This is a genomic window from Pseudomonas sp. NyZ201 (assembly GCF_049860765.1).
GTDB lineage: Bacteria > Pseudomonadota > Gammaproteobacteria > Pseudomonadales > Pseudomonadaceae > Aquipseudomonas > Aquipseudomonas bharatica.
On sequence record NZ_CP187557.1, the window covers coordinates 3,733,995 to 3,791,665 of the forward strand.

46 protein-coding genes (2 of these 46 cut by a window edge) are annotated in these 57,671 nt (G+C 64.4%); 20 read left to right on the forward strand and 26 right to left on the reverse strand.

Translation table 11 applies throughout. The features are described 5' to 3' along the window. Together ACPFMA_RS16550 and ACPFMA_RS16555 are read right to left on the reverse strand one after the other, a co-directional pair. Window positions 1-714 carry the beginning of a response regulator gene (locus tag ACPFMA_RS16550; protein WP_425928248.1) on the reverse strand. Its footprint begins 1,365 nt before the window's first position, so 714 of the gene's 2,079 nt are visible here — the first part of the coding sequence; its start codon is at window positions 712-714; its stop codon lies off the left edge, out of view. 22 nt (window positions 715-736) lie between these two features. After that, window positions 737-1,204: a nucleoside deaminase gene (locus ACPFMA_RS16555; protein ID WP_064304123.1), complete on the reverse strand. Its 468-nt coding sequence runs from the start codon at window positions 1,202-1,204 to the stop codon at window positions 737-739. Between the two features lie 143 nt (window positions 1,205-1,347). Between ACPFMA_RS16555 and ACPFMA_RS16560 the strand changes: the two genes are divergently transcribed. The 3 genes from ACPFMA_RS16560 to ACPFMA_RS16570 all read left to right on the forward strand — a co-directional run bounded on the left by ACPFMA_RS16560 (window position 1,348) and on the right by ACPFMA_RS16570 (window position 4,435). Continuing rightward, on the forward strand, window positions 1,348-2,049 hold the full coding sequence (locus tag ACPFMA_RS16560) for a type 1 glutamine amidotransferase domain-containing protein (RefSeq protein ID WP_420058863.1): 702 nt from the start codon (window positions 1,348-1,350) through the stop codon (window positions 2,047-2,049). Between the two features lie 134 nt (window positions 2,050-2,183). Then, window positions 2,184-2,984 carry a CSS-motif domain-containing protein gene (locus ACPFMA_RS16565; RefSeq protein WP_420058862.1) on the forward strand — a complete coding sequence of 267 codons (801 nt, stop codon included), beginning with the start codon at window positions 2,184-2,186 and terminating at the stop codon, window positions 2,982-2,984. Between the two features lie 93 nt (window positions 2,985-3,077). After that, window positions 3,078-4,435 (forward strand): IS3 family transposase gene (locus ACPFMA_RS16570; protein WP_425928249.1). Its coding sequence is split into 2 segments (ribosomal slippage): window positions 3,078-3,551 and window positions 3,554-4,435, totalling 1,356 coding nucleotides; the frame shifts between segments, so codons are not numbered across the junction. A gap of 83 nt (window positions 4,436-4,518) precedes the next feature. Here the strand turns inward: ACPFMA_RS16570 and hppD are convergent. Further along, window positions 4,519-5,595: a 4-hydroxyphenylpyruvate dioxygenase gene (hppD, locus tag ACPFMA_RS16575; RefSeq protein ID WP_009402640.1), complete on the reverse strand. Its 1,077-nt coding sequence runs from the start codon at window positions 5,593-5,595 to the stop codon at window positions 4,519-4,521. Window positions 5,596-5,925: 330 nt separating this feature from the next. Here hppD and ACPFMA_RS16580 point away from each other — a divergent pair, with 330 nt between their 5' ends. Then, entirely contained in the window at window positions 5,926-7,503 is a 1,578-nt protein-coding gene (locus tag ACPFMA_RS16580) for an EAL domain-containing protein (RefSeq protein ID WP_420058861.1), read from the forward strand. Window positions 7,504-7,546: 43 nt separating this feature from the next. Continuing rightward, window positions 7,547-8,434, forward strand: coding sequence for an EamA family transporter RarD (rarD, locus tag ACPFMA_RS16585; protein ID WP_420058860.1), 888 nt, complete (start codon window positions 7,547-7,549; stop codon window positions 8,432-8,434). Here the strand turns inward: rarD and ACPFMA_RS16590 are convergent. From ACPFMA_RS16590 to cobF, 10 genes are all read right to left on the reverse strand, one after another. Continuing rightward, window positions 8,397-9,968: a TerC family protein gene (locus tag ACPFMA_RS16590; RefSeq protein ID WP_420058859.1), complete on the reverse strand. Its 1,572-nt coding sequence runs from the start codon at window positions 9,966-9,968 to the stop codon at window positions 8,397-8,399. The two genes, rarD and ACPFMA_RS16590, sit on opposite strands and share 38 nt — an antisense overlap. A 303-nt stretch (window positions 9,969-10,271) precedes the next feature. Further along, window positions 10,272-11,747 (reverse strand): TolC family protein, encoded by a 1,476-nt coding sequence (locus ACPFMA_RS16595; RefSeq protein ID WP_064304118.1) that lies wholly within the window; start codon window positions 11,745-11,747, stop codon window positions 10,272-10,274. A 47-nt stretch (window positions 11,748-11,794) separates the two neighbouring features. Next, the gene (locus tag ACPFMA_RS16600) at window positions 11,795-20,908 is read right to left on the reverse strand and encodes a DUF4347 domain-containing protein (RefSeq protein ID WP_425928250.1); all 9,114 of its coding nucleotides are present in this window, start codon (window positions 20,906-20,908) and stop codon (window positions 11,795-11,797) included. 88 nt (window positions 20,909-20,996) lie between these two features. Continuing rightward, a complete protein-coding gene (locus ACPFMA_RS16605; RefSeq protein ID WP_064304116.1) occupies window positions 20,997-21,635 on the reverse strand; it encodes a phage tail protein in 639 nt (212 codons plus the stop codon). A gap of 45 nt (window positions 21,636-21,680) precedes the next feature. Next, window positions 21,681-22,022, reverse strand: a complete 342-nt coding sequence (locus ACPFMA_RS16610) for a hypothetical protein (RefSeq protein ID WP_064304115.1) — start codon at window positions 22,020-22,022, stop codon at window positions 21,681-21,683. Further along, entirely contained in the window at window positions 22,019-22,516 is a 498-nt protein-coding gene (locus ACPFMA_RS16615; RefSeq protein ID WP_064304114.1) for a GNAT family N-acetyltransferase, read from the reverse strand. Before ACPFMA_RS16615 ends, ACPFMA_RS16610 begins: the two co-directional genes overlap by 4 nt. 119 nt (window positions 22,517-22,635) lie before the next feature. Continuing rightward, window positions 22,636-24,735: an HlyD family efflux transporter periplasmic adaptor subunit gene (locus ACPFMA_RS16620; protein ID WP_420058856.1), complete on the reverse strand. Its 2,100-nt coding sequence runs from the start codon at window positions 24,733-24,735 to the stop codon at window positions 22,636-22,638. Continuing rightward, a complete protein-coding gene (locus ACPFMA_RS16625; RefSeq protein ID WP_425928251.1) occupies window positions 24,732-26,051 on the reverse strand; it encodes an efflux RND transporter periplasmic adaptor subunit in 1,320 nt (439 codons plus the stop codon). Before ACPFMA_RS16625 ends, ACPFMA_RS16620 begins: the two co-directional genes overlap by 4 nt. Next, complete coding sequence (locus ACPFMA_RS16630; RefSeq protein WP_425928252.1) at window positions 26,048-26,812, reverse strand: efflux RND transporter periplasmic adaptor subunit; 765 nt, start codon at window positions 26,810-26,812, stop codon at window positions 26,048-26,050. Before ACPFMA_RS16630 ends, ACPFMA_RS16625 begins: the two co-directional genes overlap by 4 nt. A 199-nt stretch (window positions 26,813-27,011) precedes the next feature. Further along, the gene (gene cobF, locus ACPFMA_RS16635; RefSeq protein ID WP_425928253.1) at window positions 27,012-27,752 is read right to left on the reverse strand and encodes a precorrin-6A synthase (deacetylating); all 741 of its coding nucleotides are present in this window, start codon (window positions 27,750-27,752) and stop codon (window positions 27,012-27,014) included. Window positions 27,753-27,978: 226 nt separating this feature from the next. On the opposite strand from cobF, the gene ACPFMA_RS16640 reads away from it, so the two are divergent. Together ACPFMA_RS16640 and gloA are read left to right on the forward strand one after the other, a co-directional pair. After that, window positions 27,979-28,338 (forward strand): histone-like nucleoid-structuring protein, MvaT/MvaU family, encoded by a 360-nt coding sequence (locus tag ACPFMA_RS16640; protein WP_425928254.1) that lies wholly within the window; start codon window positions 27,979-27,981, stop codon window positions 28,336-28,338. A 215-nt stretch (window positions 28,339-28,553) separates the two neighbouring features. Further along, on the forward strand, window positions 28,554-29,075 hold the full coding sequence (gloA, locus tag ACPFMA_RS16645; protein WP_009402669.1) for a lactoylglutathione lyase: 522 nt from the start codon (window positions 28,554-28,556) through the stop codon (window positions 29,073-29,075). A gap of 105 nt (window positions 29,076-29,180) precedes the next feature. On the opposite strand, the gene ACPFMA_RS16650 is transcribed toward gloA, so the two are convergent. Then, window positions 29,181-30,581 (reverse strand): purine-cytosine permease family protein, encoded by a 1,401-nt coding sequence (locus tag ACPFMA_RS16650; protein WP_425928255.1) that lies wholly within the window; start codon window positions 30,579-30,581, stop codon window positions 29,181-29,183. A 328-nt stretch (window positions 30,582-30,909) separates the two neighbouring features. Between ACPFMA_RS16650 and ACPFMA_RS16655 the strand changes: the two genes are divergently transcribed. The 9 genes from ACPFMA_RS16655 (at window position 30,910) to ACPFMA_RS16695 (ending at window position 38,222) form a co-directional block, all read left to right on the forward strand. Beyond that, the gene (locus ACPFMA_RS16655; RefSeq protein WP_064304108.1) at window positions 30,910-31,395 is read left to right on the forward strand and encodes a flavin reductase family protein; all 486 of its coding nucleotides are present in this window, start codon (window positions 30,910-30,912) and stop codon (window positions 31,393-31,395) included. Window positions 31,396-31,465: 70 nt separating this feature from the next. Further along, window positions 31,466-32,509 (forward strand): LLM class flavin-dependent oxidoreductase, encoded by a 1,044-nt coding sequence (locus ACPFMA_RS16660; protein WP_425928256.1) that lies wholly within the window; start codon window positions 31,466-31,468, stop codon window positions 32,507-32,509. A 271-nt stretch (window positions 32,510-32,780) separates the two neighbouring features. Then, on the forward strand, window positions 32,781-33,371 hold the full coding sequence (locus ACPFMA_RS16665; protein WP_420058850.1) for an amino acid synthesis family protein: 591 nt from the start codon (window positions 32,781-32,783) through the stop codon (window positions 33,369-33,371). Between the two features lie 64 nt (window positions 33,372-33,435). Beyond that, window positions 33,436-34,269 (forward strand): alpha/beta fold hydrolase, encoded by an 834-nt coding sequence (locus tag ACPFMA_RS16670; RefSeq protein ID WP_064304106.1) that lies wholly within the window; start codon window positions 33,436-33,438, stop codon window positions 34,267-34,269. Beyond that, window positions 34,266-35,747 carry an aldehyde dehydrogenase gene (locus ACPFMA_RS16675; RefSeq protein WP_064304105.1) on the forward strand — a complete coding sequence of 494 codons (1,482 nt, stop codon included), beginning with the start codon at window positions 34,266-34,268 and terminating at the stop codon, window positions 35,745-35,747. The genes ACPFMA_RS16670 and ACPFMA_RS16675 overlap by 4 nt, the downstream gene beginning before the upstream one ends. A 13-nt stretch (window positions 35,748-35,760) precedes the next feature. Further along, a complete protein-coding gene (locus tag ACPFMA_RS16680; protein WP_064304104.1) occupies window positions 35,761-36,246 on the forward strand; it encodes a flavin reductase family protein in 486 nt (161 codons plus the stop codon). 176 nt (window positions 36,247-36,422) lie between these two features. Then, a complete protein-coding gene (locus ACPFMA_RS16685) occupies window positions 36,423-36,812 on the forward strand; it encodes a carboxymuconolactone decarboxylase family protein (protein ID WP_064304103.1) in 390 nt (129 codons plus the stop codon). Window positions 36,813-36,903: 91 nt separating this feature from the next. After that, window positions 36,904-37,656: a GntR family transcriptional regulator gene (locus tag ACPFMA_RS16690; protein WP_425928257.1), complete on the forward strand. Its 753-nt coding sequence runs from the start codon at window positions 36,904-36,906 to the stop codon at window positions 37,654-37,656. 2 nt (window positions 37,657-37,658) lie between these two features. Then, entirely contained in the window at window positions 37,659-38,222 is a 564-nt protein-coding gene (locus ACPFMA_RS16695; protein WP_009407877.1) for an NUDIX hydrolase, read from the forward strand. On the opposite strand, the gene ACPFMA_RS16700 is transcribed toward ACPFMA_RS16695, so the two are convergent. Continuing rightward, window positions 38,212-39,093 (reverse strand): LysR family transcriptional regulator, encoded by an 882-nt coding sequence (locus ACPFMA_RS16700; protein WP_064304102.1) that lies wholly within the window; start codon window positions 39,091-39,093, stop codon window positions 38,212-38,214. The genes ACPFMA_RS16695 and ACPFMA_RS16700 overlap by 11 nt on opposite strands. A 163-nt stretch (window positions 39,094-39,256) precedes the next feature. Here ACPFMA_RS16700 and ACPFMA_RS16705 point away from each other — a divergent pair, with 163 nt between their 5' ends. Further along, window positions 39,257-40,276 carry an alpha/beta hydrolase gene (locus ACPFMA_RS16705; RefSeq protein ID WP_064304101.1) on the forward strand — a complete coding sequence of 340 codons (1,020 nt, stop codon included), beginning with the start codon at window positions 39,257-39,259 and terminating at the stop codon, window positions 40,274-40,276. Window positions 40,277-40,307: 31 nt separating this feature from the next. Here ACPFMA_RS16705 and ACPFMA_RS16710 read toward each other — a convergent pair whose 3' ends face one another. The 3 genes from ACPFMA_RS16710 to ACPFMA_RS16720 form a co-directional block, all read right to left on the reverse strand. After that, the gene (locus ACPFMA_RS16710) at window positions 40,308-41,882 is read right to left on the reverse strand and encodes a hypothetical protein (RefSeq protein WP_425928258.1); all 1,575 of its coding nucleotides are present in this window, start codon (window positions 41,880-41,882) and stop codon (window positions 40,308-40,310) included. 255 nt (window positions 41,883-42,137) lie between these two features. Beyond that, window positions 42,138-42,767, reverse strand: coding sequence for an isochorismate family cysteine hydrolase YcaC (gene ycaC, locus ACPFMA_RS16715; protein ID WP_064304099.1), 630 nt, complete (start codon window positions 42,765-42,767; stop codon window positions 42,138-42,140). 59 nt (window positions 42,768-42,826) lie between these two features. Continuing rightward, window positions 42,827-44,665 carry an amidohydrolase gene (locus ACPFMA_RS16720; protein WP_064304305.1) on the reverse strand — a complete coding sequence of 613 codons (1,839 nt, stop codon included), beginning with the start codon at window positions 44,663-44,665 and terminating at the stop codon, window positions 42,827-42,829. A 390-nt stretch (window positions 44,666-45,055) separates the two neighbouring features. Here ACPFMA_RS16720 and ACPFMA_RS16725 point away from each other — a divergent pair, with 390 nt between their 5' ends. Beyond that, entirely contained in the window at window positions 45,056-47,854 is a 2,799-nt protein-coding gene (locus ACPFMA_RS16725) for an ATP-binding protein (protein ID WP_425928259.1), read from the forward strand. On the opposite strand, the gene ACPFMA_RS16730 is transcribed toward ACPFMA_RS16725, so the two are convergent. Then, window positions 47,836-49,233 carry an ATP-binding protein gene (locus ACPFMA_RS16730; protein WP_425928260.1) on the reverse strand — a complete coding sequence of 466 codons (1,398 nt, stop codon included), beginning with the start codon at window positions 49,231-49,233 and terminating at the stop codon, window positions 47,836-47,838. The two genes, ACPFMA_RS16725 and ACPFMA_RS16730, sit on opposite strands and share 19 nt — an antisense overlap. 242 nt (window positions 49,234-49,475) lie before the next feature. Between ACPFMA_RS16730 and ACPFMA_RS16735 the strand changes: the two genes are divergently transcribed. After that, on the forward strand, window positions 49,476-50,621 hold the full coding sequence (locus tag ACPFMA_RS16735; protein ID WP_420058844.1) for a GGDEF domain-containing protein: 1,146 nt from the start codon (window positions 49,476-49,478) through the stop codon (window positions 50,619-50,621). Between the two features lie 49 nt (window positions 50,622-50,670). On the opposite strand, the gene ACPFMA_RS16740 is transcribed toward ACPFMA_RS16735, so the two are convergent. From ACPFMA_RS16740 to ACPFMA_RS16765, 6 genes are all read right to left on the reverse strand, one after another. Further along, window positions 50,671-53,082: a TonB-dependent siderophore receptor gene (locus ACPFMA_RS16740; RefSeq protein ID WP_425928261.1), complete on the reverse strand. Its 2,412-nt coding sequence runs from the start codon at window positions 53,080-53,082 to the stop codon at window positions 50,671-50,673. Window positions 53,083-53,195: 113 nt separating this feature from the next. After that, a complete protein-coding gene (locus ACPFMA_RS16745; RefSeq protein ID WP_425928262.1) occupies window positions 53,196-54,023 on the reverse strand; it encodes a FecR family protein in 828 nt (275 codons plus the stop codon). Next, window positions 54,020-54,553, reverse strand: coding sequence for an RNA polymerase sigma factor (locus tag ACPFMA_RS16750; protein WP_064304093.1), 534 nt, complete (start codon window positions 54,551-54,553; stop codon window positions 54,020-54,022). Before ACPFMA_RS16750 ends, ACPFMA_RS16745 begins: the two co-directional genes overlap by 4 nt. Window positions 54,554-54,735: 182 nt before the next feature. Further along, a complete protein-coding gene (locus tag ACPFMA_RS16755) occupies window positions 54,736-55,374 on the reverse strand; it encodes a LysE family translocator (protein ID WP_425928263.1) in 639 nt (212 codons plus the stop codon). Then, window positions 55,367-55,774: a DUF2000 family protein gene (locus ACPFMA_RS16760; RefSeq protein WP_064304091.1), complete on the reverse strand. Its 408-nt coding sequence runs from the start codon at window positions 55,772-55,774 to the stop codon at window positions 55,367-55,369. Before ACPFMA_RS16760 ends, ACPFMA_RS16755 begins: the two co-directional genes overlap by 8 nt. Window positions 55,775-55,827: 53 nt before the next feature. Then, window positions 55,828-56,682, reverse strand: a complete 855-nt coding sequence (locus ACPFMA_RS16765) for an AraC family transcriptional regulator (RefSeq protein WP_064304090.1) — start codon at window positions 56,680-56,682, stop codon at window positions 55,828-55,830. A gap of 57 nt (window positions 56,683-56,739) precedes the next feature. Here ACPFMA_RS16765 and ACPFMA_RS16770 point away from each other — a divergent pair, with 57 nt between their 5' ends. Further along, window positions 56,740-57,216: a MaoC family dehydratase gene (locus tag ACPFMA_RS16770; protein ID WP_240500657.1), complete on the forward strand. Its 477-nt coding sequence runs from the start codon at window positions 56,740-56,742 to the stop codon at window positions 57,214-57,216. Between the two features lie 123 nt (window positions 57,217-57,339). Here the strand turns inward: ACPFMA_RS16770 and ACPFMA_RS16775 are convergent, their stop codons facing one another. Then, window positions 57,340-57,671, reverse strand: partial view of a multidrug/biocide efflux PACE transporter gene (locus ACPFMA_RS16775; protein WP_064304088.1) — the 3' portion only. Its footprint extends 112 nt past the window's final position; only the last 332 of its 444 coding nucleotides appear in the window; its start codon lies off the right edge, out of view; the stop codon is at window positions 57,340-57,342.

The window sequence follows — 57,671 nt, forward strand, 5'->3', positions numbered from 1 at the left end:
GAGCTGCCGGACGACGAGGTGGTCATCCGGGTGCAGCATGTCCAGCAGTGACCGGCCATGCAGGTCGTCATCCCAACCCAGCAGTTGCCGGCAGGCCGGGTTGAACGTGCGCAGGCGCAGATCCTCCTGCACCACCAGCATCAGGTCGCTGGACAGCTCCCACAAGCGGGTGTGGTCGGCCGTCCGTTCCTGCACCTGGCGCTCGAAGGATCCGGCCAGCTCGCGCCATTGCCGCTCGGACTCGACGCTGCTGGTGGTTTCAAGCACGGTGTCGAGAAATCCGGCGACCTGGCCGCTCTCATCGCGCACCGGGCTTGCGGAAAAAGTGAAATAGACCTGTTCGAGCGTGCCGTTGCGGCTGGTAACCAGCGGGAAGTTCTCGAGAAAGACCGCTTCCCCCTCCATGACCCGGAATACCAGCTCGCCCACTTCGCCCCAGATATCGCTCCATACCTCATTGAACGGACGGCCCAGCGGGTTCGGCTTGTTTCCCAGGATGGGCACGAAGGCGTCGTTGTAGAGCGTGATCATATCGCTGCCCCAGACCAGGCAACTGGGGAAGCGCGACGCCAGCATCAGGTCCACGGCGATGCGCAGCGAATTGGGCCAGCGATGCAGGGGGCCGAGCGAGGTGCCGCTCCAGTCGAACTGGCGTACCGCCTCGCTCATGCCCTGGGCCTGGACCGGACGAGGTGCGAGATGAATGATATGCATCGCTGCGCTTCCTTGACCGCTGTCAGCGATCGGACTCCTGTCCTATGTCTTCGTTCCACAGCGCCGGACGCTCGCGGATGAAGCGGGTCATCAAGTCGATGCACTGCGCATCCTGCAGTACCGTGACCTGCACACCGCGCTCGCGCAGCAGCGCTTCTTCGCCCATGAAGGTGCGGTTTTCCCCGACCACCACCTCGCGGATCCCGTACAGCAGGATCGCCCCGCTGCACATGGCGCAGGGCGAAAGGGTGGTGTACAGGGTGGCCTGGGCATAGATCCGCGCATCCTGGCGCCCGGCATTCTCGAAGGCATCCATCTCGCCATGCAGCACCACACTGCCCTGCTGGACCCGCCGATTGTGCCCGCGGCCGATAATGCGACCCGCATGGACGATCACCGAACCGATGGGAATGCCGCCCTCTTCCAGGCCCAGGCGGGCCTCGTCGATGGCGGCCTGCATGAACTGCGACTGCTGCTGGGCATCGACCATGTCACTCTCCTGTGCATTTGCAGACAACTTTCAAAACGCTAGCACATAGCCATAGGTCGTGGCGGGCTTTTCCCGGGGAACTATGCTGTACAGGTTCGAAATCACCTCCGACCTCCCTCTCCACCCCGCCGAGGATCACCGCAATGAGCCAGAAAGTTCTGGTGGTGCTGACCAATACGGCCAAATACCCCACTCTCAAGCGCGCTACCGGCCTATGGCTGGGCGAAGCCGTGCATTTCGCCGACGTCCTTCAGCAGGCCGGCTACCAGGTCGATTATTGCAGCCCTGCGGGCGGCTACGTGCCCGTCGATCCGCACAGCCTGAACCTGGCACAGGACATCGACTGGCAGTGGTACAACGACAAAGCGTTCATGAACCGCCTCGGCAACACCCTGGCGCCCGGACAGGTAAGGCCCCGTGATTACCGGGCGATCTACTACGCCGGCGGACATGGCGTACTGTGGGATTTTCCGGATAACCATGGGCTGCAGGAGATTGCCCGGCAGATCTGGGAAAACGGTGGCGTGGTGGCTTCGGTCTGTCACGGCGCGGTGGGCCTGTTGAACATCAAGCTCAGTGACAACTCGTTGCTGCTGCGTGATCGCGAAGTGACCGGCTTCTCCAATATCGAGGAGCAACTGGCGGAGCTGGACAAGGTAGTGCCCTTCCTGACCGAAACCGAGCTGGCCGCCCGCGGCGGGCTCTATTGCAAGGCAGAGGATCCGTGGGAAGCCTTCGCCGTCGTGGACCAGAAGGAAGGGCGGCTGGTCACCGGGCAGAATCCGGCATCCGGCGCTGCGGTCGGGCGCCTGGTGGTCAGCGCGCTCGAGTCCGCGCAAACATGACAGCGTCCTGACGAAACGAAGAATCCGACACGTCCTGTCAGCTGCTCGTACAGGAAGCGGGTATAGCGCTCACTTATGCTGATCGGCTTCGGTCCGGCCCCCTCCGGTCGTGGCCTTCTGCCTATAGGTGAATCATGCCCCTTCGTACTTCCCGTTCCAGCCACGCACTGCTCACCCTGCCGACCTTGCTGCTGATCGGCCTGGCTCCCGTGGCCTTCGGCTTGCTGGTAATGGCCTGGCAGGTCAACAAGCAGCTCGACGAGTCCTCCATTCTTGCCCTGCGCGACGCCCGGCTGGGTGTCGATAGCCTGATCGACTCGCTGCACGGGGCCAGCAACAAGGTCCTCAACCTCGCCGAGTACCCCTGCGACAAGGCCCTGCCCGCCCTGCACAGCGAGGTGGTCGGCAACCCGGAGCTGCGCTCGCTGACCCTGGTTCGGGAAAACCGCGCCTATTGCAGTACCCTGCGCGGCGAATCCGGATTGCTGGTGGACCCCGGCGACTATTTCAACCATCGCTTGCGCCTGGAAGCGGGCAACGACAACACCCCGGACTCGGCAATCCTCTATTACCGCCTGCAGGAATATCCCTACGGTGTGCTGGCGGTGGCCGACGGCGAAATCCTGCAACGGATCCTGCACGGCACGCGGCAACCGGAGAGCGTAAAACTGCAGTTCGGGCCGACGCTGATCGGCGCCACCGGCGAAGTCCAGGACAGCCTGCAGGCTTTGGCAAGCGAGCCCGGCATGAGCCAGGTATCGCCGATGTACGGCTACACCATCCATATCGTCCATCCGCCCGGGCATGCCGCACGGCAATTGCTGGACAACAGCAGGGTGGTCGCACCGTCGCTGTTGCTGGTGGGCATCATGACGGCGGCGGGGAGCTACTGGGCGATGTATCGACGGCGGCGCGGGGTGGGCCGGGCGGTATAGACAGGTCTGAACGGGCCTCATCGCCGACAACGCCGGCTTCCACATTGGACTGCCCCCAAGAAGTTGGAGACTAATCCAACCCTTGGGGGAGTTATGAGTAAGTACACCGAGCAGTTCAAGCTCACAGCCATCACTGCCTACCTGGAGGGCACCGATGGTTTCCGAAAGGTAGCCCAGCATTTCGGTATCGATTTCAGCCTGCTGAGGCGCTGGGTGGCGAGCTATAAAGCCCGTTCCACTATCAGTCCCATACCTCACGGTCAGCGCTACGACATCGATTTCAAGCGCAGGGTCGTGCAGTACATGCGCGAGCATCGGCTTTCCCTGCGTCAAACGGCAGCTCACTTCGGCTTGGGACAGTCCTCCCGGGTAGGCATTTGGGAGCACCAGTACTACAGTGGCAACCTTGCCACCTCTACTGCCACTCAACGAAAAAAGTCTGCCGACGTGTCCAAGAAGATCAAGCCACTCAAACCCACTGACACTGACGACGCGCTGAAGCCGCGAGATCAGCTCATGGCAGAACTCGAGTATCTGCGCATGGAGAACGCTGTCCTAAAGGAGCTGAAGGCTTTGAGAGAGGAGAAGGAACGAAGGCAAGAGAAAAAACGCTGATCGTCTCCAGACTCCGAACCCGATTCCCGCTGTCAGCGTTGTTGGCCCTGGTCGAGTTGTCGAACAGCACCTTCTACTACCAGCTCAAAAGCCTTCAAAAGCCGGATAAACACGCCGATCTGAAAGAGCTGGTGGGTCAGGTCTATCACAAGGAAAAAGGGCTCTATGGGTATCGGCGTGTGACGCTTGCGATCAAGAATCAAGGCATCCTGGTGAACAAGAAGGTTGTGGAGCGGCTGATGGCCGACCAAGGTTTGCGGGCGGTCGTGCGGCCTAAAAAGTATCGGTCCTATCGAGGAGAAATAGGCAGGATTGCCGAGAATCTGCTGGAGCGAAACTTCATTGCCCAGCGGCCCAATCAGAAGTGGGTAACTGACGTAACCGAGTTTAAAGTGGCTCAGCAAAAGCTCTATCTCTCACCAGTGATGGACTTGTACAACAGTGAGATCGTGGCCTACGAGATCGCTCGCCGCCCAAGCTATGAGCTGGTGGGGAACATGCTGGAAAAAGCCCTGAGTAGCTTGGGAAAGGAGCCGAAGCTGGTCATCCACTCTGATCAGGGATGGCATTATCAGCAGCGCCAATACCGCGAAAAACTTGAGCAGCGTGGGGTAAAGCAGAGCATGTCGCGCAAAGGAAATTGCCTGGATAACGCCGCTATGGAAAGCTTCTTCGGCACGCTCAAGTCTGAGTTTTTCTATTTGAAGCGGTTTGAGAGCATCGAAGAGCTGACCACCGGTCTGGACGAGTACATCCGCTACTACAACCATGACCGCATCAAGCTGAGGTTAAACGGCCTAAGCCCTGTCGATTACAGGGCTCAAGCTGCTAGCTAAAACTGTCCAACTTTTCGGGGGCAGTCCACATTGTGGGAGCCGGCGTTGTCGGCGATGAGGCCATCAGCAACAACAAAACACCATCAATCGGTGCTCAGCACCCCACGGCGCACCTGGTCGCGCTCGATCGACTCGAACAGCGCCTTGAAGTTGCCTTCGCCGAAACCATCGTCACCCTTGCGCTGGATGAACTCGAAGAACACCGGGCCCATCAGTGTTTCCGAGAAGATCTGCAGGAGCAGACGCTTGTCGTCCGGGTTGGACGAACCATCGAGGAGAATGCCGCGCGATTGCAGTTCGGCGGTTGGCTCGCCATGGGCTGGCAGGCGGCCTTCGAGCATCTCGTAGTAGGTTTCCGGCGGCGCGGTCATGAAGCGCATGCCGAGTTTCTTCAGGGCGTCCCAGCTCTTGATCAGGTCGTCGGTGAGGAAGGCCACGTGCTGGATGCCCTCGCCGTTGAACTGCATCAGAAACTCTTCGATCTGCCCGGCGCCCTTGGACGACTCTTCGTTCAACGGGATGCGGATCATGCCATCCGGGGCGGTCATGGCCTTGGAGGTGAGGCCGGTGTATTCGCCCTTGATGTCGAAGTAGCGGATTTCGCGGAAATTGAACAGCTTCTCGTAGAACCCGGCCCAGTAGGTCATGCGTCCGCGGTACACGTTGTGGGTCAGGTGATCGATGATCTTCAGCCCGGCGCCGACCGGATTGCGATCGACTCCCTCCAGCCAGTTGAAGTCGATGTCGTAGATCGAGCTGCCTTCCTCGAAGCGGTCGATCAGGTACAGCGGCGCACCGCCGATACCCTTGATGGCCGGCAGGCGCAGCTCCATGGGGCCGGTTTCGATTTCCACCGGCTGGGCGCCCAGCTCCAGGGCACGGGCGTAGGCTTCATGGGCATTGCGCACGCGGAACGCCATGCCGCAGACCGACGGGCCATGCTCGGCGGCAAAGTAGGACGCAACGCTTTTCGGTTCGTTGTTGAGGATCAGGTTGATCCCGCCCTGGCGGTAGAGATGGACGTCCTTGGAGCGGTGGGTAGCGACCTTGGTGAAGCCCATGATCTCGAAGATCGGCTCCAGGGTGCCGGGGGTCGGCGAAGCGAATTCGATGAATTCAAAGCCCATCAGGCCCATCGGGTTGTCGAAGAGATCTGCCATGTTCGTATGCCTCATCATCAAAACGGTTGAATAACGCGAGTTACTGTTCGGTCGATGCGAGTGAACGTGGTGGCGCGCAGGAAATGCCCCGGGTACTGCGGGCAAGGAAGTCACCAAGAATCAGCTTGAATCCATGACACTTCATAGAGGACCCATGTTCGGCGGGTTCGATCCCCGTGGACGGGAACCTTATTGTTGTATTCGTAACGCGATTCTACAGTGCGTAATTTCATTTGTCGCGCATTGCTTTCATCGGCGCGGCAACCCACAGGATAGACGGCGGCATTGCCCGCTATGCTATGCGAACCAGCCCAAGGATGGATCCCGCCCATGCCCCTGCACAAATCCCGGCGCCGCGCGCGCCTGTTGCGTCGCCTGCTGCCCTGGCTGGTGGGCGCGCTGCCCGTGCTGGGCGGGCTGGCAATCATGCATTGGCAGGCCGAGCGCGAGTTGCAGGCCCGTGCGCAGAACAGCGCCCGCCAGGCGGTCAGCCACCTCGAGCAGGTCCTGGACAATGTCGCCGCCGCGGCACGCACGCTACTGCCCATGGCCGGCAGGCCCTGCACCGAGGTTGACCTGGCCCTGCGCGAGCAGGTCACCCGACGCTCGTTCGTGCGCTCCACCAACCTGACCCTCGATGACGAGATCTATTGCACCTCGCTGTTCGGCGAATTCCGCGAAAAGGTCGATCCGACGGATTATACCGACGGCAGCCTGTGGTTGATGGACGGCAACTCGGTGACCCCGGGCCATCCATTGCTGGTCTATCGCCTGAGCGACGGCGCCAGGGGCGCGATCACCACCCTCGATGGCGATCACCTGACCAGCGCCCTGGAACTGATCGCCCCGGACATCGACCTGCGCCTGCAGGTCGGCGCGCACTGGATCGACAAGCTCGGCCAGGTGCGCCAGGGTGCGGTGCCAGGCTATCCGGTCGCCCCGCAGCGAGTGGATTCGCAGCGCTACGCCTTTTCCGTGTACAGCGGTTTCCAGGCTGGCCAGGCCTGGCGCCTGATGCGCAGCGAATACCCGGCGCTGTTCGGCCTGCTGCTGTTTCTCGGCGCCGGTTCCGGCGCGGCCTGCTACTGGCAACTGCGGCGTGCTTCGTCACCACGTGCCGAACTGCAACGGGCCCTCGAGGCGGATGAATTCGTGCCCTATTTCCAGCCGGTGGTGCGCCGTGGCGACTACCGCTGGTCCGGTGCCGAGGTGCTGATGCGCTGGCATCACCCGCGCGAAGGCCTGGTGCGCCCGGACCTGTTCATTCCCTATGCCGAGCACAGCGGGCAGATCGTGCCGATGACCCGGCGCCTGATGGAGCGCCTGGCCAGCGACCTGGCGCCCCACGCCCATCTGTTCGAGGACGGCTTCCACCTGGCGGTCAATGTCACCGCCGCCCACTGCCAGGATCCGGGCCTGTGCGATGACTGCCAGGCCCTACTCGACGCCTTTCCCCCGGGGCGCGTGCAACTGACCCTGGAGCTCACCGAGCGTACACCGATAAAACCCGGCCCGATCACCGACCAGTTGTTCGAACGCCTTCACCGCATGGGCGTGCTGCTGGCGATCGATGATTTCGGCACCGGCCAGTCGAGCCTCGGCTACCTGCAGCACTTCAATGTCGACTACCTGAAAATCGACCAGAGCTTCGTCGGCATGATCGGTGTCGATGCGCTCTCCCTGCATATCCTCGACAGCATCATCGAGCTGTCGGCCAAGCTGGGCCTGGGCATCGTCGCCGAGGGCGTGGAAACCGCTGAGCAGCGAGACTACCTGGCGCGCTTCGACGTCGATTACCAGCAAGGCTACCTGTTCGGCCGGCCCATGCCCCTGGGCGACTTCATCACGGCCCTCGGCGACCAACAGCGGCCGGCGGTTGCCGAAGCGACGCCGGCCCTGAGATCATGAGCGGTCAACCTTTCCTCCCGTTTCACTGTTGTTCGAGGCCCCCTTGTCCAGAGGCATTGCTTTATCGGTGATGGCGTCCTGCCTGTTCGCCGTGATGTATTACTACACCTCCCTACTCGCTCCGCTCGACGGTGAGGAAATCTTTGGCTGGCGCATGCTCCTCACCCTGCCCTGCGCCACCCTGTTCATGATCGTCACCCGCGACTGGTCGCTGGTCACCGGCCTGGTGCGCCGGGTGCAACGCACCCCTGCCCTGTTCCTTGGCCTGTGTGCGACCTCGGCGCTGGTCGGCGTGCAACTCTGGCTGTTTCTCTGGGCACCGCTGCAAGGGCGCAGCCTGGAAGTGTCGCTGGGGTATTTCCTGCTGCCGCTGACCATGGTCCTGACCGGGCGCCTGGTCTATGGCGAGCGTCTATCGCGCCTGCAGAAGGTCGCCGTAGCCCTGGCGGCCACCGGGGTCGGGCACGAGCTGTACCAGCACGGCAGTTTCGCCTGGGAAGTGCTGGTGGTCGCCGGGGGTTATCCGGTGTATTTCGTGCTGCGTAAACGCCTGCACACCGACCATCTGGGCGGGCTGTGGACGGACATGCTGCTGATGTCCCCGGCCGCGCTGTACTTCGTCATCAGCGGACCGCTGTCGGGCGCTGATCTGGACACCCACCCGCAGCTCTACGCCCTGATTCCGCTGCTGGGCGCGATCAGTGCATTGGCGTTGATCAGTTACGTATTGGCGAGCCGGATGCTGGCGTTCAGCCTGTTCGGCCTGCTCAGCTATGTGGAACCGGTGCTGCTGGTGATGGTGGCACTGATCCTGGGCGAAAGCATCGCCCCGGACCAGTGGCTGACCTACCTGCCGATCTGGCTGGCAGTCCTGGTGCTGATCATCGAAGGCGTCAGGCACCTGCTGCGCCAGCGTCGGCCGGCTGCCTGAGACGGACCTGGCGCACGCGGCGCTCCTCCACTTCGACCACGGTCAGCGACCAGCCTTCCCACTCGAGCTGGTCACCGACCATCGGCAGGCGGTCCAGCAGGCTCATCACCAGCCCGGCGAGGGTCTGGTAGTCGTCGGTGGGCCGGGCCGCGAAGCCGGTCTGCGCCTGGATCTGGCGCAAATTCAGGGCACCGCTGACCAGGTAGCCCTCCTGGTCGGCGACGATGCCCGGGCCGACCACTTCACTGGCATCGGGCAGTTCGCCGGCAATCGACTCGAGGATGTCGGTCATGGTCAGGACACCGGTGAAATCACCGAATTCGTTGACCACGAAGGCAATGTGCGTCGATTCGCTGCGCATCTGTTCCAGGGCATTGAGGATGCTGAAGCTCTCCAGCAGGTTCAACGGCGCGCGCATCAGTTGCTCCAGGTCCGGCTCGCCACCGGCCAGCAGCACCTTGAGCAGTTCCTTCTTGTGCACGTAGCCCAGCGGCTCTTCGACACGCCCGTCGCGGATCACCGGCAGGCGCGAGTAGGAAGAGTTCATCAACGCCTCGCGGATCGCTTCCGGCGGCTGGGCCAGATCGATAGCGTCGACTTCGGCACGCACCGTCATTACCGTCCTGATCGGCCGCTCGGCGAGGTTCAGCACGCCGCTGATCATGACCCGCTCGCGGCGGTCGAACAGTACCTGCTCGTCGCCATCACCTACCAAGTCGGCGATTTCTTCACCCACTTCGTCGGCTTCAACCCGGCGCCCGCCAAGCAAGCGCAGGACGGCGTGGGCGGTGCGCTCGCGCAACGGCTTGTGCTGTTGCAGGCTGCGCTTGCGCCGGGCCCGGGCCAGCTGGTTGAAGGCCTCGATCAGCAAGGAGAAGCCGATCGCCGCGTACAGGTAGCCCTTCGGAATATGGAAGCCCAGGCCTTCGGCGGTGAGGCTGAAGCCGATCATCATCAGGAAGCCCAGGCACAGCATGATCACTGTCGGATGGGCGTTGACGAAGCGGGTCAGCGGTTTGCTGGCGACGATCATGATGCCGATCGAGAAGATCACCGCGATCATCATGATCGACAGGTGCTCGACCATGCCCACGGCGGTGATCACCGCATCCAGAGAAAACACCGCGTCGAGCACGACGATCTGCGCGACGATCGGCCAGAACGCCGAATGACGCACCGGCCCGCCGGCCTGCACCACGTGGCCCTCCAGGCGCTCGTGCAGCTCCATGGTGGCCTTGAACAGCAGGAACACACCACCGAACAGCATGATCAGGTCACGTCCGGAGAACGACTTGCCGAACACCTCGAACAAGGGTGCGGTCAGGGTCACCATCCACGAGATCGAAGCCAGCAGGCCCAGGCGCATGATCAGCGCCAGCGACAGGCCGATGACCCGCGCACGGTCGCGCTGATGAGGCGGCAGCTTGTCGGCGAGGATGGCAATGAAGACAAGGTTGTCGATGCCCAGGACCAGTTCCAGGACAATCAGCGTGGCCAGTCCCAGCCACGCGGTGGGATCGGCTAGCCATTCCATGGACGGGTACTCATGCGGGCAAGGTCACGGGGACGGGACGAAAAGACAGGCCATGAAGGCCTGGTACTGGGGGGCTCCGAGGAGAAGGAAGTCATATCAACCTGAGATCAATTAGGGACGTCGATCCTACAGTTGTAGCGGCGTTTTACTACACAGGGAAAGTATTTCAATGTGTAAGTCAGGATTCTGTGTGGTCAGTTCAGGCCTCATCGCTGGCAAGCCAGCTCCCACAGTGTCCGCGGCGCTGCCGAACCCTGTGGGAGCTGGCTTGCCAGCGATGAGGCCCTCACTTGCACAGCAGAATCAACGATTCCAGTTGGCCTCGCTGCTCTGCAGGGCATTGGCGATGGTCTGTACCTTGTCGTCCGGCAATTCCCGCGGCAGCGGGTCGGTACCGGCACTGACCGCCAGCTGCGCGTAGGCATTGCGCAATTCGGCATAGGACAGGTCACGCTTGAGCTGGGTCTGCAGGTTGTTCAGCTCGCCCTGAATCAGCTCCAGCTCGCCAATGTTGTTGGTCTGGAAACGGTTGCGCAGCTGCTCGGCGATCTGTCCGTCGAGCCGGGCCATTTCCTCGCTGGTCTTGAACTGCCGGCTGGACTCCTCGAAATTCGCCCGGGCGACGTACAACTGCGCCAGCACCGCCACCGACATGGCCTGGCGGCGTGCCTCGGCTACGCTCTGGCCCGCTTCGGCAACCTTGATCGCCCGTGGTCCGGACAGCACGTTGAACAGGTTCCAGGTGACCTTGACGCCATAGTCGGCCCAGCTCTGGTTGACCAGGAAGGAGTTGCTGTCGTAGTGACCGCCGGCGGAGAACTCCAGGCCCGGAAGCATGCGCAGCATGGCCTTGCGGGTTTCCGTGGCGCTGATGCGCGCCTGGTAGTCCTGCTCGCGCAGTTCCGGACGGCTGGCCAGCGCCTGTTGTTCCAGTTTGGCGAAATCGCCCTGGAATTGCGGCACCGCGTAGCTATCGTCCAGGGCCAGGGTGTAGGGCTGGTTCATCGGCAGGTTGATCAGCGCGGCCAGCTCGGTCTTGGCCAGGGTAAGGGCACGACGCTGCTCTTCAAGCTGGCGGGTGGCCTCGATCAAAGCACGCTGGTAGCTCAGGGCCTGGACCGGGTCGCCGATGCGCTGGGCACTCATCAGCTGGCTGTTGATGCGCGCCTGGTTGATCCGCCCCATCAGGGTATCGATCTGCTTGAGCAGGCGCTCTGCCGCCACCGCACGCCAGTAGGCCGAACGCACGTCCTGGGTGATGGTATGGATGACCTTGCGCTTGCGCTCCTGAAGGATGTAGCGCTGGTCGGACTGCTGCTTGGCGCTGAAGTAGCTGACGCCGAAGTCCAGCACGTTCCACACCATGGTCAGGTCGGCGACCTCGCGGTCACGGTCCTGGGAGGTCGAAGGCTCGAGGGACTGGGTTCCGGTCTGCACGCTCTGGCTGCTGGAGGCGCTGACATTGTTGCGACCGGCATAGCCGGCGGACAGGGCCATGCGCGGCAACATGTCGAACTGCGCCAGGTCCAGCTGGCGCTGGCCGAGGGCTTCTTCCATCACCTTCAGGCGGGCTTCGAGGTTGTACTTCACCGCGCGGGCCATGGCCTGGTGCAGCGTCAGGGGGCCGCTAAGGGGCTCCTGGTCCTTGTAGATGCTGGCCATGTCGCTGCGGGCACGCTCTTCGCTGGCGCTGCGCTCGATCGGGTCGCTGGTCACGGCGCAGCCGCCGATAGCCAAGGCCAGCAGGCTGGCGGCAAACAGTTTGTGCTTTTTATTCATCCTTGCGCCGCCCCCAGGTACGGCTCGATTCTCAAGAGTTGTGCTGGTCATGCTCGCTGTCCGATCTCGGCCGGTTTGGCGAGGGCCTTGGCCAACTCGCGCACCTGGCGCTGGTCGGCTTCGTTGATATGTTGCAGTTGCTGGCCGAAGGTCGGCACGCCGAACACTCCGCGCAGCCCCTGGTTGAGGTCGCTCTGTTTCCACTGGTTGCCGTTGAACACGTTCATCTCGCTGACACCCGGCACATCGCGGTTGAAGATGTTGGCGAAGGTGCTGGCGCCGAACAGTCCGCCAGTGCCGCCGCCAAAGCCGAGGAAGCCCTGGCCGTCGCCGTTGCCCAGGCCGCTGTCGCTGCTGCCGAAGACCTGGGCGATGAAGCTCGGCGCACTGCCGGCCTGGCCGAGGAAGATGGTGCCCAGCGGCCTAAGGTCGCCGCCCACGGTCCGCACCTCGAACAGCGAGCCCGGGGCCAGCGGCGAGATGCTTTCGTTGATCTCGATGCCCGGCACCTGCGGCTGGATCACTGCAGGTTGTGGAAGGCCCGAGCTGTCCGGTGGATTGAGCCGGTATTCCAGATCGCCGACGTCCTGGCTCTGCAGGGTCTGCCCGGCACTGGCCAGGGACTGCGCCAGCAGGTTGCCGGCGCCGTCCTGGATGCCGCTGTCCGGCGCATTCAGGCTCAAGGACAAGGTGCCCTGCCCGCGCAGGTTGCCCACCACGATGCGGTAGGTCTGTGCATCGATGCGCTGCACCGACTGCACCACCCCGCTGGCGCTGGCCGTGCCGAGCACGCTGAAGTCGCTGGCATCGACACCACTGACCGCCTCGTCGAAGGTCAGGGTGAAGCTCAGGCTGCGGTCGGTCGGCAGGACCGGGCCGTCCACCACGATGCTGCTTGGCCGTGGCGCCCGGGCGTCGACCAGGATGCCGCTGGTACTGCCGACATTGTTCAGCCCGGTATTGGCATCGTTGCCGCGGGCATCGCGCAGGGTACCGCCGTTGGTGTCGATGCTCGACGCCACCGCGAAGGTGCTGTTGCCGGCCATGCCGCTGGTAACGGTGAGGCGGAAGGTCAGCGCCGTGCTGCCGGAACCGGACAAGTAATCGGCATAGACCACCCGACCGTTGTCCAGGGTAATGGCCAGGCGCGGATTGCCGTCGCCACTGTCGACCAGCACCGCTTCGTCGGTATTGACCGTGAAGTCCAGGGTCTTGCCGGCGGTGTAGGTGCCGCTGGCAGGCACGCTCACGCTGGTCACCGAAGGCGCCACGCGGTCGATGCTGTAGACGCTACCGGCAAGGCCGCCGCTGATCGGGTTGCCGGCAATATCGGTGATCCCGGTATTGCTCGCATTCAGGTCCAGGCGCACGTTGCCGACACCCGACAGGTTGTCCACCAGCACCTGGTAGGTGCGCCCGTCGATACGGGTTACCGAGGCGATGCGGCCGTTGGCGCTGCCGGTCAGGGCCAGGCTGAAGTCGGCGCTGTCCACGCCGCTGACCGATTCGTCGAAGGTCACGGTGTAGCGCAGGCTGCTGGCGTTGGTCGGGGTGACGTCTACGCGCACGATATCGCTGACCTGCGGCGCCACGGTATCCACCACCACGCCACCGGCGGTACCTGGCAGATTGAGTTGCAGGTTCATATTGTTGCCGGCGGCGTCACGCAGGGTCGAGCCATTGAGGTCGATGCTGCCCGGCAGGCCGATACCGGCGCTGGCATTGTTGCCAGCCTGGACGGTGTACTCGAAGACCAGCGCTGAAGTACCGCTGCCCGACACGTAGCTGGCGTAACGGGTCACGCCACCGATATTAAGGGCCAGCCGCGGCGTACCGCTGCTGGTATCGACGATGACGTTCTCGCTGGCATCGACGGTAAAGCGCAGCACATCACCGGCGTTGTAGGTGCCAGTGGCGGGCAGGCCAACGCTGCTGACCGTCGGCGCCAGGGCATCGATCAGCACCTGGTCGGTCGGTGGCAGGCCGTTGAGGGCGGTCTGCGCATCGTTGCCGACCGCATCGCGCAGGGTGGCACCGTTGAGGTCGATGACGCTGGCAACGCTGATACCGTCGCTGTCGACCTGGCCCGTGCTCACGTTCAGGCGGAACACCAGGGTGTTGCTGCCTGCACCGGACAGATAGGTCGCGTAGGCTTTCTGGCCGTTGTCCAGGGTCACTTCGATGCGTGGCGAGCCGTTGCTGGTATCCAGTTGCACCACTTCGCTCATCTGCACGGTGAAATCGAGGTGCTGGCCGGCGACATAGGTGCCGTTGGCCGGTACGCCGACGCTGGCGACGCTTGGTGCAATGCGATCGACGTTGTAGAAGACCGGGCCGACAGAACCGCTGAGGGCGTTACCTGCCGCATCGACGGCACCGTTGCCGGACACCACGATCCCCACGGAACCCTGTCCAGTGATGCCACTGACCTTCACGGTCCAGGTCTTGCCATCGAGGCTGGTATAGCTGTCGATGGGAAGTCGGGTCGAGCCGTTGAACATTACGGCGAAGACATCAGGGGCGACGATGCTGACCTTCTCCGAGAAGACCACGTCGAAGCTGACCGATCCAAGGTTGTTGTTCACCGGGTCGAGCAGGACGATGTTATCGACGAGCGGCCGGGTGGTATCGACCAGGACACCGGCGGTACTGCCGGAATTGTTCAGGCTCGGATCGATATCGTTGCCGGCCAGGTCGGTCAGCTGTTCGCCACGCAGGTCGAGGCTGTTCACAGCGATACCGTTGCTGTCGTTATCTCCCGCCTGCACCACGTACTGGAACACCAGCGTGTCGCTACCGCTGCCGGAAACGTAGTTGGCATAGCGGGTCGCCCCGCCGACATCCAGCGCCAGGCGCGGTGTCAGGCTGCCGATCTGCAGGGCTTCGCTGGCCTTGACGGTGAAGGTCAGCACGTCGCCGGCCTTGTAGCTGCCATCCACCGGCGCAACCACGCTGACCACGCTCGGCGCGATGCCGTCGACCGCCACCCCGGCGGTACTGGCCACGCTGTTCAGGGTGGTCACGGTAGCGTTGCCGACCAGGTCGGTGATGGCGCCGCCGTTGAGGTCGATGCTGCTGCCCACCGTGACGCCATTGGCGTCGAGCTGGCCGCTGGCGACCACCATGCGGAACACCAGGGCATTACTGCCACTGCCCGAGACATACTCGGCATAGGCGGTGCCGCCGGTATCCAGGGTAATGGCGATGCGCGGGATGCCGGTGCCGGTATCGACCGTCACCGCTTCGCTGAAGTTGACCGTGAAGTCCAGGCCTTGACCGGTGATGTAGGTGCCATTGCTCGGCGCACTGACACTGCCGACCACCGGCACCACACCATCGACCACGATAGCGCTGCGTCCGCCGAGGGAGTTGGCCCCACCCACAGTCGGCAGGGTCAGGACCGCCAGGTCGCTGGTGGCGTTGGTGATGAGCGCGCCATTGAGCTGCAGCGCCGTGGTGCTCTGGAAGTCCAGGTCGGCGCTGATATCGCCGGCCTGCACGGTGTACTTGAACACCAGGGTGTTGCTGCCCGAACCGCTGACATACACGGCGTTGCGATCGACCAGCCCGGTCTCGAGCAGCAGGCTCGGGGTACCACCGCTGACGGTGACGGCCTGGTCCCAGGACACGTTGATCAGCACTTCGTCGCCGACCTTCACCGCGCGGTCGGGGCCCTGTGCGGACACGCTGGTCACCTTCGGATTCACCGGGACCACGTCGATCGCGATGGTGTCGATATCGAGCTTGGCCCCGCCGCTGCCGGAATTGCCGTTGTCGTTGGTCTCGACGGTCAGGCTGGCCGCACCGAGGAAATTGCTCGCCGAGCGGAAGCTCAGGGTCTGCAACGCGGCGTTGACATTGGCCAGGGTGCCTTCGAAGCTCATGGTGATGTTGTTCACACCGGTACCGGTGACCAGGGTGATACCGCTAAGGCTGCCCAAGGTGAGCAGACCGTTGTTGGCGGTCAAGGTCACCGAAACGAGGCCGCCGTTGGCATCCACATCACTGATGGAAATGGCATTGCCATTGGCGTTGTTGAAGCCCAGGGCAACCCCCTGCTGCGCGGTTTGCGCGCCCGGCACGCTGTTGACCGGAGCATCGTTGACCGCGGCGACGTTGAGGGTCACGGTCTTGGTGTCGGTCAGCGCGGGGCCGCCGGTATTGCCGTTGTCATCGATCTTCACCGTCAGGATCACGCTGGCGGTGGCGTCCTGGGCGGTCTTGAAGGTGAGGCTGTTGGCCGCGAGGAACGAGTTGATATCGGCCAGGCTGCCCGACAGGGTCAGCTCACCCGTACCGGAACCGACAACGGTCACGCCCAGGCCGCTGGTGGCCGCCAGGGTACCGCTCGGTACCGAGAAGGTCGCGGTGACGCTATTGGTGCCGGCATCGACGTCGGTGAAGCTGATACCGCTGATAACGCTGGCGACATCCTCGGTCACGGTGATGGATGGCGGCACAGTGGCCGCCGGTGCGTCGTTTACCTCGGTGACCACCAGGGTGATGTTGGTCACCACGTCGGACACGCTCCCGGTGTCGGCTCTCATTGTGAGGGGAACAGCTGCGGTGGCGTTAGCGGCCGTGGTGAAGGTCACCCGGTTGTTGGCGATGAAGGTGTTGATGTTGGCGATGCTGCCATCGAGGATCAGCGTGGTCGGCGTACCACTGACCAGCACGCCACCGGCGCTCACCGCGCTGAGGGTGCCGCTGGTCACGGTCAGGGTGACCGTGGCGTTGAGTGAATCGACATCGCCGATGCTGATGCCGCTGATCGCCGTGGGCACGTCCTCGGTCACCTGGACGGTAGCAGGTGCGCTGATGATCGGGGCGTCGTCCACGGCAGTAATGGTCACGCTGCGCGAGACCACCACCGAGGCCATGCCACCACCGTCGGTCACCTGGAACTGCACGACACGGTTGCTGGTGGTCGGGCTTTCCGAACTGTTGTTGTAGGTCACTGCGCGCAGGGCCGCCTGGAACTGCGCCAGGGTAGCCTGGTTGCCGGCGGAAGTCAGGGTCAGGATGCCGGTGCTGGAATCCCAGCTTGCCTGGATATTGCCCATGGTCGCCGGGTCGGTGACCAGCGCCAGTACGTCCTGGGCACTGTTGTAGCTGGAGAAGCGCACGGTCGCGCTGCCCGGGTTCGGGCCATCCGGGTCGGACAGGGTCAGGTTGGAGTCCACCACTACCGGGGTGGAAGCCACGTTGTTGCCTTCGGTCCAGGCCACGCTGCCGCCGCTCGGGGTCAGTACCGGGCGGTCGTTGACCGCAGTCACGGTGACCGTGGCGGTATCGGTCGCCGTGGAATAGGCCGAGGTGCCGCCGGAGGTGCTGGTATTGATCTTGGCGCCCTGGAAACCGGCGGTGCCGTTGGTCTGGTCCCAGGCCTTGTAGGTGATGGTCGCCGTTTCGCCATGGATGCCGTCCGGGACGAAGCGCACGCGGTCCGTCGGGCGCAGGATCAACGCCGCCGTGTTGGAGACGATACCGACATCGGTCCAGGTGGTGCCACCATTGGTGGAGAACTGCCACTTGCCATAGGTGGCGGTCAGGCCGGTGATGGCGATGCCCTTCACGGCGCCGGTATCGACATCGGTGATGCCGCCGGTCAGCGAGCTGACCAGGTCACCGGCGCTGGTGGTGGAGGTATCGGTCAGTGGCGACAGGCTCGGCGACACCGGGTTCATCACCGGCGCATCGTTGACGGCGGTGACCGTCAGGTTGGCCTGGGCGGTGCCGGTGGAGAAGGCACTGCTGCCGCCGTTGCCGGAGGTATCGGCCAGACTGCGGCTACCATTGGCGGAAGCGCTGCCGGAGGTCTGGTCCCAGGCGCGGAAGCCCATGGACACCGTCTCGTTGTTGGCGCCGTCGGGGATATAGCGCACATAGGTCGTGGAACTGAGCAACAGCGCGCTGGTCGGCGCCACGCTTCCGAAGTCGGTCCAGTTGCTGTTGTCGGTGGAGTACTGCCAGGTGCCGCGACCGGTGGTGACGTACACGGCGATACCGCGCAGCGCCCCGACGTCGGGATCGACATAGGAGGTGCTGGTCAGCAGGGTCGAGATCAGCACGCCCGGGGTCGTGGTGTCTTCGTTGGTGTTCGGGAAGGTGTACGGGCCGCCAGAGAGCGTCGGCGCGTCATTGACCGCGACCACGGTCACGGTGCTGAGGATGCCTACCGTGGCGGTGTTGAGCCCGCCGTTGGAGGTGCCGCCGTTGTCGCGCACCGAATCCACGCTCACCACCCGGTTGGCGGTGTTCGGGCTTTCGCTGTCGTTGCGGTAGGCCATGGCGTTGAGGATGGCCTGCGCTGCCGAGCTGGACAGGCCGCTGTGGGTCAGGGTGATGGTCGCGGTACCGCTGACCACCGAGACCGAGACCGTCGTGCCGTTGATCGCGGTCACCACGTTGGTGCCGTTGACCAGGTTCACGTCGCTGCCGTCGATCACCAGTTTCTCCGCCGCACCGTTGGCGACGCCGGTGACGGTGAAGGTCATCTGGATCACGCTCTGCCCGGTCTCGACGGTATTGATCGTCGCGCCGCTGAACAGCTGCACCGCCGAACCGTTCTCGGTGTAGGTCGGGTTGGTGCCGCTGACATTGACCACCGGGGCATCGTTGACCGAAAGGACGTCGAGGGTGACCGTCGACACCGTGCTGCTGCCGCCGGCACCGTCGTCCATGCTGATCGAGACGCTGCGCGTGGCCGCCGACGGCTCGATGGTATTGGAATTGCGGTAGGCCAGGTTCTGCACCAGCGCAGCGACGGTGGTCGCCGTGGCGTTGCTGGTCAGGGTGACCACCAGCGGGTTGCCGTTGCTGCCGCCGGTGAAGGTACCGATCACCAGGCCGTTGTACAGGATCGAGGCGCCGGACAGCACGATCTGGTTGGCCCCGGCGCCCTGGTCGCGAATGAACAGCACGTCTTCGGCACTGGTGCCGCCACTGGCGATCTGCACCGTCAGCTTGCCGCCGTTGAAGTTGGCCGAATCGGCGTCGCTGATGGTGGCGTCGCCGTTCTGGTCGAGCAGCACGTAGGCGGCGTCCTCGCGGTAGCTGACCAGGTCGCCGTTGAGGTTGCCGATCACCGGCGCCGCCACCGCGGTCACGGTGAAGTTCAGCGCGGTATTGTTCTGGATGCCCTTGTAGACCTGGCCGTTGGCGTTGGCGAACGCCTTGTTGTCGATGCGCACGGCGTAGGCCACGCCCGCCACCATGTCCGCCGGCGGGTCGATGGTCCAGGTGGTGCCGGAGCCGGTGACCGCACCGCTGCCCACGTCGATGGTCTGGATGATCGCGTTGTCGCTGGTGCGCACGATATAGATGTTGCCCGTGCCCTTGGCCACCGATTGGTCGAAGGTCAGGGTGATATTGGCATTCGGGGTAACGGTCAGGCTGTCGTCCGCCGGGCTGGAGCTGACCAGCTTCGGCAGGCTGCCGCTCTGGTAGAAGATGGCGGTGCTGGCTGCCGTGGACGAGGTGGAGATCAGGTCGAGATCGCCGTCGCCGTCGAAGTCGCCGACACGGAACTGCTGGGCGTTCATGTCCGGCAGGGTCACGTTGGCGAACGGCGAACTGGCCTGGTCCACGTCGACGAAGGTGCCATTGTCGTTGCGTATGTAACGGAAGACCGTACCGTTGTTGCCGGTCTGGTAAAGGATATCGGCGTCGCCGTCGCCATCGAAGTCGGCGACGATCGCCCGGGTCACGGACACGGTCGGCAGGGCCGCGGTGGCGGTCATATCGACGAAGACGCCGTTGTTGTTGCGGAAATAGCGCATCTGCATGCCCGACGCGACATGGATCAGGTCGGTGTAGCCGTCGCCATCGACATCGGCGGCCTTGTAGTTGTAGGCGTTGAAGTCGGGCAAGGTGATACCGGCGAACGGCCAGGCGGCGCCGCTGGCGCTGGTCAGGGTGGTAAAGCTTGGCGTGGCGCCGCCACTGTTCACCGCCAATGCCCAGGACGAGCCGGTGCCGCCGGTCTGGTAGAGAATGTCGAGGGCGCCGTCGCCGTTGAAATCACCCACCAGGGTACGCACGCCGAAGCTCGGACCACTCACGTCCTGGCTGGTGAAGCCCGACCCGGTGTTGAGGTAGAGCTTCATGGTCGGACCGCTCACGGGTGCGGCCAGCAGATCGATGCGACCATCGCCGTTGAAATCCCCGGCGTGGTAGTTGGCGCCGCCGGTGGCGGCGTCGGTCAGGGTCAGGCCGGCGAACATCGAGCTGGCCTGGCTGAAGATGGTGAAGGTGCCGTCTGCATTGCTCTGCGCAAAGCTCCAGGCACCACCGGCGCCTGCAGCCTGGTAGAGGATGTCGGCACGCCCGTCGCCGTTGAAGTCGCCGACCACGTATTTCATCTGGTTGGTGGTGGTCCCCAGCACCGGCGCGCTGGCCACCGCGCCGCCGGTGTAGGTCGAAGCCATCAGGCTGTCGTAGCCAGCGACGCTCAAGGCGCTGGTCTCGATGGCGCCGCTGCTGCGCTCCAGCGTCCAGTTGCCACCCAGCGCCGCGGAACCGGTGTCGTCCACCGAAGCGGCAACGTCGGCGCCGGTAATCGCCGCCAACTGGTCGATGAAGGCCTGGCCCTTGCCACCTTGCCCTACGTCGCAGCCGTAGATCATCAGGTCGCCGTCGGCCTTCAAGGCCGCGCCGATGCTCTCCAGTGCCGCACGATGCTCGGCGAGGTTGTTGCTGGCCAGCCAGACGTTGCCCAGTTGCACGGTACCGTCGGCGCCGTGGGACAACAGGTGGATGGCGTCGAGGTTGTCGCGCCCCTTGAGGTAGTCGGCCATCTGCTGCAGGCCGTCCTTGTTCGGGTCGAGCACCACCACTTCGGTCTTGGGCGACAACCCTTCGAGCAGTTGCCCGACGTTGCTGACCTGACCGTCGACGAACACCACTTCGTTGCGCTGGCTGCCCTGCTGCTGGCTCGCCGTTTCGCCGGACGCCGCTGGCGCCTGGCTGCTTTCATTGCTGGAGGTGCTGTCCTTGGCCGCGTCGGCAGTCGTCTGCGCCGCAGCATCCTGGGCAACCACGCCCACGGACGCATCGAACATGATCCGCGGTTCAAGGGCCATCAGCAGCGGGGCCTGGCCGGGCTCGGCGGACTGGGGCTGCTGGGCCGACTTGCGCGAGAGTCGTTCGATGAATTTCATGCTGCACCTCCTGGTGGTCCCCCGCACTGCCGGCTGGGCAATGCGGACAAAAAAGTGGCGGTGCCCTGGAGCACCGCCGGTTGTTGCGTCAGTTGCGGCTCGGGAAGATGCCTTGCATCGCGATGATGAAGTTCACCGCAATGTAGGGGCTCAACACCGACGTCGGGATATTGCCGCCGGTCAGCGCAGCGGTGCCGGTCACGGTCACACCGCCGGTGAAGGTCACCGGCTGCGGCGCCAGGTCAACGCGGGGCAGCGGGTTGCCGTTGTTGTCCTTGCCGCTGTGGTACAGCTGGTAAGTGGTGCCGGCACCATCGTTGGGGATGCCCAGGCAGCCGCCGGCAATAGGTGCAACGCTGGTGGCATCGGCATTCACCACCTGTGCGGTGGAGGTTGCGGTGAGGGTGCTGTTGTTGGTCACCAACGACAGCAAGTGGGTGTGGGTCGGCAGGTTGCTGGTCAATTGGGTAACCGACTCGCTGCCACCTTTCTGCCCCATTTGGTAATTCGACAGGCCGGTGCCCTGGCCCTGGCCCACCGGCGTACGGCTGCGCAGGTCCGGCAGGCCGAAGGTACTTACGCCGTCACCACCAAACTGCGTGCCCAGGAGGGCGAACAGTGCGGTGTTCTGATTCAGCGGGACCAACTGGCCCTGACACAGCGCCCAGCCGTACGGGTTGAAGTTGAACCCTGCCATCCGGATTTCGCCCAGAAACGGATCAGCCATCAGACTCTTCCTTATGTTGATTTGCGTGGTTGGTTGAATTGCGAATCAGGGAGCCTCGTCAACCGCAACGCGGTTGCGGTGAATGACCGCTTCAAGCACATGGCGGCCGTCGGGTTCGGGCCGCACCGGACTCATCAGCAAGGTCCAGGGCTGCGCGCGGCCCGGGCCGAACAGATTGAAGGTGTCCTGGGGCAGCACCACACCATGCGGCAGGGCCACCGCCAGGGAATAGCACTCGTAGTCCTGGCTCATCGCCGTGCCATCGGTCACGCCCAGCAGGCTGACGTGCAAGCCCTGATCGTGGGCGATCTGCAGTACGAACCCTTCGGGATCGGCTTCGAGCAGTTCCTGGCGGCTGGGAATGGTGTCGTCGACGGCTTGGCTCATGAGACTTTCCTTGTGTCGGTGCGCGCGTCGCGGCGCAATTTCAGGTACACCCCCGAATCGCCGCAGACATGGAAGCCCAGCCGGCCATAAAGCCGCTGTGCCGGGTTGTAGGATTCAACGAAAAGTTCGACTTTCAGGCCCTGCTCATCTGCCCGTCGCAATTGCGCTTCTATCAGCGCGGAGCCAATGCCCCTGCCCTGGAATTCGGGAAGCAGGGTTATATCGATCAGATTGAGAGTGGTTGGCCCCCAGAACATATAAAGCCGGCCGATCGGCTGGCCCTGGAGTTCGATGATCAATAATTCCCCATCGGCATAATGGGCCTGATAGTAAGCATGCTGAGCATTGAACTGCTGTTTGAGAAAGGCGGCGATCTGCTGCGCCGGCCAGCCGCTACGGGACATCTCTTCGGCGCGTGAGCCGGCGTACAGACGCTCGATAAACGCCATATCGTCCGGATGCATGACACGCAGGGTCACAGCAGGCATCGACATCTATGCAAACATCCCTGTTGAAATAACTTTGCGAGCTAACTTTTATTGTGACGGGTGTCACGCTTACTTGCATGGCGAATTGACAGCAGATTACCGCAACTGCCTTACAATCGCACTAATTAAAATCCACTTTCTCTTACACCGATCGCTGCCATACGTCGCCACGCGGCGCTAAGCAGCGACTCGCTCTTTCCATCCAGCACCACAATGCCGCGAAGCGGGTGCGATAGTTGTATCGGCGCACTGTCTTCGAGCACGAACTGGGTGCCGTAGTGCGCTTGCAGAGGCTGCGCCCTCTTCTCTTCGTCGCGGCGTATCGCGATGGGCCCCTGATGATCGGAGATCAGCGCTTCCTGGTCGATGGAGGCGACGCCGTTGGCGTCCACCGATTCCAGCGACACCGGCAGGGAATCGCGCAGTACGTCATCGGCGACGAAGTGCCCGGGGGTGCCCGGTGCCACCCGCCACAGGTCGGCTTCGGCCAGGTAACCGCGCAGGCGCAAGCCACCTTCGGCGACCTGGGCCAGCGGCATCTCGCTGCTGATCCAGCGGCCAGGCGCCAGGTTGTCCGCCAGGTCGCGCACCGTGCCGGCATGGGGCGCGCGCAGTACCAGGCGCTCGCGCTGGGCGGCCAGGCCGCGGTATTCGGCAACGGCCTCGGCCAGGCGTTGTTCGAGAATGCCACTGTCGGCGGCGGTTTCACTGCGCCCCGACTGACGCCGCAGTTGCAGCTGGAGAATCTCGATTTCACGTCGGCCGATGCCCATGCGCGCTTCAAGGTCGGGCGACTCCAGGGTCATCAACACCTGGTTGGCCTCGACCGGCTGGCCATCCTTGACCAGCACCTCGCGAATCCGCGCCGCTGCCGGCGCATGCAAGGCACTGAAACGGGACGCTTCGAGCATGGCCGGCACTTCCACGCCGCTGCGCCAAGGCACCACCAACACGGCCAGCAACAGGGCCAGGCCCGCTCCAAGCAACACCACCTTGCGCGGTTTGGCCTTGTCCCGGTGCTGCCACCAGTGCTGCCATTCGCGCCAGATCGGCAGACCGATGAACCACACCAGTTCGACCATCATCAGGAAGATGCCAAGCACCTTGAAGAACAGGTGATAAACCGCCAGGGCGATACCGAAGAACAGCGCCGCCCGCCAGATCCATGAGGCGTAGCTCCAGCACAGCAGGCGCCGGCGCAGCGCCGGTGACCAGCGCTCGGGCATAGGTTCACCATAACCGAAAAGCTTCTCCCGCAGGTGCCAGCGGCCCAGGGCGAAACCACGCCCTTGCAGGTTATCCACGCCCCACAGGTCGCTGAGCAGGAAGTAGCCGTCGAAACGCATCAACGGGTTGACGTTGATCGCCAGGGTGGTGATCCAGGTGGCGCTGGCCAGCATGAAGGCTGCGGTGCGCCCGGCCCCGTCGGGCAGCAGCGACCAGGCCAGCAGGGCGATACAGGCCAGGATCAGCTCGGCCAGCACGCCCCCGGCGCCGATCAGCAGGCGGGTGCGCCGATCCTGCACGCGCCAGGCGTCGCTGACATCGGTGTAGAGCATCGGCAACAGGACCATGAACGCCACGCCCATGCTCGGCACCCGGCAGCCAGCGCGCTTGGCCATGTAGGCATGGCCGAATTCATGGCACAGCTTGGCAAAGCCCAGGGCGATGGCGAATGCCGCCATGCCGCCCAGGCTGAGCAGGTGCGGGAAGGTCGAAAGGAAGCGCTCCCAGTCACGCATTACCAGGAACAGGCCGAGCAGCAATACGCTGGGCAGACCGTAGCGCAACAGGTTGCCGCCGTGGCGCTCGAGCCAGGGCCAGGTGCGATTGAGAAAAGCGTCAGGGCGCCACAGCGGAATACGGAAAAACAGGTATTTATGCAGGATCTGGGTCCAGATGCCCTGGCGCTGGGCAGCGGCCTTGGGTGCGTAGCTCGCGCGTTGCTCGGCATCGGCGGCGCTGACCAGGTCATGACCACGCAGAAAGCGCAGCAGCTCTTCCACCGCCACGGCGGTCAGGGGCGCGCCCGGCTCGGCATTGGCCGCATTCAGCACCTGCTGCGGGTCACCGAGCGCCCAATGGCGCAGCAAGCGCATGGCCGGCGCGCCCAGCTTGAAATAGCGACCGCGCAAAGGGTCGGCCAGGGTCCATTGCGGCGCACCGTCGAGCCCCGGGGCCCCTGGCGAAAGCTGCAGGTCCGGGCGCAGCGCCGGCAACATCACAGGCCCACCGCCTGGCGCAGGGCCGCCAGCGGCCGGCGCAGCAGGTACAGGGCCAGCGGCGCCCGGTCACCGAAGACCTTGGCGGTCCCGCGCAGGCCGATACGTGGCGGCGCCTCCTCGAAGCTCGCATCGAGGCGATAGGCGAGCTGCCCGGCCGGGGTGTTCTGGGCCTGGTAGGCGACACGTTCGAGCACGGCGTTGTGCCGGTTCAGTGGATCGCTGTCGAGAAACAGCGCGACCTCGGCGCCCTTCTCCAGGCCGATGGCATCGGCCACCGGCAACTCGATACGCAACTCGGCCTGGGCCGGATCGGCGATTTCCATCAGGCGCTCGCCGGTGCGCATGGGCTTGCCGATATAACGCTGGGCATCGGCGAATACCGCGATGCCATCGCGTTCGGCACGTACCTCGGTACGCGCCAGCAGGTTGCGGGCGTAATCACGCTCGGCACGCTTCTGCTCGACCCGGGCAGCGAGCAGATCAAGACGGGCACTGGAGTCGGCATCGGAAAAGGCACGCTGGGTGTTGGCCTTGAGTTCCGCCTCGGCCACGCCCAGGGTGCGTTCGGCCACATCGGCCTGTGCCCTGAGCGTGGTGGCATCGAAGCGCACCAGCACCTCGCCGGCCTTGACCGCCTGGTTCGGCTTGATGGTGAACTCGGCGACCACGCCATCCAGCGGAGCGGCCACCACCTGGCCGTTGCGCGGTGCCACCTCGGCCGGAGCCAGTACCGACTGGCGCACCGGCAGCAACAGCACGAGCAACAGCGCCGCCGCCAACGCCCAGCGCGTGCGCGCCGGCCAGCGCAGACGCCATGGCTTGCCCGGCTGCAAGGCGCGCCAGGCATGGCTGTAGCAGTCGCCAAGTTGCGCCAGCAAGGCCTGCTCGGCATCGTTCCAGGGCATGTCCCGAGCGAGCCAGAGCCCACCGAACACGTCGCCCTGCCGGTCTTTCAACGGCAACCAAAACGCATGGGGCGCCGACAGCGCCTGCCAATCGTCCCGGCAGGCCTGGTCCAGGCTTTCAGGAGGCACCACGCCTGGCAGCGCGAAGCGTTCGCTGGCCGCAAGGCCCCTGGCGGCGCGCTCGATGAACACTACGAAGGGGGCGTTCGGCTCCACCGAACTGACCCCGGTCAGGGCGCGAACCTTGCCAGCGATCAGCAACGCGCCATGGCGATAGCCGAACAGCGCCTGGCTGTCATTGACCATGCTGAACGCCAGTTCCTCGACCGAAGGCGCAGACCGGGCCTGGCGCTCCAGCTTCAGGTAATGGGCCAGCAGCTGCTCTAGCGCACCCGGGACGGAAGCGTTCATTTGCGCTCCGCAAAGTGCGCAGTGCCGCTCATGCCGGACAGCAGGTCGGGAGTGCTGGCCGGGACACTGGCAATCAGCAGCAGGGTCTGGCTGCCTTCGTCGATGCGCGCGCCAAGACGCTTGATCACGGCATCGAAGGGCTGGCCGGTTTCATCGGGAACGAAGCTGAAGGTCTGCTCGGGCTTGAGCTTGCCCAGCCAGCTCGATGGCACCAGCAGATGGATTTCCAGGGAGCGGTTGTCGACGATTTCCAGCAATGCCGCACCGCTGGCCACGCTTTCATGGGCCTGGACCCGGCGTTGCACGACCTGACCATCGTAAGGCGCCTTGACCTGGCAACGCTGCACCTGCACCTGGTAGACCTGGGCTTCGGCCTGGGCCTGGGCCTGGCGGGCCTCGGCCAGGGACACTTCGAACTTGCCGACCGAGTTCAGCGCCGCCAGTTGCTGCTTATTGCGCAGTTCTTCGCGGGTTGCGCGCACAGCGGCGGCCGAAGCGTTGGCCTGGGCCTGGTAGGCGCTGCAATCGAAGCGCACCAGCACGTCACCCTTCTTGAACGACTGGCCTTCACTGAAGGGGATTTCCGTGACCCGGCCGGACAGCTCGCTGGCCAGTACCGCCTGGGATCGGGCACGCAGCACGCCCCGCACTTCGGCTCCACCGCCGGAGGTCGCACCGTCGAGCAAGGGATCGCTTTCGGTCGCGGCTTGTGCCATTCCCGTCATCAGCGCCAACGCCGCCCACCACACCGCCTGCTTCATCTCGCTACGTCCCTGTCAAAGGTCTGGATCATTCAAATGGAGTATCGGCTGCAGTTCACGGAACGTGAACGCCGTCGGTCAGTACCGGACTGATTGCCTGCCGACCCGGAACGAGAAACGCGTCACAGAACGGCTACAAAAAAGTGGCCGGATGCTATCAATGTTTTCTTCGCGCCGGAAGCTCCGGGACCACGGCGCCTCAAGGGCGTCGCCGCAACAGATAGGTGTCCATGATCCAGCCCTTGCGCGCCCGTGCCTGCTCACGGGCCGCGAGGATCTGCGCCTTGACCTCGGACAGCCGCCCGCTGATCAGGATTTCATCGGCCGTACCGACATACGCACCCCAGTAAATATGCAGTTCGGGATCATCGATTCCGGCAAAGGCACATTGGCCGTCGAGCATCACTATCAGGTTGTCGATGCGCGGCACCTGCGCCAGGCGCCGCCCAGGAAGGATCTGCAGCGCTTCACCGACCCGGTTGAGCGGTATGCGATGACGCGCAGCCAGTGCCTGCACGCTACTGATCCCGGGGATCACCTCGATGCTGAAGGACTGCTCGCCGATCAATTCGAGAACGCGCAAGGTGCTGTCGTAAAGCCCCGGTTCGCCCCAGAGCAGAAATGCCCCGCACTCGCCCTCGCCCAGTTCCTCGGCGATCAGCCGGCCATAGAGGGCGGCACGCTGTCGGTGCCAGTCGTGCACCGCGCCGAGGTAATCACTGGCCTCGCCATCGCGTTGCGGGTCGTCCACCTGAACCACGCGGCAGGGTTGGCTGACCCATTGCGCCAGCAGCTCCTTGCGCAAGCGCATGCGATCGTCATTGGCCTGGTGCTTGTCGAGGACGAAGAACACGTCGGCGCGCTTTAGCGCATCGACGGCTTCAAGGGTGATTTGCCGCGGATTGCCCGGGCCGATGCCAATCAACAACAGCACTTTCATGGACGGGCTCCCCGGGCCGGAAGTCGCACTGCAAGTTAATGGTTAAACACCATGGCGAACGGAACATATGCAACTTTCAAAGTTCCAACACCAAGAATGTAAAAGTGTACTGTTAGTCCACACCCCGTTGGCTACACTGTCAACATGCTGTTATTGCAGCCAGCCCCGCGGGCCGCTATCTATTGCACCTCCATAGCCCGCCCGCCTTTGATAAAGGAGTGTTTCCGTGTCCAGACTTGCAGAGTTTCGCGCTGCCGAAAAAGCCCTCCAGGAACAGCTTGCACAGTTGGAGGCCATGAAAAAGGACGCCGGCCTGAAACGCGAGATCGAATTCGAACAGAAACTTCTCACCTTGATGAAACACTACGACAAGGGTCTGCGCGATATCATTGCCCTGCTCGATCCGGCAGCGGCCGGCAAATCCGTTGCACGCCCTGTAAAGACCCGCCGCGCGCGGGTGGTGAAGGTGTATGAAAACCCACATACCGGTGAACTGATCGAGACCAAGGGTGGCAACCACCGCGGCCTGAAGGCCTGGAAAGAACAGTACGGGGCGAGCGAAGTCGACGGCTGGTTGCGCAAATGATTTTTGCTTCACATATTTTTCACAAGCTCAGGATCAGGATGAAGGCTGCTAAAGGATTAGCGCCCCATGCGCCCGCTCCGGCGGGCTTCTAATTCGGACGCCCCGTGGCCACCACCACGGGGCGTTGTTGTTTGCGCAATGGATTCAGTTCCGTATCATGGCCGTCTGTCTTTCCGCTGGCGCCCCGGGCGCCGGCCTTCTGATGCGGAGTGCCCATGAGCCTGCAAGATCTCGACAACCTCCCCGGCGTCACCGCGCAACCCGATGCCGCCACCCACAATTTCGTCTTCAACCACACCATGCTGCGGGTCAAGGACGTCGCCAAATCCCTGGACTTCTATACCCGCGTGCTGGGCTTCAGCCTGGTGGAGAAGCGCGACTTCCCGGAAGCCGAGTTCAGCCTGTACTTCCTGGCCCTGGTCGACAAGGCGCAGATCCCGGCCGACGCGGCCAAGCGCACCGAGTGGATGAAATCGATCCCCGGCATTCTCGAACTGACCCACAACCACGGTACCGAGAACGACGCGGACTTCGCCTACCACAACGGCAACACCGACCCGCGCGGTTTCGGTCACATCTGCGTGTCCGTGCCGGATATCCGTGCCGCCTGCGAACGGTTCGAGCAACTGGGCGTGACCTTCCAGAAGCGCCTGAGCGATGGCCGCATGAAACACCTGGCGTTCATCAAGGACCCGGATGATTACTGGGTCGAAATCATCCAGCCGACCGAATTCTGATTCGGCTCCGGAAATGAAAAATGCCGCGGATAGTCCGCGGCATTTTTATTTATACCCTTCCCTTCTGGGCCAGCTCCCACAGGGTTCAGCAGTGTTCTTGAGTGATTACTGTGCCCGCCAGGCCGCCACCAGGGACTCCTTGCGCCCACGAGTCGCCAGGCAGTAGTACAGCGGCACCGTAACAACCAACCCCACCAGCCACGACAGGTCCGCTCCCTCGACCAGGTTGGCGTACGGCCCGACATACAGCGACGTGTTGGCAAACGGCAGTTGCACCATGATCCCGCAGGCATAGGCGATGATCGCGTGCAGGTTGAAGCGCCCGTAGATCCCGCCATCCGCCGCGAAGATCGACTTGATGTCATAGTGGCCGCGCTTGACCAGGTAGAAGTCGATGATGTTGATCGACGCCCAGGGTACCAGCACCAGCAGCAGCGCCAGGATCAGGCCGATGAAATGGCCGATGAAGTCCGCCGTGGCGCCCAGTGCGGTCAGGCAGCAGCCCAGCAGGATCACGCCGGCCAGCAGCACGCGCACCTTGATGCTCGGCGTCCAGTTGGCGGCGAAGGTCTGGATCGAGGTGACGATCGACAGCACCGCACCATACAGGTTGAGCGCGTTGTGGCTGATGATGTTGAGCAGGAACAGCACCATCAGGATCGGGCCGAGCCAGCCGGTAGCCTGTTTTACCGCATCCATCGCCTCTGTACCTTCAGGCACCAGCAGCACGGCAATGGCGCCGAAGCTGAAACACAGGATGGTACCCAGGGTCGCGCCGAAATAGGTGGCCCAGAAGGGTTTGCCGATCCCCACTTCACGCGGCAGGTAACGCGAGTAGTCCGAGGTATAGGGCGAGAAGCTGATCTGCCAGATCACGCCCAGGGACACCGTGGCGATCCAGCCGGACAGGTTGAAGCCGCCGCGGCTGAAGAAGTCCGCCGGCAGGTCCTGGGCGAACATCATGATGAAGCCAGCCAGCAGCGCCGTACCCATTACCCAGGTGCCGATGCGGTTCAGGGTGTGGATGAAGCGGTAGCCAATCACGCCGATGGCCGTGGCGCTGAGGGCACCGATGATGATCGACACCGGCATCGGTACGCTCGGGGCGATGCCATGGATGGACTTGCCCGCCAGGACGATGTTGGAAATGAAGAAGCCGACGTAGATCAACGCGGTGAAGAACACGATCAGCAGCGCGCCATAGCGGCCGAACTGCCCGCGGCTCTGCACCATCTGCGGAATGCCCAGCTGCGGTCCTTGCGCCGAGGCCAGGGCGATGACGATACCGCCGAGCATATGGCCGAGGACAATGGCCACCAGCCCCCACAGCAGGTCGAGGTGGAACACCTGGACCACCATGGCCCCGGTGACGATGGGCAACGGCGCGATATTGGTGCTGAACCACAGCGTGAACAGATCACGCGCCTTCCCATGGCGCTCTGCTGGCGGTACGTAATCGACCGTATGGTTTTCGATCAACTGGTGTTGCGAAGACGACTGGGACATGGGCAAAAGCTCGAAAGGTTCCGTTTTTATCTTTGTAGGAAACCACTTGCGGCACGCTGCAAGCGGCGTCGAAGCTGAAGACCATATTATGGTATTCCAAGCTTTTGACAACACTGATTCGTCCTTTTGCCGACCAACTGATCTGCTTTTGGTCGCCTCGCTTTCTCCCCTCCATAGGCGCGAGCCCGCGTATTCATTGGGCATTGACCTGAATCAACGCGTTCGTCAGGGCCGGAAAAATCCTCTTGCAAATTAGGTATTACGGTATACCATCAGACACATCAACGATAAAAATGCGGGCACACCGCTGCATCACGAGGATCACGCCATGATCGACGCAACCGTCTACAAGAACGTCCTGGGCTCCTTCCCGTCCGGCGTTACCGTCATCACCACCCTGGACGACGACGGCCAGATCGTCGGCCTCACCGCCAGCGCCTTCAGCTCGCTGTCCATGGACCCGCCGCTGGTGCTGTTCTGCCCCAACTACAGTTCCGACTCCTACCCGGTGCTGATGCGCAGCAAGAAATTCGCCATCCACCTGCTCTCCGGCCAGCAACAGGCCGAAGCCTATGCCTTTGCCAAAAAAGGCAAGGACAAGGCCCAAGGCATCGAGTGGACCCTGAGCGCACTGGGCAACCCCCTGCTGGCCAACGCCACGGCGATCATCGAATGCGAACTGTGGCGCGAATATGAAGGTGGCGACCACGCCATCATGGTCGGCGCGGTAAAAAACCTGATCGTCCCGGCCGAAGCGCCAAGCCCGCTGGTCTACTGCCGCGGCAAGATGGCCAGCCTGCCAGCCTTCGCCTGAGCCCCTATTCTTCTGAATGCGCCCGCCTGATCCGATGGGCGCCCGATAACAAGCGCCGAGGAAACGCCTCATGAAATTTTCGTTGTTCGTGCACATGGAACGCTGGGATGAACAGGTCAGCCACCGGCAACTGTTCGAAGACCTGACCGAGCTGACCCTGATGGCCGAGAAAGGCGGGTTCAGCACCGTGTGGATCGGCGAACACCATGCAATGGAATACACGATCTCGCCCAGCCCGATGCCGCTGCTGGCCTACCTGGCTGCACGCACCGAGACCATCCACCTCGGCGCCGGCACCATCATCGCGCCGTTCTGGCACCCGATCCGCGTCGCCGGCGAATGCGCACTGCTCGACGTGATCAGCAATGGCCGGATGGAAGTCGGCCTGGCCCGCGGCGCATACCAGTTCGAATTCGACCGCATGGCCAATGGCATGCCGGCCTCCGAAGGCGGCGCTGCGCTGCGCGAAATGGTCCCGGCGGTACGTGCGCTTTGGCAGGGCGACTATGCCCATGACGGCGACATCTGGAAATTCCCGACCTCCACCTCCGTGCCCAAGCCGGTACAGAAACCCATGCCGCCGATGTGGATCGCCGCCCGCGACCCGGACTCGCACAACTTCGCGGTGAAGAACGGCTGCAACGTGATGGTCACCCCGTTGATGAAGGGCGACGAGGAAGTGGTCGACCTGAAGAACAAGTTCGAAGCGGCCCTGGCCAACAACCCGGATGTGCCACGCCCGCAACTGATGGTCCTGCGCCACACTCACGTGCATGCCGAAGACGACCCGCAAGGCTGGAAGATCGGCGCCCAGGCGATCAACCGCTTCTACCGCACCTTCGACGCCTGGTTCGGCAACAAGCAGACCCCGGAGAACGGTTTCCTCGCGCCGAGCCCTGAGTCCAAGTTCGCCGGGCGTCCGGAGTTCGAACTGGAAAGCCTGCACAAGACCGCGATGATCGGTACCCCGCAGCAGGTGATCGAGCGCATCCGCTACTACCAGGAACTGGGCGTCGACGAGTTCAGCTTCTGGTGCGACAACAGCCTGCCGCATGAAGAAAAGCGCAAGTCGCTGGAGCTGTTCATCAAGGAAGTCGTACCGGCGTTTCGCTGAGTCATGACGTTCGTCAACTGAACAAACCTCACTAGAAGCCTTGACGCCTCATCTGTGGGAGCGGGTTTACCCGCGATTGCGATGGTGAATTCACCGACGCTATCGCGGGTGAACCCGCTCCCACACGGTCACCACAACCCCCACTGCGCATCCCCCTGCAACCACTTATCCCCTCCCCCGCAGAAATTTCCTGCCACCCTCTTGCACATCAAATATTATGGTATACCATCAGACAACAAGACCTGAACACACTCCACAGGAGCCCCGCCCCATGAGTTTCGAAATCCGCAAGATCGTCACCTACTCCGAAGAAACCCGCATCGAAGGCGGCAAGGCCACCGACAAGCCGGTGACCATGGTCGGCCTGGCCGTGGTGATCAAGAACCCATGGGCCGGGCGTGGCTTCGTCGAAGACCTCAAGCCGGAAATCCGCGCCAACTGCTCCGACCTCGGTGCTCTGATGGTCGAGCGCCTGACCGCCGCCATCGGCGGTGCCGACAGGATCGAGGCCTACGGTAAAGCCGCAGTGGTCGGCGCCGACGGCGAGATCGAGCACGCGTCGGCGGTGATCCACACCCTGCGCTTCGGCAACCATTACCGCGAAGCGGTCCAGGCCAAGAGCTACCTGAGCTTCACCAACAAGCGCGGCGGCCCGGGTACCTCGATCCAGATCCCGATGATGCAGAAGGACGACGAAGGCCTGCGCTCGCACTACATCACCCTGGAAATGCAGATCGAAGACGCCCCGCGTGCCGACGAGATCGTCGTGGTCCTCGGCGCTTCCGACGGTGGCCGCCTGCACCCGCGCATCGGCAACCGCTACATCGACCTGGAAGAACTGGCCGCTGAAAAAAACCAATAACAATACCGTCCACCGGGCCGGCGCGTGGGCCGCACCACGCCCGACCCTGAAGGAGCGCCCCACCATGATTCAGCCTGTCGCTGAACGTACACCTGCCGGCACCAGCTACCTGGCTACCGGCCAGGGTCAACCCGTGGTACTGATCCACGGCGTGGGCCTGAACAAAGAAATGTGGGGCGGACAGTTCGTCGGCCTCGCCAACGACTACCGTGTCATCGCCTACGACATGCTCGGTCACGGCCAGAGCCCGCGCCCCCAGCCGGGTACCGACCTGCAGGGGTATGCCGAACAACTGGCGGAACTGCTCGATCATCTGCAGATCGCCCAGGCCACGGTAATCGGCTTTTCCATGGGCGGCCTGGTCGCCCGCGCCTTCGCCCTGCACTTCCCGCAACGCCTGGCGGCGCTGGTGGTGCTCAACAGCGTCTTCAACCGCAGCCCCGAGCAGAGCGCCGGGGTTATCGCCCGTGCCGCCCAGGCGGCCGAACACGGCCCCGATGCCAATGCCGAAGCGGCCCTGGCGCGCTGGTTCAGCCGCGAGTACCAGGCCGCCAACCCGGCCCAGGTCGCAGCCATCCGCCAGACCCTGGCCAGCAACGACCCGCAAGGCTACCTGACCACCTACGAGCTGTTCGCCACCCAGGACATGTACCGCGCCGACGACCTGGGCAGCATCCAGGTGCCGACCCTGATCGCCACCGGCGAGCACGACCTCGGCTCGACCCCGAGCATGACCCGGGAACTGGCTGCGCGCATTCCCGGCGCGCAAAGCGTGGTCCTGGCCGAGCAGCGGCATATGATGGCGGTGGAGTCGCCGCGCCTGGTCAACCAGATGCTGCTGGACTTCCTCGGGCACGCCCGCACTCTCTCCGATTCAGCCAAGGGGATCGTTGCATGACTCTCACCCATTTCCAGATGTGCATCGACGGCCAGTGGCTCGATGCCCAAAGCGGCCAGACCTTCGACAGCCTCGACCCGGCCACCGCGCAAGCCTGGGCAACCTTGCCCGACGCCGCCGAAGCCGATGTCGAACTGGCCGTGCAGGCCGCGCAGAAGGCCTTCGACAGCAAGGCCTGGCGTGGCCTCACTGCCACCGCCCGGGGCAAGCTGCTGCGCCGCCTCGGCGACCTGATCGCCGAGAACAAGGAGCGCCTGGCCCAACTGGAAAGCCGCGATAACGGCAAGCTGATCCGCGAAACCCGCGGCCAGGTCGGCTACCTGCCGGAGTTTTTCCATTACACCGCGGGCCTTGCCGACAAGCTCGAAGGCGGCACCCTGCCCCTCGACAAGCCGGACCTGTTCGCCTACACGGTGCATGAACCGATCGGCGTGGTCGCTGCGATCATTCCGTGGAACAGCCCGCTGTACCTGACCGCGATCAAGCTGGCCCCGGCACTGGCCGCCGGCAACACCATCGTGATCAAGCCGTCCGAGCACGCCTCGGCAACCATCCTCGAACTGGCCCGCCTGGCCCTCGAGGCCGGCTTCCCGGCCGGTGTGGTCAACGTGGTCACCGGCTACGGCCCGAGCACCGGCGCGGCGCTGACCCGCCACCCGCTGGTGCGCAAGATCGCCTTCACCGGCGGCGCCGCCACGGCGCGCCACGTGGTACGCAGCAGTGCCGAGAACTTCGCCAAGCTGTCGCTGGAACTGGGCGGCAAGTCGCCGAACATCATCTTCGCCGACGCCGACCTCGACAGCGCCATCAACGGCGCCGTGGCCGGCATCTATGCCGCCTCCGGGCAGAGCTGCGTGGCCGGTTCGCGCCTGCTGGTGCAGGACGACATCTTCGACGCGTTCGTCGAGCGCCTGATCGAACGCGCCAGGCGCATCCGCATCGGCAACCCGCAGGACGAAAGCAGCGAGATGGGCCCGATGGCCACCGCCCAGCAACTGGCAGTGGTCGAGGGCCTGGTCGCCGCTGCCACGGCCGAGGGCGCGCGCCTGCGCATGGGCGGCAAGCGCGCCGAGGTCGAGGGTGACGGCTGGTTCTACGAGCCGACCCTGTTCGAGTGCGACAGCAATTCGATGAAGATCATGCAGGAAGAGGTGTTCGGTCCGGTCGCGGCGGTGATCCGCTTCAAGACCGAGGAAGAGGCCCTGGCGATCGCCAACGACTCGCAGTTCGGCCTCGCCGCCGGCATCTGGACCCGCGATCTGGGCCGTGCCCACCGCCTGGCCCGGGACGTGCGCTCGGGGATCATCTGGGTCAACACCTACCGCGCGGTGTCTGCCATGGCGCCAATCGGTGGTTTCAAGAACAGTGGCTATGGCCGCGAAAGCGGCATCGACTCGGTGCTGGCCTACACGGAACTGAAAACGGTCTGGATCAACCTCTCGACCGCGCCCATGCCCGACCCCTTCGTGATGCGCTGAGAGGTGAACTGAAATGATCGAACCCGGCATCTACAAAGACGTGATGGGCTCCTTTCCGTCCGGCGTGACCGTCGTCACCACGCTGGATGCCGAAGGTGGCATCGTCGGCATCACCGCCAGCGCCTTCAGCGCGCTGTCGATCGAACCGGCGCTGGTGCTGTTCTGCCCCAACTATGCCTCCGACACCTACCCGATCCTGCGTGACAGCAAGCGCTTTGCCATTCACCTGCTGGCCGCCGGCCAGACCGCCGAAGCCTACGCCTTCGCCGGCAAGGGCAAGGACAAGGCCAAAGGCATCGAATGGAGCCTCAGCGCCCTGGGCAACCCGGTGCTGGCCAACGCCACGGCGGTGATCGAATGCGAACTCTGGCGCGAATACGATGGCGGTGACCACGCGATCATCGTCGGCGAAGTGAAGAACCTGATCCTTCCCGAGCAGCCAGTGACGCCGATGATCTACCACAAGGGCAAGCTGGGCGCCCTGCCGAACCTGGGCTAGTCCTGAGGACTTCATCGCGGGTGAACCCGCTCCCACATTGACCGCGTAACCCTGTGGGAGCGGGTTCACCCGCGATAGGGCCCGAACGGTCAACCAAGCTTTCAGGGGTGTCGCCTGGCAACCACTCACCTTCGGTTTGCGGCACCCCGTTTTTCTTCAGCATGCAGGAGCCCGAGATGAGCAACGAGAAGTACGAAAAAGGCCTCGCCATCCGCACCCAGGTGTTGGGCGAGGCGTACGTCAACCGGTCCATCCAGAACGCCGACGACTTCACCAGGCCCCTGCAGGAACTGGTTACCGAGTACTGCTGGGGCCATGTCTGGGGCCGTGACGGTTTGTCGCTGAAAGAACGCAGCATGATAAACTTGGCAATGATTTCCGCGTTGAACCGGCCCCACGAGCTCAAGCTGCACATCCGCGGCGCCTTGCGCAACGGACTGAGTCGTGAACAAATACGCGAGATTCTGCTCCAGGTCGGTATCTATTGCGGTGTACCCGCGGCGGTGGACAGCTTCCGCCTGGCCCGCGAAGCCTTCGCCGAGGCCGACTCGGAGTCAACCAGTTAAACACTGGCTGTTCTGGACCCACCGCAGGACGCACCCGATCGGCGAGTGCGTCGATGTCGCTGGCGCAACAGCCAATTGCAGAGCGCAGACAATGAAACGCCAGCCACTCGACGACAGCTTCAAGGTCAACCGCAATCCCGTTACCCTGCGCGAAATCGTGCTCGACAAGCTGCGCAGCGCGATCATGAACTTCCACCTGCTGCCCGGCGACCGCCTGGTCGAACGCGACCTGTGCGACCGCCTCGGCGTCAGCCGCACCTCCGTGCGCGAAGCCCTGCGCCACCTGGAATCCGAAGGCCTGGTGGAATTCGCCGATGCCAAGGGCCCGCGCGTCGCCATCATCACCCTCGAGGACGCCCGCGACATCTATGAGCTGCGTTGCGTGCTCGAAGGCCTGATCGTCCAGCTGTTCACCCTCAACGCCAAGGCCAAGGACATCCGTGCCCTGGAAAAGGCCCTGGAGGAGAACCGCAACGCCCTCACCAACGGCGAGCTGCAACAGGTGCTGGAATCGGTGCAGGGCTTCTACGACGTGCTGCTGGAAGGTTCCGGCAACCATGTCGCCGCCACCCAACTGCGCCAGTTGCAGGCGCGCATCAGTTACCTGCGCGCCACTTCCGTATCCCAGGAAAACCGCCGCGGCGCGAGCAACCGGGAAATGGAGAAGATCGTCGAGGCGATCAAGAGCGGCGACCCGCTGGCCGCGCACCAGGCCTCGGTGGATCACGTCCGCGCTGCCGCCAAGGTGGCCCTCGACTACCTGCGCTCGAAGCAGGAAGACGCCGGCAAGATGCGCGAGATCACCACGCCGATCGCCCTCAAAGAACCCCGCATAGGCCGCTGATCATGCCTGCCGTCCCGCGTTTCTGCCCGCAATGCTCGGCCGCGCTGCAACAGGGACGACCGGACGGCGATACCCACGAACGCCTGATGTGCGGTGCCTGCGGCTATATCCACTACATCAATCCGAAGATCATCGCCGGCTGCATCATCGAGCGCGACGGCAAATACTTGCTGTGCCAGCGCGGCATCCCGCCGCGCCCCGGTACCTGGACCTTGCCGGCGGGCTTCATGGAAGCCGGGGAAACCACCGAGCAGGCGGCGCTGCGCGAGGTCTGGGAAGAAACCGGGGTGCGCGGCGACATCGTCTCACCCTACTCGATCTTCAGCGTGCCGAGGATCAGCGAGGTGTACATCATCTTCCGTGCCGTGGCCGTGGAGATCACTGGCCAATGGGGTCCGGAAACCATGGACTGCCGCTTCTTCGCGCCGGATGAAATTCCTTGGGATGCCATCTACTACCCGGCGATCCGGCAGATCCTCGAACGCTATATCGAGGAACGCCAGGCCGGGGTCTATGGCATCTACATGGGCAATGACGACAGCGGCAAGGTGCACTTCATGCGCTGAGGCGCTCGCGCATGAATTCGATCAGCGCCTGTACCGGACGCGCGCTTTGCCGGTGTTGCGGATAGACCGCCGAGAGCTGCAACGGCTCGGTGACGAAATCCTCGAGTACCGGCACCAGTTGCCCCGTCGCCAACGCCTCGCCGACGATGAAGGTCGGCAGATAGGTAATCCCCATGCCCTTCACGGCCGCATCGCGCAGCAGCTCGCCGTTGTTCGCACGCATGCGCCCGCACACGGTGACCGTGCGCAACTTGCCCTGTTCCAGGAAACGCCATTGCACCTGGCGACCATGTCCATAAGGCAGGCACTCATGGTTGACCAGATCGTCCGGGCGTGACGGCGTGCCCTTGCGTTCCAGGTATTCGGGGCTTGCGCAATAGACCCGGTCGATGGCCGCCAGGCGCCGGGCAATCAGGGTCGAGTCCTCCAGCACGCCGATACGCAGGGCCAGGTCGTAGCCCTCGCCGAGCAGGTCCACCGAACGGTCGCTCAGGTCCACCTCGACGCTGACCTGCGGGTAGCGCTGGAGAAACTCCGGCAGCAGGCAGCCGAGATGCGCCACGGCGAACGACAGCGGTGCACTCACGCGCACCGTGCCGCGGGGCTCGCTGGTCTGCCCGGCGATGCCCTGCTCCACCTGCTCGACCTCGTTGAGCAGGCGCAGGGATGACTCGTAGTAGCTCTGGCCCAGGGGCGTCGGATCGAGGCGCCGGGTCGAGCGGTTGAGCAGGCGCACGCCAAGGCGCTCCTCCAGGGCCATCAGGCGCCGGCTGACGAACTGCTTGGACAGGCCCAGCTTGTCGGCCGCAGCGGTGAAGCTGCCGGACTCCATGACCTGGGCAAAGATTCGCATATCTTCGAAGGGGTTCATTGTCTCTTTCCGGTGGACAGTAAAACGCTTTATAGCGGCTTTTTCACTTACTCGCATCTCAATAATCTGGGCACACCTTACAGCGCAGCCGAAACCCAACCCGCGGCGCTGATGGCATCTAACCTTGCTGCCCATACCTAACGCGAAGAAAAGGAATCCCAACATGAAACTGGTCACCAAAACCCTCGGCGCCACCCTCCTCGCCCTCTCCATCGGCAACGCGTTCGCCGCCGGCAGCCCGGGCGTCGAACGGCAGACCCAGGCCTTCCTCGAAGCCCTGGAGAAAGGCGGCGGCAAACCGCTGGAACAACTGGCACCGAAAGACGCCCGTGCGGTACTGACCGGTGCCCAGGCTTCGGTCCAGGTGGATCTCTCCGGGATCGAGGTCAGCGAGAAGACCATCAGCGTCGGCCAGGACAAGGTCACCCTGAAGATCGTCCGCCCGGCCAAGGTTGCTGGCGAGCTGCCGGTGTTCATGTTCTTCCACGGTGGCGGCTGGGTGCTGGGTGACTTCCCTACCCACCAGCGCCTGATCCGCGACCTGGTGGTCGGTTCCGGCGCGGTGGCGGTGTATGTCGACTACACGCCGTCGCCGGAAGCCCACTACCCGACCGCGATCAACCAGGCCTATGCCGCCACCCGCTGGGTAGCCGAGCATGGCAAGGAAATCGGTGTCGACAGCAGCCGCCTGGCGGTGGCCGGCAACAGCGTCGGCGGCAACATGGCCGCGGTGGTCGCGCTGATGGCCAAGGAACAGAAGGCTCCGGCACTGCGCTTCCAGTTGCTGCTGTGGCCGGTGACCGATGCCAGCTTCGAGACGGCTTCGTACAAGCAGTTCGCCGAAGGCCACTTCCTCACCACCGGGATGATGAAATGGTTCTGGGACAACTACACCACCGACCAGGCCCAGCGCGCCGGCATCCACGCCTCGCCGCTGCGCGCCAGCGCCGAACAGCTCAAGGGCCTGCCGCCGGCGCTGGTGCAGACCGCCGAATTCGACGTGCTGCGTGACGAAGGCGAGGCCTATGCCCGCAAGCTGGATGCGGCCGGGGTGGATGTCACGGCGGTGCGTTACAACGGCATGATCCACGACTACGGCCTGCTCAACCCGCTGGCCAAGGTGCCGGAAGTGCAGGCGGCGATGCGCCAGGCGGCGCTGGAGCTGAAAACGCATCTGCAGTGATGCCCCGGGGGCTGCCTTGCAGCCCCCTTTTTTATTGCGGCGTAATCCAGAAAATCTCCTGTCCCGGCACCCGGATCTCTACCCGTCCATCCTTGCGCACCCGCAGCACCGAACGCTTGTACAGGGCCTGCTGGTCCTTGAAGTACTTGCCCGAAGACCAATAGGCCGCGCCATCGACGTCATACGCGACGAGATTGCCGTCCGGCTGCAACATCAAGCGCGCCGGTGGTCGCCCATGGCGCTCGGCGGCGATCCATACCGTCTTGTTATCGGAACCCCTGACCAGCATCACCGAGCCGTTGGAGCGGTACAGCAAGGTATAGGCTCCGCCTTCCGACATCACGAAACCATTGGGCACCAGATGCTCGCCCACCAGCATCCGGTCACGCCCGGCGAATACCTGGTAGTACGGTTCGATGAAGAACTGCTGCTCGGTTTCATAGGGGTGATCGACACGCTTGCCATCCAGGCGCACCTCGCTCATCGATCGGTTCGGCCCGCTGCGGGAAACCAGCCGAACGTCGTTGTTGGCGTCGCCCGTGTAACTTTTGAACTGCAGATTGAACACCTCATGCGCAGCGTTCCAACTGATCTTCCAGCCGTCCTTGACGGCCTTGTAGTCGGTGACCCCCATCACCCCGGCCGCGCCACCGATCTGCAGAATATTCCCGGACACCGCGTGCTTGATGCGGAAAAGCTGGTCGACCTGCGGGTTGAAGACCAAGGCCCCGATGGGCTCCAGACGCCACTCCTGGACCTCGACGCAGGGGTGCACGCCACCGTCGCTGCCGAAGCGCAGGCCGTTGTCGCCCAGACCCGAGCGCCAGCTCACCGACACGGCGCCGCGCATGCCCTCGCGCTCCCGTGCCAGTTGCTCGACCAAGGCCAGCACCTCGTCGGGCAGCCAGTGCGTCATTTCCCTTTCCTGGCGGCCCAGCAATACCTCGAAGTCGTCGAGGTCGTTCTGGATACGGAACTGCTGGCAGGCGTCGGCCTGGACCAGATGCAACAGCAGGAACGCCTTGACCTGAGCAAGGAAGAAACGCGCATAGCAGTATTTGCTGAGGTAGAAGAACGAAACGAAGTCGCGCTGGTTCAGGTCCTCCTGGAACGGCCGGAGGAAGTACTGGGCGTAGGACGTGCTGAGCATGCGTTGCAGGGTCAGCAGGCTCGCTCCCAGTTCCTCGCCGACGCGGCTGGCCAGTCCGTTCAGGCGGCCTTGGCTGACGAAGCGGTCGGCCGCGCCCTGCGGGCTGCCGGCGGACTGTTCGCGGATGCCCTGAATGAGCTTTTCCAGCGCCTGGTCGTAATCGTGGTAGAGGGATTCGATCAGCGTGAGCGCCGGGGCGATCTGGTACTTGTCCAGGTTCAAGCGATAAGCCGCGACCTTGCGCTCGAGCAAGGCGATGCTCGAGCGTACCTGTTGCAACGGCTGTAGGCATTGCTCCAGCCGTGCGTAGACCTCCTCGCCACCGGTGAGCCCATGATCCTCGTGCAGAACGTCCCAGATACCGACGACCGCGCCAGGAATCATCGCCAGGCAGGTGTCATCGATCAGCCCGCGGGCGGAAATGGATAGGCCGAACTTAAGCGGTGAATCGAACATCAAGGCGTTTCTCCCTGGAGTGAGCATTCGATTGTAGGGAGATGGGATGACAGGGGAAATAGCGTTTTGCCATCAATGTATTCGAGGAGCAGCGCACCGCGACCCTGTGGGAGTCCGCGCAAAGAACAGTTCCAAAGCACGACGCGTATCCTGTGGGAGCGAGCGGCGTTCCGATGAACCCGCTCCCACAAGGTCCCTGCAAGTCAAAAAGTTATGTTTTGTTCCATGAGAGCGGGTACGCGTCGCCGCCGTGCATTACTTCTGCGCAGTGGTCAACGCGGCATAGCTGTTCATCAGGTTGCGATAGTTGGGAATCCGTTGCGACAGCAGGTTACCCAGGCCTTCGATGTCGTTGCGCCAGTCGCGGTGCAGCTCGCACGCCACCGAGAACCAGTTCATCAGTTGCGCACCCGCCGCGCTCATCCGCGCCCAGGCCGCCTGCTGCACGGTCTCGTTGAAGGTGCCGGACGCATCGGTCACCACGAACACCTCATAACCTTCGGCGATGGCCGACAGGGTCGGGAAGGCTACGCACACGTCGGTCACCACGCCGGCGATGATCAGCTGCTTGCGCCCGGTGGCCTTGATCGCCTTGACGAAGTCCTCGTTGTCCCACGCGTTGATCTGCCCCGGACGGGCGATGTACGGCGCATCCGGGAACAGTTCCTTCAGTTCCGGTACCAGCGGGCCGTTAGGGCCCTGCTCGAAGCTGGTGGTGAGGATGGTCGGCAGGCCGAAGAATTTGGCCAGGTCGCCCAGGGCCAGCACGTTGTTCTTGAATTCGTTCGGCGAAAAGTCCTGTACCAGCGAGATCAGCCCGGTCTGGTGATCCACCAGCAACACCACCGCGTCATCCTTGTTCAGGCGTTTGTAGTCGTTGCTCATTTTCATGACTCCTCTGACGGTAAGAGAGGCGCAGGCCCCTGCCTGCGCCGGGGTGGAACTCAGAAAGCGAAGCAGGAACAGCCGAACGCGCCCCAGAAGCCCTGGAAGTCGCTGACCGGCACATTGGACAGGCGCGCCCGTTCATGGGTATGCGCATGCACCGCGCACGGCCCGCTGCACTGGTGCACCTGGGCCTGCAACGGCGAGGCCGGGCGCCAGTGCCCCGGGACCTTGACCACCGGCGACCAGTCCGGCAGCACCGGGATGTCCTTCGGCCCCTGCCCGTCGAACTCGCCCGCGCCATAGACCACCTTGCCGCCGACCACGGTCAGCAGCGACTCGATCCACTTGATCGCCTCTTCCTCGACGCTGAAGAAGTCGGCGCTGAGCACTGCCACGTCGGCCAGTTGGCCGACCTTGATCTGGCCCTTCTTGCCCTGCTCGGAAGAGAACCAGGCGCTGCCATGGGTAAACAGCTCCAGCGCGGTGGAACGCGGCAGGCCTTCCTGGTGCAGGGCCAGGCCGCCGACCGTACGGCCGCTGACCATCCAGTACAGCGAGGTCCACGGGTTGTAGCTGGACACCCGGGTCGCGTCGGTCCCGGCCCCCACCGGCACGCCTTCGGCCAGCATGCGCTTGATCGGCGGCGTGGCTTCGGCGGCCTTGGCGCCGTAGCGATCGACGAAGTACTCGCCCTGGAAGGCCATGCGGTCCTGGATCGCGATACCGCCGCCCAGGGCTCGCACCCGCTCGATGTTGCGCGGAGTGATGGTCTCGGCATGATCGAAGAACCAGGGCAGGCCGTTGAACGGAATGTCGCGGTTTACTTTCTCGAACACGTCGAGCATGCGGCTGATGGACTCGTCATAGGTGGCATGCAGGCGGAACGGCCAGCGCTGCTCGACCAGATGGCGCACCACCGGCTCCAGGTCCTGCTCCATGGACGGCGCCAGGTCCGGGCGTGGTTCGAGGAAGTCCTCGAAGTCGGCAGCGGAGAACACCAGCATCTCGCCGGCACCGTTGTGCCGCAGCATGTCGTCGCCCTGGTGCAGCTTGACGCTGCCGGTCCAGTTCTTGAAGTCGGCCAGCTCTTCCTTGGGCTTCTGGGTGAACAGGTTGTAGGCGATACGCACCGTCAACTGGTCTTCCTTGGCCAGGTGCTCGATCACCTCGTAGTCGTCCGGGTAGTTCTGGAAACCGCCGCCGGCGTCGATGGCGCTGGTCAGGCCGAGGCGGTTGAGCTCGCGCATGAACTGGCGGGTCGAGTTGATCTGGTACTCCAGGGGCAGCTTCGGCCCCTTGGCCAGGGTCGAGTAGAGGATCATCGCGTTCGGCCGGGCCACCAGCATGCCGGTCGGCTCGCCACGGGAATCACGGACGATCTCGCCACCCGGCGGGTTCGGCGTGTCCTTGGTGTAGCCCGCCACGCGCAGCGCAGCACGGTTGAGCAAGGCGCGGTCGTACAGGTGCAGGATGAACACCGGGGTGTCCGGGGCCGCCTGGTTGATTTCCTCCAGGGTGGGCATGCGCTTTTCGGCGAACTGGAATTCATTCCAGCCGCCGACCACCCGTACCCACTGCGGGCTCGGCGTACGCTCGGCCTGGTCCTTGAGCATGCGCAGGGCATCGGCCAGGGACGGCACGCCTTCCCAGCGCAGCTCCAGGTTGTAGTTGAGGCCACCGCGGATCAGGTGCAGGTGCGAGTCATTGAGGCCGGGGATGGCGCAGCGTCCCTTGAGGTCGATGACCCGGGTGGCGCTGCCGCGGGTAGCCATGGCTTCGGCGTCGGTGCCGACGGCGACGAAGCGCCCATCCTTGATCGCCACGGCACTGGCTTCGGGTTTTTCCCGGTCCACGGTATGGAAGCGGCCATTGAACAGAATCAGATCGGCATTCATTGCAGGTCCCTGGTCTGGAGTGAGTGAAGCGAAGGACAACCGCGGCAGCAGGGTCGCTGCGGCGGTCAGGAGGGATCCGGCGGCGAGCAGGCGGCGCCGGGTCGGGTCGTTGCGGTCATCGTGGTCGGTCATGGTGGACGTTCCGATGGGGGTTTTTGCGGAATTCTTGAGGGCGGACGGGGGATACACGAGTTAATCGTTGTTAATTATTCCCCCTGCCCCCGTAGGGCTTTGACAGCGAAGCCTGACAAGCCTAGTCGCCGCGAAAGGCCTGCAAGGCGCAAGCAGGCATTGCCTTGTCGGAAAAACCTCCCCAACATGCTGAAAAACCACAGGCCAGAGCCTTGCCAAGGCTCGTGCCGATAGTCGGAACAGCGTCGGGAGCAGGATGTGAGCCGTCACCGTGAACAGGCCGTGAAGTTCGGCCCTTATCGGGTTTTTCCAGGCCAGCGCCTGATCGTCGAGAACGACCGGCCCCTACGCCTCGGCCGGCGCGCCATGGACCTGCTCCTGGCGTTGCTGGAGCGCCCCGGCGAAGTGCTGGGCAAAAGCGAGCTGATGGCCCGGGTGTGGCCGGATACCGTGGTCGAGGAGATCAGCCTGCGGGTCCATATCGCGGCCCTGCGCAAGGCCCTGGGCGATGGCCAGGACGGCCAGCGCTACATCATTACCGTGGCCCAGCGCGGCTACAGTTTCGTCGCGCCACTGCTTGCGCAAGAGGAGGATTCCCAGGCGCCGGCGCCGGCCTCGCACAACCTGCCATTGCGCCGCACCCGCCTGATCGGGCGGCAGATGCTGGTCAACCAGGTGCTCGGGCAACTGTCGCGCCAGCGCCTGCTGACTCTCGCCGGCCCGGGCGGGATCGGCAAGACCACCGTGGCCCTGCGCGTCGCCGAGCAGTCGATAGGGCTGTACCGCGACGGTATCCGTCTGCTCGACCTGAGCACGCTCGGCACACCGTCCACCATCCTCGGCAACCTGGCCGGCGTGCTCGGCCTCGCCCTGCCCGACCAAGCGCCGCTGGACGCCCTGTGCGAGCACTTGCGCGGCCGCCACCTGCTGCTGGTGATCGACAACGCCGAACACCTGGTCGATTCGGTGGCCAGCCTCTGCGAGCACCTGCTGCGTGGCGCGCCGCAATTGCAGGTCCTGGTGACCAGCCGCGAAAGCCTGCGCGCCGAGGGTGAGGCGGTACTGCGCCTGGATGCCCTGGAATGCCCGCTGCCCGAGGCTGCCGGGGATCCGGCGCAGGCCTTGAGGTACGGCGCCGTGCAGTTGTTCGTCGAACGTGCCATCGCCAATCAGGAGCAGTTCGAACTCGATGCCGCCAACCTGGCCACGGTGGTCGCCATCTGCCGGCATCTGGACGGCATCCCGCTCGCGCTGGAACTGGCGGCTGCGCAACTGGCGGTACTCGGCCCGGACGCCCTGCTCGCCGACCTGCGCCGCCATTTATTGCCGGGCCAGGGCGATGAACGCCGCCAGCACCTGCTCGGCGCCACCCTCGACTGGAGCTTCCAGTTGCTGGCAGACAGCGAACGCACCGTGCTGCGCCGCCTCAGCGTGTTCCGTGGCGGTTTCAGCCTGGCCTCGGCCATGACCCTGGCCGCCGACGAGCGCCTGGCCCCGGACCAGGTGCGCGATGCGGTGAGCCAACTGGTCAGCCAGTCGCTGCTGAATGTCGATGTCGGCGATGAAGAGGTGTTTTACCGGATGCTCGACACCACCCGCTGCTACGCCCTGGACAAGCTGCAGCAGGCGGGCGAACTGGCCGGGACGCTCAAGCGGCATGCCGAGCGCTGCCTGGCGATCATGCAACAGGCCGAACGGGAGTGGGCCAGGACCAGCCCCGAGCAATGGCTGGAACGTTATTCACGCAGCCTCGACGATCTGCGCGGCGCACTGGAATGGGGCTTCGCCAATGCCGAAGCGGGCCTGCTGGCCGCACGCCTGACCGCCGCTTCGGCTCCGTTGTGGCAAGAGCTGTCGTTGCTGTCCGAGCATGGCCGGCATATCCGCAAGGCCCTGCTGCGCCTGGAAACCGATACCCACCCGGGAAGCAGCCTGGCGATCAACCTCAAGCTGGCCATGGGTACCTTCAGCTACCACGACCACGGCGGTACACCGCAGACCCTCGATGCCTTCGCCAGTGCCGCGCGCCTGGCGCAAGCCAACGGCGACCTGCCCGGCCTGCTCCGGGCGATTTCCGGGAACATGGCGGTGTACCTGAGCCGCGGCGAGTACCAGCACGCCCTGCAACTGAGCCATGACTTCGACCGGCGCGGCCTCGACCACGATCCGCAACTGGCCCTCAGCGCCCAGCGCCTGCGCGGCCTGGGCCTGCACTTCAGCGGCGCGCAGGACGGCGCCCGGCGCGAGTCCGACGCCGCCCTGCAACGCATGGCCCAAAGCGGCCGGCTCAACCGCTTTACCCATGGCTTCGGCGTGCAATACGACCAAAGCGTCGCGGCCCTGACCCTGCAAGCGCGGATTCTCTGGCTGCAGGGCCTGCCCGAGCAGGCGGCCTGCAGCGCCAGCCAGGCACTGCAACTGGCGCAGCAGATCGACCACGGCACCACCCTGTGCTACACCCTCGCCCTTAGCGGCTGCGTCATTCCCTGGTACAACGGCGAACACGCGCTGGCGCAGGAACGGGTGCGCCTGCTGCGCGAGCAGTCGCAGCGCCATTCGGTGGGGCTGTTCCGCGATTGGTCCGAGCACTATGCCTGGGCCTTCGCAATGACTGACGCAGCGCCAGCAGGCCCGGCCGGCGGCCTGATCGGCGACCTGCTCGCCACCCTGGTCCCGGGCCGGGTGGACAGTGCCCTGTTGCAACGGGCGCAGAGCGGTGATGCCGGTTGGGCCAGCGCCGCCCTGCTGTGCGCTTATGCAGCGCAATTGCCCGAAGGTGTTGCCCAGGCGCGCCAGCAAGCCGAGAACCTGCTGCTCAAGGCCCTGGGGCTGGCGCGCAAGCAACGGGCACTGGCCTGGGAGTTGCGCAGCGCCACCGCCCTCGCCGGCTTGTGGCTGGAAGATGGCCGGCCGCAACCGGCGCGGCAACTGCTGGCAGCGGTGCATGGACGCTTCCAGGAAGGCTTCGCCACCGCCGAGCTGCGCCGCGCGCGGCAACTGATGGAGCGCCTGGCGCAACACGAGCCCCAGGTCGGTGGCTACGCCGGTGCCGAGTGATAGCTGGCGGCCGCGTCCTCAAGGTACCAGCGGGTACTGTTGAGCAACCGATAGCGCGCTGATTCCGGGTCGAGCGCCAACATCGAACTGGCGGCCAGTCGCTGCACCGCGCGGGCGGTTACCAACGGACCGAGGCCGACCCTGGAGCCATGGTGCACCGCCTGCTCCAGGCTGAACCCGCGGCCCAGGGCGGCCAGGCAGCGCAGCACGTGCTGCTCTTCACTGCCCAGGCGTTGGAAACTCCAGTCCAGCGCCGCCTTCAACGACTGATGCCGGGCCTCGGCGGTGCGCCGGCCACGATTGAGTACCTGCAAGCCTTCGCTCAACTGCGCGCGCAGGCCGACCAGGGCGAACACCTCGATCTGCGCGGCGGCCAGCTCCAGGGCCAGGGGCAAGCCATCGAGCTGCCGGCAGATGTCGCGAACGGTCTTGAGATCCTGCGGGCGCAGCTGGAAATCCGCCTGCCGGGCCCGGGCACAGCCAACGAACAGACGCACCGCCGCATAGTTCATGAATTGCTCGACGCTGCATGCATCGTCGCCGGGGGGGACCGCCAAAGGCGCTACCGGAACCACGGTCTCGCCGCGCATGCGCAGCGCTTCGCGGCAGGTCAGCAGAAGGCTCACTCCCGGCGCCAGCGCGAGCATGGCTTCGACCAAGCGGCGGCTGAACCCGGGGCAGGCTTCGCAATGGTCCAGCACCAGCAGCAGGCGGCGCTGCTGCAAAAAGGCTGGCAGGCCGCCAAGGGTACACCCAGGGTTCGCTTGCAGGCCCATGTCCTGCAGCAACCCCGCCAGCGCCTCGTCCGCGCATTGCCCGCGGGCAAAATCCAGCAGCCACACGCCATCGCGCCAATGTCCGCCCTGCTCCTGCGCGGCGGCCAGGGCCAGTCGGGTCTTGCCCACGCCGACCGGTCCGGTAAGGGTCACCAGGCGGCGCCGGGCCAGCAACGGCGCCAGGTTCGCCAGCTCCTCGTCGCGACCAACGATGCCGCTCAGGCGGGTGGGCAGGTTGCCCGTCGGCACATCAGGCGCGAGCACGGCGGCATGCTCTGCCGGCAAAACCGGCGCAGCGAAGCGATAGCCCTGGCCGGGCAGGTTGATGATGAAGCCCTCGCCGAGGGCCCGGCGCAGGGCGGCAATATGCACCCGCAGGTTGATGTCCTCGACCACGCTGTCGGGCCAGACCCGGGCCAGCAGGGTGTGCTTGTCCACCACGTTGCCGGCGTGCTCCAGCAACACCAGGAGAATGTCCAGCGCCCTCCCGCCCAGGCGCAGCGGCTGGCCGTCAGCCAACAGCAGGCGTTGTCCGATGTGAACGATGAAGCGGTCGAAGCGCACGGCCTCGACGGCAGTTGAATCCCGGGCCAGCGTACCCAATGGCATCCTCCTCCGACGGCGAAAGTCCTTGTTGTCCATCTTGGCAAGGGATCACGAAGGGACAACCGTGGCGGGGGGCGGTATACGGACAATCGGGGGGTGGGGACGGACATGGATCGATGAGGCCACCAGCCACAACGACGAAAGACGCATGACAAAACCTCCACAACGCTCCGAAAAAACGTTTCAACAGCTTACAATCCCGCCCCATTCGTAATTAAGAAGAAAGGTCCCGTCAGTACATGGCGCTCGATCCCCCTACCATGCTGGTCCTCACCGTCGTTCTCGCCGCGACCGCCGCGCTTTACCTGGCGATCGAATGGGGCAGCGTGCGGGAAAACTCGCTGCTGTTCTGGAGCGCCGGCTTTGCCACCATCACCATCGGCTCGACCCTGGCCCTGATGCGCAGCAGCGGCCTGCTGGTGCTGGGCATCTGGTTCGCCAACGGCCTGCTGGTGACCGCCCACTGGCTGTTCCTCCTGGGTGTGGCGCGCTTCACCGAAACCCGCCTGTCGCGGGCCTGGTACCTGATCTTCGTGCTGTGGGGCGCGCTGCTCCTGCTCCCCGAGGACCAGTGGTGGTCCAAGGTCATGACCTTCTTCAATGCCGGCCTGGTGGGTGTCCTGGCCCTGCGCGCCAGTGCCCTGCTGCGGCCTCACGGCAGGTCCCTCAGCGTCGGCGCCGTGCAGTTGCGCTATGTGATGCTCGGCCACGGCCTGTTCTACGTACTCAAGGCGTGCCTGGCGATGGTTCCCGGGACCCTGCTCGACCTGGCCTCGTTCCGTGGCGAGATCATCCAGATCTCCCTGGTGGAAGGCGCCGTGGCACTGATGCTGATCGCCCTGTCGATGACCGGCAGCGAACGCTACCGCCGGGAAAAACGCATCGCCCGCCTCGCCGCCCGCGACCCGCTGACCACCCTGTACAACCGCCGCGCCCTGGAGGTTCGCGCGCCACGCCTGCTGGAAAACGTCTCGGTGCAGCAGCCAGGCGCACTGCTGCTGATCGATATCGACAACTTCAAGCTGGTCAATGACCTGTACGGCCATGCGGCGGGCGATCGGCTGCTGGTGAGCCTGGGCGAAATGATCCTTGCCGGGTTGCCGGAAGACGCCCTGGCCGCACGCTTGGGCGGCGACGAGTTCGTGATCCTGCTGGGCAATGCCTCCAGCGAGCGCATCGTCGCCCTCGGCAGCACCCTGCGCGAAGGCTTTCGCCAGCAGGCCTCGACCTTCGCCACGCCGGAGCCGGTGACCCTGAGCATCGGCGCCAACCTCTTCGAATACCCGCCGGCCAGCCTGGCGGCGCTGATCGAACAGAGCGATGCGGCGCTGTATGAATCCAAGCGCGGTGGCCGGGACAGTATCCGGCTGGTGGATGCACGCTGATTGCTGATGGCCCCATCGCTGCGATGGGGCCCGAAAGCACCCCGCCGAGTTAGAAGCGGTACTTGGCAGTCACCGTATAGTTACGTGGATCACCGACGAAATTGCCGCCAACGGTGGTCATGATGCTGGAGTAGTAGTCGCGGTCGAAGATGTTGTTGGCGTTCAGGCTCAGGGTCAGGTGCCGGTCGACATCGTAGCTGGCGAACAGGTCGGTCACCGCGTAACCGCCCTGCTCGATGCCCGCGCTGGTGTAGATATCGCTCTGCACATGCAGACCGCCACCGACCTTCCAGCGATTCAAGTCACCCGGCAGGCGGTAGCTGGTGGCCAGCTTGAACAGGTTGAGCGGCAGGTTGGTACCGTAGCGCTCGCCGCTGGACTGGGTGCCGATCGGCGCATAGTCATTGGGCTTGCGGTGCTTGGCGTAGTTGTAGGTGTAGCCGGCCGACAGTTGCCAGTCCGGCAGCACTTCGCCGCTGATCTCGAACTCGACGCCCCGGCTGCGCACCTCGCCCGACGCGCCATAGCAGTCCGGCATGGCACCGCAGGTGGCGGCATCCAGCTGCACCGGCAGGTTTTCCAGGTCGATCTGGAACAGCGCGACACTGGCATTCAAGCGCCCGTCGAAGTACTCCGCCTTGAGCCCGACCTCGTAGTTGCTGCCTTCCTGCGGATCCAGCAGGCCGCCACCGGCGCTGTTGTAGTTCTGTGGATTGAAGATCCGCGTCCAGCTGGCATAGGCGGTGTAGGTGTCGCTGAGGTCGTAGGTGAAGCCCAGGTAGGGGGTGAATTCCCGGGTCGCCTTGTACTCGTCGTTGCCGGTCCAGGTGCCGGAGTGGGTGGTCAGTTCGTAGGCGTACCAGTCCAGGCGCCCGCCTGCGGCCATCTTCAGGGCGTCGGTCAGGCTGAAGCGCGCGGTGAAGTAGACGCTGGACTGGTCGATCTTGCCGTCCCGCGACCAGGCATCGGTGATGCCAGGCTTGGGCACGCCCTTGCCATCGAACGCCAGCGGGTCGAACTCGTAGACGAAGCCCAGGGGCCAGCCGCCAGGGCCGTCGTCGATATCCTGCTGGCGGTAGCTGCCGCCCACCACCAGTTCATGGCTGCGCCCGAACAGTTCGAACGGACCGCTGGCATAGCCGTCGAGGCTGGCCTGGGTGTTTTCGTAGTGGTACTTGCCGAAGCCGAAACCCAGGTCGCGGGAGGTTTCGTCCGGGCGATAGAGGTAGGAACCGAACATGTCCATCTGGCTTTGCAGCGCGGTGGCGGCGAACTTCGCCGTCCAGTCGTTGGCGAAGCGGTGGGTGATGTCGGCGAAGACCGTGCTGCTTTCCTTGTCCCAGTACGACCAGCTCGGGCTCATCCGGGTCGAGCGGGGAATATCGAGGAAGCTGCCATCGGCATTGGTGCCGCGGCCGTTCCAGTCGGCGCCGGGGTTGTTGTCCTGGCTCCAGCTGTAGCCCACGGCGAGCGTGGTGGCGTCGTCGAGGTCGGCTTCGAGCACGCCGTAGAACAGGCTGCGGCGGTTCTGGTAGTCGTCGATATAGGCGTTGCGGTCCTGCAGCGACAGCACGGTGCGCCCGCGCAGGGTACCGCTGGCATTGAGCGGGCCGCTCAGGTCCAGTTCACCGCGGTAGTCGTCCCAACTGCCGGCACCGGCGGTGATGCTGCCCTGGAAGGTTCCGGTGGGCCGCTTGCGCACCAGGTTGATCGAGCCGCCCGGGGAACCCGCGCCCTCCATCAGGCCCGAGGCGCCACGCACCACTTCGACCCGGTCGTACATGGACAACAGACCGGTGGACAGGCTGGCTTCGTCGTAAGCCACCGGAATGCCGTCGACCATCAGGTTGTTCAGCTGGAAGCCCCGGGAGTTGAAGCGCTCGCGCTCGCCGCCCCACTTGGTCAGGGTCAGGCCGGTGGTGTACTTCACCGCATCGCCGAGGGTGGTCATGGCCTGGTCCTCGATGCGCTGGCGGGTCACCACGCTCACCGACTGCGGGGTTTCCCGCGGGGTCAGGGCCAGCTTGGTGCCGCTGCTCATGGTCCCGGTGGTGTAGGAGCCAGTACGCTCGCTGGTGGCGCCAAGGCCGCTGGCATTGATGCTGGTGGCGTCCAGTTGCAGCGCACCGTCGTCGGCCGAAGCCGGGCTGGACACCAGGTAGCTGCCGTCCCCGGTTCTCTGCAGTTTCAACCGGCTGCCACGCAGCAGCCGTTGCAGGGCCTGCTCCACCGTGACGTCGCCACTCAGGGCCGGCGCCTGAAGACCCTCGGCGCTGTCGGTGGCGAACAGGATGCGCGCCCCGGTCTGCCCGGCCAGGGCATTCAGGGCCTGGTCCAGCGGCTGGGCCGGCAGGCTCACGGCATGCCGGGCCTCCTGGGCCTGCAGGCTGGTTGCCAGGGTGATGCTGACGGCCAGCAACGACAGGCGGCGCAAGCGGCGCGATGTGGTGTAGATGCTCATTGGACTCCCCGATAGTGCAGTCGAAAAACGCGTTCTGAATCGACGCTCACAGGGAGTGGCGAATGGGACCGGAAAAATGTTGAGGCCAGGAATGAAAAATATTCTCTTTTCCATCAACGACTGCGGATCGACACCTGGCCATCGGCAGCACGCTCCACATTGATCGGCAGGATCGACGGCAGCAGATCGAGCAGCGGCTCCACCGCAGCACTGTCGAACTCACCGGAAAGCCGCTGGCCGGCAGCCCGGCTGTCGAACAGGTGGATCGGCGCCTGGCGATAGCGTTGCAGGTCGACGATCACCTCGCGCAACGGCGTGCCGTCGAAGCGCAGCTTGCCCTGTTGCCAGGCGATGACCCTCGCCGGGTCCACCGGGGTGACCTGGCCGATCTGCGCGTCCCTGGCCTGCACCTGCTGGCCACCGAGCAGACGCTGTGCAGCGACGGCGGTGCTGGAGACCTCCACCTCGCCGTCCACCACCGCCACGGCGACGCCGCGGCTGTCGCTGCGCACGTTGAACACGGTGCCGATATCGCGCACGGCGATGCCCTGGCTGCGCACGATGAAGGGCTGTGGGCCGTGGGCCACGGTGAAGGTCGCTTCGCCCTGCAGCAGCTCGAACTGGCGGCTGCGCAGGCGGTGCTCGATGCGCAGGTGGCTGTTGCTGTCGAGGACCAGCTGGCTGCCGTCGGCCAGGGTCAGGCGCTCGCGCTGGCCGATGGCGACGCGCACCTCGTCGCTGTAGTACGACGGATCGAAGGCCCAGGCCGCTGCAGCCAGCAGCAACACCGACAGCCCGCCACCGAGGGCGCGCTTGCGTTGGCGCTGGCGGGTGCTCTGGGCCTTGGCTTCGGCAAGCAGGGCTTCGCGGGACGGGACGCGCTCGCGCAGGGCCTGCTCGAAAGGCGTCAGGGCATCGGCGGGTTTGCGGGCGTCTGTCATGCCGTCGCCAGCGCCCGGCGGGCCGGTTCCCACTGGCGGGCGATGGTGTGCATGGCGCGGGAGAAATGCTGGGTGACCATATTCAGGGAAATGCCCAGCTCGGCGGCGATCTCCTTCTGTGGCATGCCGTGAATGCGGTGCAACAGGAACACCTGGCGGGCCCGGGCCGGCAGGCTGTCGACGATGGCCAGCAAAGCATGCAGTTGCTGCTCGAAGTCGAGGCTGGCGGCGCCGTCGAGGTCGTGCACATGCCAGTCGGGGACGTCCGGTGTGAAATCGATCAACGCCGCACGGCTGTTATCGGCGCGGCGGCGGTCGATGGCCTTGTTGAAGGACACCTTGCGCAGGAAGGCGAACGGCAGCTTCACCGGCTGCTGCGGGGGCTTCTCCAGCAACTGCACGCAGACGTCATGCACCACCTCGCGGGCGAACTGGCTGCCCTGGAAGCGCCGGCGGATATAGGCGACCAGATCATCGTAATGCAGCGCCAGGGCCCCGATCAGTTCGGGGTTGGAGGTGGAATCGGGCATGAGCGTCAGGGTATGCGAATGGGAGTGGTTCGCATTATATGCATTAGGGAAGCGTTGCCAAGGCATGTTGTCTGGTGACTGTCAGGGCCTCATCGCCGGCAACGCCGGCTCCCACAGGGTTGGCGGTGCACGCGAACCTGTGGGAGCCGGCGTTGCCGGCGATGAGGCCATCACTATCAACATCACACCAACCCGCTCTCCGAGCACACCAGCATCACCGCCAGCACCAGCATCGCCCCACCCGATACTCGCCCGACCCAGCGCGTCGCCGCTGGCCGCGAGCGCAGCGCCACCCCGGCGCCCAACCCGACCAGCGAATACACCACCGCGCAACTGGCCGTGTAGATCAGCCCCAGCACCACGATCTGCCCGGCGATGCCCAGCCCCGCCTGGGGATTGGTCCAGGGCGGGACAAAGGCGACGAAGAACAGGAAGCCCTTCGGATTCAACCCGCTGACCAGCGCGCCGCGCACGAACTGTCCGAGCCGGCTGGTCGCTCCCGCCTCGGCCCCCGCCTGCGCCACCGGCGGATTGCGCAACAGCCCCACGCCGAGCCAGGCCAGATAGGCCGCGCCCACCAGGCTCAAGCCAGTGACAAAGGTGGTGTTGCCCGCCACCAGCACCTCGAAGCCGCCCGCCACCACCAGCGTCAAGGCGACATAGCCGGCAAGCAACCCGGCCACAGCCGCCATTACCCCCTTGCCACGCAGCCCTTCGGCGATCGCGTAGGCCCAGTCCGGGCCGGGAATCACCACGAAGACCATGGCGAAGCACCAGAAGCCCCACAGCGTCACGGTACTCATTCCAGTGAACTCAGCCATGCAATGCGAGCCCCTTCAACGCCTTGTCCACGGCCTTCTTCGGCCCGCGCAGGGCCAGGCCCACCAGGTTCAGGCTGGACGGATCCTCGGCGAGGAACACCTCGCGATTGGCCGCGTCATGGCCGGTGGCGAACATCGCCTGGACGTAGGGCGACAAGGTCAGGCCGCGCTCCAGGCCGATACGATGCGCCTTCTGCAACCCGGCCAGATCGCCTTCGAAGATCATCATCGGCTGGCCGAACAGCTTGCCGTAGCGGTTGCCGGCGGCATCCACATAGGGCTCGCCCATGACCTCGGGCGCGGCAGCGGCGATACCGGTGGAAAGAAAGGCCACCACATTCAGGCGCTGCCAGATGGCAAGGTCGTTGCGTACGACAATGGCTACTTTGCTATCGAACATCGGGAAAACTCCAAATCAAAGGCGAGGCGCCATGATCGGAGTCGGGAGGCGGGTCAGTCTGTAAGGTTTGTGCACTGTCGGCGATAAGCCGCCGGGGTCATGCGGAAGGCGCGGCGGAACCATACGCCGAGGTGGCTCTGGTCGGAGAAGCCGGTCTGCGCCGCCACTTCCGCCGGTTTCATGCCGCGCGCCAACAGGGCCCGTGCCGTGCGCAGGCGCAGGCGTACCAGGTAGGCGTGAGGCGACTGGCCGAAGGCTTTCTTGAATTGCCGGGTCAGGCGAAACCGATCGACGCCGGAGAAGGTCGACAGCTCTTCGAGGCTGACGTCATAGGCCATCTGCGCGTGCAGGAAATCCCGTGCCCGTTGCAGTTCCTGCGGCGAATCGCGGCGCAGCGAAGCCGGCTTGAGGCAGACATGACGCGCCAGCGTGCCGAGCAGGTGGTCAATGCCCTGGTCTCTTGCCAGCCGCCCCTCGTTGTTGTGCAGGGCATGGAACGCCTGCTGGATCGCGCCGATCAGCTGCGCATCGTCGGTCAGGGTGCTGTGGAAGGCCGCCTGCAGGCTGGACGCATCGCCGATGCCGAGGCGCTCGGTGATGCTGCTGACGAAGGGTTGCGGCAGGTACAGCATGGCGTAGGTAAAGCCCTCGGCCTCCGGGGCATGACCGTCATGCACGGCACCGGGCTCGATCAGGATGGCCCGGCCCGGCGTGCTCACGTGCAGCGAGCGGTGGCAACTGAATTGCTGCACGCCCTGCTGGGTCACGCCCAGCAGCATTTCGTCGTGGTCATGGGGATCGTAGGCATGGCCCTCGAAATGCGCATGGACGCTCTCGATCCCGGTTTCCGCGTCGCGGCGCATGTGCAGCCAGTCGTTGTCGCGGGTGTCGTGTGATTCAACGCTCATAAGGGCCGTCGGGGGTTGAATGGCGGGCTGCGGAGCCGGAGGATGGACGCCTGACTCGTGAAGCTCAAGGAGACCGGAAAAATGCCAGCAGGAAATACAATCTATCTGGATGACCTGGCGGTTGGCGATGTTTTTGTCAGCGAGGAGCATGCGCTGGACGCCGAGCAGATCATCCGTTTCGCTACAGAATTCGACCCACAACCCTTCCATATCGAGGCAGATGCCGCCAAGGAAACCTTCTTCGAGGGGCTCGCCGCGAGTGGCTGGCACACGGCGGCGATCACCATGAAACTGCTGGTACAGAGCCTGCCATTGTCACGCGGGGTGATCGGGGCAGGCGGGGAAATCAGCTGGCCGCGAGCAACCCGGCCGGGGGATGTGCTCAAGGTCACCAGCACGGTGCTGGAGCTGTTGCCGTCGCGGTCGAAGCCGGACCGGGGCTTTGTGGTGGTGGAGTCGTTGACCCGTAACCAGGCAGGAGAGGTTTGTCAGAAGCTGGTTTCGAAGGTGTTGTGTTTCCGCAAGGACAGCTAGCCCTCAAACGACGCGGACCCTGTGGGAGCGGGTTCATCGGAGCGCCGAACCGCCGCGATTGCGGTAGTGAATCCACCATAGCAATCGCGGGTGAACCCGCTCCCACAGGGTCCGCGTCCGCCTTCAGCCGCACACCAGCTTCCCGACCTTACCCCGCCGCCGCTCCAGCAACCGGTCGAAGCCCAGGTTGTACAGGTAGGTATACGGCAGCAGGAACACCAGCAAGCCCACCTCCATCAGGAACGCCTCCACCAGCCCGATCGACAGCCACCACGCTGCCGCCGGCACTACAGCGAGGATCAGGCCGCCTTCGAAACCCAGGGCATGGGCGATCCGTACCCATGGCGTGCGCGTGAAGCCCATGCGCCGTTGCAGCCGGTCGAAGAGGACGTTGTAGAGCATGTTCCACAAGGTGGCGGTGACCGAAATGGCCAGGGTCAGCAGCCCGGCACTCA

What these genes read in the sequence shown, in the direction of transcription:
- ACPFMA_RS16670 (WP_064304106.1), top strand. Translation starts at nt 33,436, where the DNA reads ATGATTCAGCCTGTCGCTGAACGTACACCTGCCGGCACCAGCTACCTG.
- ACPFMA_RS16595 (WP_064304118.1), bottom strand. Translation starts at nt 11,747, where the DNA reads ATGAATAAAAAGCACAAACTGTTTGCCGCCAGCCTGCTGGCCTTGGCT.
- ACPFMA_RS16655 (WP_064304108.1), top strand. Translation starts at nt 30,910, where the DNA reads ATGATCGACGCAACCGTCTACAAGAACGTCCTGGGCTCCTTCCCGTCC.
- ACPFMA_RS16665 (WP_420058850.1), top strand. Translation starts at nt 32,781, where the DNA reads ATGAGTTTCGAAATCCGCAAGATCGTCACCTACTCCGAAGAAACCCGC.
- ACPFMA_RS16680 (WP_064304104.1), top strand. Translation starts at nt 35,761, where the DNA reads ATGATCGAACCCGGCATCTACAAAGACGTGATGGGCTCCTTTCCGTCC.
- ACPFMA_RS16755 (WP_425928263.1), bottom strand. Translation starts at nt 55,374, where the DNA reads ATGGCTGAGTTCACTGGAATGAGTACCGTGACGCTGTGGGGCTTCTGG.
- ACPFMA_RS16735 (WP_420058844.1), top strand. Translation starts at nt 49,476, where the DNA reads ATGGCGCTCGATCCCCCTACCATGCTGGTCCTCACCGTCGTTCTCGCC.
- ACPFMA_RS16690 (WP_425928257.1), top strand. Translation starts at nt 36,904, where the DNA reads ATGAAACGCCAGCCACTCGACGACAGCTTCAAGGTCAACCGCAATCCC.
- ACPFMA_RS16625 (WP_425928251.1), bottom strand. Translation starts at nt 26,051, where the DNA reads ATGAACGCTTCCGTCCCGGGTGCGCTAGAGCAGCTGCTGGCCCATTAC.
- ACPFMA_RS16605 (WP_064304116.1), bottom strand. Translation starts at nt 21,635, where the DNA reads ATGGCTGATCCGTTTCTGGGCGAAATCCGGATGGCAGGGTTCAACTTC.
- ACPFMA_RS16695 (WP_009407877.1), top strand. Translation starts at nt 37,659, where the DNA reads ATGCCTGCCGTCCCGCGTTTCTGCCCGCAATGCTCGGCCGCGCTGCAA.
- ACPFMA_RS16760 (WP_064304091.1), bottom strand. Translation starts at nt 55,774, where the DNA reads ATGTTCGATAGCAAAGTAGCCATTGTCGTACGCAACGACCTTGCCATC.
- ACPFMA_RS16675 (WP_064304105.1), top strand. Translation starts at nt 34,266, where the DNA reads ATGACTCTCACCCATTTCCAGATGTGCATCGACGGCCAGTGGCTCGAT.
- hppD (WP_009402640.1), bottom strand. Translation starts at nt 5,595, where the DNA reads ATGGCAGATCTCTTCGACAACCCGATGGGCCTGATGGGCTTTGAATTC.
- ACPFMA_RS16740 (WP_425928261.1), bottom strand. Translation starts at nt 53,082, where the DNA reads ATGAGCATCTACACCACATCGCGCCGCTTGCGCCGCCTGTCGTTGCTG.
- ACPFMA_RS16560 (WP_420058863.1), top strand. Translation starts at nt 1,348, where the DNA reads ATGAGCCAGAAAGTTCTGGTGGTGCTGACCAATACGGCCAAATACCCC.
- ACPFMA_RS16750 (WP_064304093.1), bottom strand. Translation starts at nt 54,553, where the DNA reads ATGCCCGATTCCACCTCCAACCCCGAACTGATCGGGGCCCTGGCGCTG.
- gloA (WP_009402669.1), top strand. Translation starts at nt 28,554, where the DNA reads ATGAGCCTGCAAGATCTCGACAACCTCCCCGGCGTCACCGCGCAACCC.
- ACPFMA_RS16650 (WP_425928255.1), bottom strand. Translation starts at nt 30,581, where the DNA reads ATGTCCCAGTCGTCTTCGCAACACCAGTTGATCGAAAACCATACGGTC.
- ACPFMA_RS16700 (WP_064304102.1), bottom strand. Translation starts at nt 39,093, where the DNA reads ATGAACCCCTTCGAAGATATGCGAATCTTTGCCCAGGTCATGGAGTCC.
- ACPFMA_RS16710 (WP_425928258.1), bottom strand. Translation starts at nt 41,882, where the DNA reads ATGTTCGATTCACCGCTTAAGTTCGGCCTATCCATTTCCGCCCGCGGG.
- ACPFMA_RS16600 (WP_425928250.1), bottom strand. Translation starts at nt 20,908, where the DNA reads ATGAAATTCATCGAACGACTCTCGCGCAAGTCGGCCCAGCAGCCCCAG.
- ACPFMA_RS16705 (WP_064304101.1), top strand. Translation starts at nt 39,257, where the DNA reads ATGAAACTGGTCACCAAAACCCTCGGCGCCACCCTCCTCGCCCTCTCC.
- ACPFMA_RS16615 (WP_064304114.1), bottom strand. Translation starts at nt 22,516, where the DNA reads ATGTCGATGCCTGCTGTGACCCTGCGTGTCATGCATCCGGACGATATG.
- ACPFMA_RS16580 (WP_420058861.1), top strand. Translation starts at nt 5,926, where the DNA reads ATGCCCCTGCACAAATCCCGGCGCCGCGCGCGCCTGTTGCGTCGCCTG.
- ACPFMA_RS16590 (WP_420058859.1), bottom strand. Translation starts at nt 9,968, where the DNA reads ATGGAATGGCTAGCCGATCCCACCGCGTGGCTGGGACTGGCCACGCTG.
- ACPFMA_RS16610 (WP_064304115.1), bottom strand. Translation starts at nt 22,022, where the DNA reads ATGAGCCAAGCCGTCGACGACACCATTCCCAGCCGCCAGGAACTGCTC.
- ACPFMA_RS16720 (WP_064304305.1), bottom strand. Translation starts at nt 44,665, where the DNA reads ATGAATGCCGATCTGATTCTGTTCAATGGCCGCTTCCATACCGTGGAC.
- cobF (WP_425928253.1), bottom strand. Translation starts at nt 27,752, where the DNA reads ATGAAAGTGCTGTTGTTGATTGGCATCGGCCCGGGCAATCCGCGGCAA.
- ACPFMA_RS16660 (WP_425928256.1), top strand. Translation starts at nt 31,466, where the DNA reads ATGAAATTTTCGTTGTTCGTGCACATGGAACGCTGGGATGAACAGGTC.
- ycaC (WP_064304099.1), bottom strand. Translation starts at nt 42,767, where the DNA reads ATGAGCAACGACTACAAACGCCTGAACAAGGATGACGCGGTGGTGTTG.
- ACPFMA_RS16630 (WP_425928252.1), bottom strand. Translation starts at nt 26,812, where the DNA reads ATGAAGCAGGCGGTGTGGTGGGCGGCGTTGGCGCTGATGACGGGAATG.
- ACPFMA_RS16765 (WP_064304090.1), bottom strand. Translation starts at nt 56,682, where the DNA reads ATGAGCGTTGAATCACACGACACCCGCGACAACGACTGGCTGCACATG.
- ACPFMA_RS16565 (WP_420058862.1), top strand. Translation starts at nt 2,184, where the DNA reads ATGCCCCTTCGTACTTCCCGTTCCAGCCACGCACTGCTCACCCTGCCG.
- ACPFMA_RS16745 (WP_425928262.1), bottom strand. Translation starts at nt 54,023, where the DNA reads ATGACAGACGCCCGCAAACCCGCCGATGCCCTGACGCCTTTCGAGCAG.
- ACPFMA_RS16685 (WP_064304103.1), top strand. Translation starts at nt 36,423, where the DNA reads ATGAGCAACGAGAAGTACGAAAAAGGCCTCGCCATCCGCACCCAGGTG.
- ACPFMA_RS16555 (WP_064304123.1), bottom strand. Translation starts at nt 1,204, where the DNA reads ATGGTCGATGCCCAGCAGCAGTCGCAGTTCATGCAGGCCGCCATCGAC.